This is a genomic window from Candidatus Binatia bacterium (assembly GCA_036493895.1).
GTDB lineage: Bacteria > Desulfobacterota > Binatia > UBA1149 > CAITLU01 > DATNBU01.
Genome location: DASXOZ010000039.1, coordinates 1 through 42,194, shown reverse-complemented (window position 1 = coordinate 42,194; position 42,194 = coordinate 1). Strand labels below are relative to the sequence as shown.

Annotated in this window: 36 protein-coding genes and 2 tRNA genes; 12 read left to right on the top strand and 26 right to left on the bottom strand. The window is 67.1% G+C overall.

The annotated features are described in order from the left end of the window. Position 1: 1 nt before the first annotated feature. Positions 2-75: transfer RNA gene (locus VGK20_09980), tRNA-Arg, on the bottom strand. Positions 76-146: 71 nt separating this feature from the next. Continuing rightward, a tRNA-Pro gene (locus VGK20_09975) sits at positions 147-223 on the bottom strand. Between the two features lie 122 nt (positions 224-345). On the opposite strand from VGK20_09975, the gene VGK20_09970 reads away from it, so the two are divergent. Then, a complete protein-coding gene (locus VGK20_09970) occupies positions 346-1,737 on the top strand; it encodes an ATP-binding protein (protein HEY2774361.1) in 1,392 nt (463 codons plus the stop codon). A gap of 55 nt (positions 1,738-1,792) precedes the next feature. On the opposite strand, the gene VGK20_09965 is transcribed toward VGK20_09970, so the two are convergent. Continuing rightward, positions 1,793-3,007, bottom strand: a complete 1,215-nt coding sequence (locus tag VGK20_09965) for a DegT/DnrJ/EryC1/StrS aminotransferase family protein (GenBank protein HEY2774360.1) — start codon at positions 3,005-3,007, stop codon at positions 1,793-1,795. 132 nt (positions 3,008-3,139) lie between these two features. On the opposite strand from VGK20_09965, the gene VGK20_09960 reads away from it, so the two are divergent. Both VGK20_09960 and VGK20_09955 read left to right on the top strand, forming a co-directional pair. Continuing rightward, positions 3,140-6,004: a PAS domain S-box protein gene (locus tag VGK20_09960; GenBank protein HEY2774359.1), complete on the top strand. Its 2,865-nt coding sequence runs from the start codon at positions 3,140-3,142 to the stop codon at positions 6,002-6,004. Beyond that, on the top strand, positions 6,001-6,468 hold the full coding sequence (locus VGK20_09955; GenBank protein HEY2774358.1) for a response regulator: 468 nt from the start codon (positions 6,001-6,003) through the stop codon (positions 6,466-6,468). The genes VGK20_09960 and VGK20_09955 overlap by 4 nt, the downstream gene beginning before the upstream one ends. Here the strand turns inward: VGK20_09955 and rdgB are convergent. From rdgB to VGK20_09925, 6 genes are all read right to left on the bottom strand, one after another. Beyond that, positions 6,447-7,043: an RdgB/HAM1 family non-canonical purine NTP pyrophosphatase gene (rdgB, locus tag VGK20_09950; protein ID HEY2774357.1), complete on the bottom strand. Its 597-nt coding sequence runs from the start codon at positions 7,041-7,043 to the stop codon at positions 6,447-6,449. The two genes, VGK20_09955 and rdgB, sit on opposite strands and share 22 nt — an antisense overlap. A 47-nt stretch (positions 7,044-7,090) precedes the next feature. Continuing rightward, complete coding sequence (locus VGK20_09945) at positions 7,091-8,833, bottom strand: PAS domain S-box protein (protein HEY2774356.1); 1,743 nt, start codon at positions 8,831-8,833, stop codon at positions 7,091-7,093. A gap of 147 nt (positions 8,834-8,980) precedes the next feature. Further along, on the bottom strand, positions 8,981-9,727 hold the full coding sequence (gene rph / locus VGK20_09940) for a ribonuclease PH (GenBank protein ID HEY2774355.1): 747 nt from the start codon (positions 9,725-9,727) through the stop codon (positions 8,981-8,983). Between the two features lie 190 nt (positions 9,728-9,917). Continuing rightward, a complete protein-coding gene (locus VGK20_09935; GenBank protein ID HEY2774354.1) occupies positions 9,918-10,808 on the bottom strand; it encodes an alpha/beta hydrolase in 891 nt (296 codons plus the stop codon). 75 nt (positions 10,809-10,883) lie between these two features. Continuing rightward, a complete protein-coding gene (locus VGK20_09930; GenBank protein HEY2774353.1) occupies positions 10,884-11,564 on the bottom strand; it encodes a DUF4254 domain-containing protein in 681 nt (226 codons plus the stop codon). A gap of 81 nt (positions 11,565-11,645) precedes the next feature. Next, on the bottom strand, positions 11,646-12,719 hold the full coding sequence (locus VGK20_09925) for a glycosyltransferase family 9 protein (protein HEY2774352.1): 1,074 nt from the start codon (positions 12,717-12,719) through the stop codon (positions 11,646-11,648). 212 nt (positions 12,720-12,931) lie between these two features. On the opposite strand from VGK20_09925, the gene VGK20_09920 reads away from it, so the two are divergent. The 3 genes from VGK20_09920 (at position 12,932) to tpx (ending at position 17,062) form a co-directional block, all read left to right on the top strand. Then, positions 12,932-14,557, top strand: a complete 1,626-nt coding sequence (locus VGK20_09920; GenBank protein ID HEY2774351.1) for a tetratricopeptide repeat protein — start codon at positions 12,932-12,934, stop codon at positions 14,555-14,557. A gap of 121 nt (positions 14,558-14,678) precedes the next feature. Next, a complete protein-coding gene (locus VGK20_09915) occupies positions 14,679-16,295 on the top strand; it encodes an ATP-binding protein (GenBank protein HEY2774350.1) in 1,617 nt (538 codons plus the stop codon). A gap of 260 nt (positions 16,296-16,555) precedes the next feature. After that, the gene (gene tpx / locus VGK20_09910; protein HEY2774349.1) at positions 16,556-17,062 is read left to right on the top strand and encodes a thiol peroxidase; all 507 of its coding nucleotides are present in this window, start codon (positions 16,556-16,558) and stop codon (positions 17,060-17,062) included. Positions 17,063-17,151: 89 nt separating this feature from the next. Here tpx and VGK20_09905 read toward each other — a convergent pair whose 3' ends face one another. The 4 genes from VGK20_09905 to VGK20_09890 form a co-directional block, all read right to left on the bottom strand. After that, the gene (locus VGK20_09905) at positions 17,152-17,565 is read right to left on the bottom strand and encodes a hypothetical protein (GenBank protein HEY2774348.1); all 414 of its coding nucleotides are present in this window, start codon (positions 17,563-17,565) and stop codon (positions 17,152-17,154) included. 63 nt (positions 17,566-17,628) lie between these two features. Then, positions 17,629-18,033 carry a hypothetical protein gene (locus tag VGK20_09900; protein ID HEY2774347.1) on the bottom strand — a complete coding sequence of 135 codons (405 nt, stop codon included), beginning with the start codon at positions 18,031-18,033 and terminating at the stop codon, positions 17,629-17,631. Positions 18,034-18,074: 41 nt separating this feature from the next. Beyond that, entirely contained in the window at positions 18,075-19,223 is a 1,149-nt protein-coding gene (locus VGK20_09895; GenBank protein ID HEY2774346.1) for a serine hydrolase domain-containing protein, read from the bottom strand. A gap of 5 nt (positions 19,224-19,228) precedes the next feature. Beyond that, the gene (locus tag VGK20_09890) at positions 19,229-19,819 is read right to left on the bottom strand and encodes a hypothetical protein (protein ID HEY2774345.1); all 591 of its coding nucleotides are present in this window, start codon (positions 19,817-19,819) and stop codon (positions 19,229-19,231) included. A 260-nt stretch (positions 19,820-20,079) separates the two neighbouring features. Here VGK20_09890 and VGK20_09885 point away from each other — a divergent pair, with 260 nt between their 5' ends. Then, the gene (locus tag VGK20_09885; GenBank protein ID HEY2774344.1) at positions 20,080-21,783 is read left to right on the top strand and encodes a class I adenylate-forming enzyme family protein; all 1,704 of its coding nucleotides are present in this window, start codon (positions 20,080-20,082) and stop codon (positions 21,781-21,783) included. Here VGK20_09885 and VGK20_09880 read toward each other — a convergent pair. The 3 genes from VGK20_09880 to VGK20_09870 all read right to left on the bottom strand — a co-directional run bounded on the left by VGK20_09880 (position 21,746) and on the right by VGK20_09870 (position 27,461). Next, a complete protein-coding gene (locus VGK20_09880; GenBank protein HEY2774343.1) occupies positions 21,746-22,732 on the bottom strand; it encodes a sigma-70 family RNA polymerase sigma factor in 987 nt (328 codons plus the stop codon). The genes VGK20_09885 and VGK20_09880 overlap by 38 nt on opposite strands. A 44-nt stretch (positions 22,733-22,776) precedes the next feature. Then, on the bottom strand, positions 22,777-24,174 hold the full coding sequence (locus tag VGK20_09875; GenBank protein ID HEY2774342.1) for an FAD-dependent oxidoreductase: 1,398 nt from the start codon (positions 24,172-24,174) through the stop codon (positions 22,777-22,779). A gap of 143 nt (positions 24,175-24,317) precedes the next feature. Beyond that, positions 24,318-27,461, bottom strand: coding sequence for a thrombospondin type 3 repeat-containing protein (locus tag VGK20_09870; GenBank protein ID HEY2774341.1), 3,144 nt, complete (start codon positions 27,459-27,461; stop codon positions 24,318-24,320). 370 nt (positions 27,462-27,831) lie between these two features. On the opposite strand from VGK20_09870, the gene VGK20_09865 reads away from it, so the two are divergent. Next, positions 27,832-29,484, top strand: coding sequence for a DUF1329 domain-containing protein (locus VGK20_09865; protein HEY2774340.1), 1,653 nt, complete (start codon positions 27,832-27,834; stop codon positions 29,482-29,484). Between the two features lie 10 nt (positions 29,485-29,494). Here VGK20_09865 and VGK20_09860 read toward each other — a convergent pair whose 3' ends face one another. Beyond that, positions 29,495-29,938: a TIGR03668 family PPOX class F420-dependent oxidoreductase gene (locus tag VGK20_09860; protein ID HEY2774339.1), complete on the bottom strand. Its 444-nt coding sequence runs from the start codon at positions 29,936-29,938 to the stop codon at positions 29,495-29,497. Beyond that, the gene (locus VGK20_09855; protein HEY2774338.1) at positions 29,935-30,819 is read right to left on the bottom strand and encodes an alpha/beta hydrolase; all 885 of its coding nucleotides are present in this window, start codon (positions 30,817-30,819) and stop codon (positions 29,935-29,937) included. Before VGK20_09855 ends, VGK20_09860 begins: the two co-directional genes overlap by 4 nt. Before the next feature lie 160 nt (positions 30,820-30,979). On the opposite strand from VGK20_09855, the gene VGK20_09850 reads away from it, so the two are divergent. Further along, positions 30,980-31,348, top strand: a complete 369-nt coding sequence (locus VGK20_09850) for an AraC family ligand binding domain-containing protein (GenBank protein HEY2774337.1) — start codon at positions 30,980-30,982, stop codon at positions 31,346-31,348. A gap of 21 nt (positions 31,349-31,369) precedes the next feature. On the opposite strand, the gene VGK20_09845 is transcribed toward VGK20_09850, so the two are convergent. Further along, positions 31,370-31,861: a universal stress protein gene (locus VGK20_09845; protein ID HEY2774336.1), complete on the bottom strand. Its 492-nt coding sequence runs from the start codon at positions 31,859-31,861 to the stop codon at positions 31,370-31,372. Positions 31,862-32,070: 209 nt separating this feature from the next. Here VGK20_09845 and VGK20_09840 point away from each other — a divergent pair, with 209 nt between their 5' ends. Then, entirely contained in the window at positions 32,071-32,910 is an 840-nt protein-coding gene (locus VGK20_09840) for an enoyl-CoA hydratase/isomerase family protein (protein ID HEY2774335.1), read from the top strand. 102 nt (positions 32,911-33,012) lie between these two features. Here VGK20_09840 and VGK20_09835 read toward each other — a convergent pair whose 3' ends face one another. Both VGK20_09835 and VGK20_09830 read right to left on the bottom strand, forming a co-directional pair. Beyond that, entirely contained in the window at positions 33,013-33,978 is a 966-nt protein-coding gene (locus VGK20_09835) for a ferritin-like domain-containing protein (protein HEY2774334.1), read from the bottom strand. Between the two features lie 289 nt (positions 33,979-34,267). Continuing rightward, entirely contained in the window at positions 34,268-35,635 is a 1,368-nt protein-coding gene (locus VGK20_09830; GenBank protein ID HEY2774333.1) for a TIGR01777 family oxidoreductase, read from the bottom strand. Between the two features lie 157 nt (positions 35,636-35,792). On the opposite strand from VGK20_09830, the gene VGK20_09825 reads away from it, so the two are divergent. Then, the gene (locus VGK20_09825) at positions 35,793-36,275 is read left to right on the top strand and encodes a pyridoxamine 5'-phosphate oxidase family protein (protein ID HEY2774332.1); all 483 of its coding nucleotides are present in this window, start codon (positions 35,793-35,795) and stop codon (positions 36,273-36,275) included. A gap of 5 nt (positions 36,276-36,280) precedes the next feature. On the opposite strand, the gene aguB is transcribed toward VGK20_09825, so the two are convergent. Both aguB and VGK20_09815 read right to left on the bottom strand, forming a co-directional pair. Then, positions 36,281-37,147 (bottom strand): N-carbamoylputrescine amidase, encoded by an 867-nt coding sequence (gene aguB / locus VGK20_09820; protein HEY2774331.1) that lies wholly within the window; start codon positions 37,145-37,147, stop codon positions 36,281-36,283. Then, positions 37,144-38,244 carry an agmatine deiminase family protein gene (locus VGK20_09815; protein HEY2774330.1) on the bottom strand — a complete coding sequence of 367 codons (1,101 nt, stop codon included), beginning with the start codon at positions 38,242-38,244 and terminating at the stop codon, positions 37,144-37,146. Before VGK20_09815 ends, aguB begins: the two co-directional genes overlap by 4 nt. 167 nt (positions 38,245-38,411) lie before the next feature. Between VGK20_09815 and VGK20_09810 the strand changes: the two genes are divergently transcribed. Beyond that, positions 38,412-39,317, top strand: a complete 906-nt coding sequence (locus VGK20_09810; protein ID HEY2774329.1) for an alpha/beta hydrolase — start codon at positions 38,412-38,414, stop codon at positions 39,315-39,317. 22 nt (positions 39,318-39,339) lie between these two features. On the opposite strand, the gene VGK20_09805 is transcribed toward VGK20_09810, so the two are convergent. The 3 genes from VGK20_09805 to VGK20_09795 form a co-directional block, all read right to left on the bottom strand. Further along, complete coding sequence (locus tag VGK20_09805) at positions 39,340-40,617, bottom strand: AmpG family muropeptide MFS transporter (protein HEY2774328.1); 1,278 nt, start codon at positions 40,615-40,617, stop codon at positions 39,340-39,342. A 116-nt stretch (positions 40,618-40,733) separates the two neighbouring features. Further along, positions 40,734-41,381, bottom strand: coding sequence for a nitroreductase family protein (locus VGK20_09800; GenBank protein HEY2774327.1), 648 nt, complete (start codon positions 41,379-41,381; stop codon positions 40,734-40,736). Positions 41,382-41,478: 97 nt separating this feature from the next. Next, positions 41,479-42,194 (bottom strand): lipase maturation factor family protein (locus VGK20_09795; protein ID HEY2774326.1); only part of this gene is annotated, 716 nt, incomplete at its 5' end.

Below are 42,194 nucleotides of genomic sequence, written 5' to 3'. Positions count from 1 at the left end.
GTGCGCCCGGCTGGATTCGAACCAGCGACCACCGGCTTAGAAGGCCGGTGCTCTATCCGACTGAGCTACGGGCGCGTGAAGTGACGTCATCGCTTCCGCAAACGGCCGATCCGGACGATCGACCCGGAACGGACGCGGCGGAAAAATGGTCGGGGTGAGAGGATTTGAACCTCCGACACCCTGCTCCCAAAGCAGGTGCGCTACCAGACTGCGCCACACCCCGGAAATTGCAGTATTTCGCGCCGAAGCGACAGTTTCAATCGCGTGGTCGACTGGGAGGCCCGAGGGCGCTACGAATGCCGTCCGAGCGACGCTGAGGCCTGGCCCGCGGCGCCGCGCTTCGCGATGCGAGCAGATGCCATTCCCCTTGTCGGCGCGAAGAGCGTCGAGGTCGAAACCGTGGCGACCGTCCCGGCGCGGGAAGAGGTCGACCGCCTGCTTCTCCCACCGCTTCGGGAGCGGGCGCGCGACAGCCTGTGGTTCCTTGCGATCGCGCAGTCGATCTACGCGATCACGCTTCTTTTCTCGCAGGGTCCTTCCTTCGAGTTGCGCGCCGGGCTGAACGCGATCCGCCTTGGCGTGCTCTTTGCCAGCGTCCATGTGCTGCGCGGCGAGGGTTCGCGGCGCAACACGCTTTCTATCACGATCGGTGCGCTCGCGGTCCAGTTCGCAATCGGTGTGGCGATCTCGGTGGTTCGCGCCGACGCGTTTCCGATGATCCTGCTCGTGCTCGCGCTGACGAGCCTGAGCTCGGTGCTGATTCCCTGGGGCGCGCTGGCTCAGGGAGCCGTGTCGGCGACGGCAGGACTGAGCCTCCTCGTCGCATCCACGATCGTCGACCACACTACCGGCGTCCGCCACATCGGCTTCGATGCCGGCGCCACGATGGCGACGCTCCTTGCGCTGACGACGTACATCGCGCACTTCCTCGACGCCTCGCGCCGCAGCCTGGAGCAAAGGCTGGCCGAAGCGCGGGCCAGCGACCTCGAGCTGGCCGCGCTGAGGACCCAGCTCGAGCGCCGCGTCGCCGAGCGCACGGCCGACCTCGAAATGGCCAATCGCGAGCTCGAGGGCTTCAGCTATACGGTCTCGCACGACCTGCGTTCCCCGCTGCGGACGATCGCGGGGTTTACGCAGATGATCCTCGACGACGACGACGGGCGTCTCGACGACGCGGCCCGCTCCAACCTTGCGAAGATCCGCCAGGCCAGCCGCCGCATGGACGGCATGATCGACGACATGCTGCTGCTCGCACGCGTCGGCCGCGGCGCGCTTCGCTACGAAACGGTGGACCTGGCCGCGCTGGCCCGCACTATCGGCGAGGACCTCGCCAACGAGTTTCCCGATCGCCGCGTCGAGCTTTCGGTCGAGGCGGTGCCCGTCGTGCAGGGCGATCACGCACTGCTGCGCATCGCTCTGGACAACCTGCTGCGCAACGCGTGGAAGTTCACCGCCACGCGCGAGGTCGCGCACGTGTCGGTTGCGGGCGAGCGAAACAAGGCCGGCATCGTCTGCCGCATCACCGACGACGGGATCGGCTTCGACCCGCGTTTCCGGCCCAAACTCTTCCATCCGTTCGAGCGTATTCACGGCGATTCCCGTTTTCCGGGAACGGGAGTCGGGCTGGCCACGGTTGCGCGCATCGTCAGGCGCCACGGCGGCGACGTCGACGCTCACGGCTGGCTGGGGGAAGGATCGACGTTCGAGATCACGCTGCCGCTTCGTCGCGGCACTTAGCCGCCCCCACGATTCCGCTCGCGGCAAAAATCGCGACAAAAAAACTGCGAAACGATCAGCTTTTCGCGATCACTTCTTCGACAGAGGCAACGACGGCGTCGACGACCTCGCCGATCTGCGCGTCCGTCAGGTCGTAGAACACCGGAAGCGAAATCTCGCGCGCAAAATTGTCGTAAGCGACCGGGTAGTCGGCCATGTCGTAGCCGAGCGAACGGTAGAAGCTCATGCGCGCCAGCGGCTGGAAATGCACGTTGACCGAAACGTCGCGGTCGAAGATCTTCTGGATGATCGCATCGCGCTGGCTCTCGTCGATCCCGCGCACGCGAAGCGGAAACAGATGGCACGACGACGTTCGGCCGTCGCGGTCGAACACTGGAATCTCGGCCCACGCATGCGGCCGAAGCTTTTCTGCGTAGGCCTCCATGATGTGCCGGCGCCGCACGAGCGTATCGGCGTCGTAGCGCTCGAGCTCGACCAGGCCGATCGCCGCGACGATGTCGGTCATGTTGCACTTGAAGCCGGCCTCGACGATGTCGTACTTCCAGTTGCCCTTTTGCGACTTGGCCAGCGCATCCTTGTTCTGGCCGTGCAGCGTCTTCACGCACAGCTTGGCGTAGAGCTCCTCGTTCGAAAACGGCGTCGGAAGATTCAATGCCACCGCGCCGCCTTCGGCGGTCGTCAGGTTCTTGACGGCGTGGAACGAGAATACGGTAACGTCGCACAGGGCCCCGGTGCGACGGCCCTTGTAGCGCGCGCCCACCGAGTGCGCCGAATCGGCCAGCACGAGAATGCGTCCGAGCGCCTTTTGCTCCGGCGTTGCCGGCTGGAACTCGGAGGCACGATCGCGGACGAGCTGGTTGAGCGCATCGTAGTCGCAAGGCCAGCCGCCGATGTCGACCGGCATCACGACCTTGGTCCTCGGCGTGATCGCCGCTGAAACTGCAGCGACCGAGATGTTGAAGTCCTCGGCGTCGACGTCGACCATCACCGGCGTCGCGCCGCAGTGCACGACGACGTTGGCGGTGGCCGCGTACGTGTAGACCGGCACGATCACCTCGTCGCCGGGCCCGACCCCGAACCAGCGCAGCATGATTTCCATGCCCGCGGTGGCCGAGTTCAGGCACAGCACGGCGGGCGCCCCGCAGTAAGCGGCCAGGTTCTTCTCGAACCGCTTGGTCCTCGGACCGGTCGTAATCCAGCCGGATTTCAAGGCTTCGACGACTTCGTCGATGATCTTCTGGTCGATGCGCGGAGGGGAGAACGGGATCATGGCTGGTCCTGGGCGGCCGGGAGTGGGAAGCGGGCTGCAGACTAGGACGTGCAGCCGCGTATGGGAAAACGGGGCTGCGCGCTCAGGTTCTTGCTTCGGCGCGGGACGCGGCAGAAAGTCGGAGGTTCCCTCATGACGCAGCGCTCGAGCCCCCTCGGACTTTTCGCCGCCGACGGCCTGACGCCGGAGGCCGTCCGCATCCTCGCATCGTTGTCGAGCCTGTTCGGCGGCCTGACGTTCGCGCTCGGCGTCGCCGGGGTTGCCGGCTGGTCGTGGGACGTGCCGGTGCTGCGTCACCTGATCAGCGGCTTTCCTGCCATCCGGCCGCTGAGCGCGATGTGCCTCGGGTTCCTCGGCAGCGCCCTTTACTTCTACTCCGGGTGGCCTCGCCTCTCCTCCGTGCTGGCCGCGCTGGCCGTCGCAATTGCCGTGCTGTCGCTCGACGATCGCCTCGCCGGCGCCGAGGCCTTCGTTCGCAGCCTGATCGTGCACTCGAGCCTCGAGTCGAGCGACATTCGCGAAACGATTGCGCGCGGAGTGTTCACGACCCCGATCGCGGCGGCAGGCTATGCGTTGCTCGCCCTCGCGCTGATCATCGGACGTTCTCCGAGGCTGGTCAGCGTCGCACAGTCGGTGACGATCACGGTCATGTTCGTCGCGCTCGTGCCGGTGCTCGGCTTCGTCTACCGGGTCGATTCACTCAGCTCGCCGCTGCTGTCGTCGAGCCCTTCGTTGGCGGGGTCAGCCGGGATCGCGTTGCTGGCCATCGGCATCCTGTGCACGAACCCGAAGCGCGGAACGATCGGCCTGCTCGCCGGAAGCACGGCCGCAAGCCGTGCGGCGCGGCGCCTGATAGTTCCCGCACTCGGCCTGCCGATGCTTCTCGGCGGCCTGTTCATTTACGCTCGCAAGGTGGGCGAGCTCGACCTCGACGCCGCCGTGCCGAGCTTCGTGTGCGCCCTCGCGGCCACCCTGAGCGGCTCGGTCCTGTGGGTGGCGCGCGCCGGGGCGCGCATGGAAATCCTTCACCGCCGCGGCGAGGAAGCGCTGCGCGAGATGGCCGACAGCTCTCCGCTGATGACATGGATGTCGGATGCCGCCGGCAACTGCTCGCACGCGAACCCGGCCGCGCTCGCATTCCTCGATGCACCGCTGGAGACCGTGCTGACGGCGGGCTGGCAGAGGTTCACGCATCGAGACGACATCGAGACGCTCGAGAGGCAGATCCGCGCGGCGATCCGCCTGAAGCGCCCGTTCTCGTCCGAGTTCCGCGTGCGTCACAGCGACGGAACTTGGCGCTGGCTGCTGAGCACCGGCATGCCCCGTTTCACGCCGACCCACGAACTGAGCGGCTACACCGGCTCCTGGGTGGACGTCACCGAGCGCAAGGATTCCGAATACGCGTTGCAGCGCTTCGCCTCCGAGCTGGAGGGCCACGTGCTCGAGCGCACGGCTGCGCTCAGCGAATCCAAGGAAGAGCTGGCGCGGCAATCCGCGCTTCTCGAGTCGATCGTCAAGAGCATGGGCGATGCCGTGATCGCGATGGCGACCGATGGCGAGGTGCTTCTGGCCAACGACGCAGCCGTGAGGCTGTTCGGCGTGTCGAAGGCCGATGCTTCGGTCAACTCTCGCGCTCCCGAGTACGGTTTCTTCCTTCCCGACGGCGCGACGCCGTTCCCTACCGAAGACCTGCCGCTCATCCGTGCGCTCGCCGGCGAGAATTCGGACAACGTGATGCTGATCGCGCGGCACAACCTGGCGCCAGAGGGCATCTGGATCCGCGTGACGGGCAGGCCTTTGCGCAACAGCGAAGGCCGCATCATCGGCTCCATCATCGTCGGCCGCGACGTGACCGAATTCGAACACGCGCTCGAAGCGACCCGGCGCCTGGCCTCGGTGGTCGAATCGTCGGGCGATGCGATTCTTTCGGTCAATCTCGAGGGCCGCATCGTCACGTGGAACGGCGGTGCCGAGCTGATGTACGGCTACCCGGCAGCCGACGCGATCGGCATGCCGCTCGAGCGCCTGGATCCGGCGCCGGACCACGGCGCCATCGCGGCCGCGCTCGAAATCCTCGAGCGCGATGCGCCGCTTCTTCGCGGGGAGGCGGTGGGCCGCCGGGCCGACGGCAGCCTCGTCGACATCACGACCACGATGTCGCCGATCCGCGACGAGAGCGGTCGCATCCACGCGATCTCCGTCGTCCACCACGATGTGAGCCACCTCAAGGCCGTCGAGCGCAGCATCCAGGCGATGAACGACGAGCTGGAACAGCGTGTGCGCGACCGCACGGCCGCGCTGGTCGCTGCCAACCACGACCTCGAGAACTACGCATCGTCGGTGGCGCACGACCTTCGCACCCCGCTGCGCGCGATTGCGGGCTTCGCGCGTGTCTTCGAGGAGGACTACGCGGAAACCGTTGGATCGGAAGGGCGACGCGTGATCGGGATCGTGCGCAAGAACGCGCAGGACATGGGCGCGTTCATCGATGCGCTGCTGCAGTTCTCGGCCGTCGATCGCCAGGCGCCGAACAAGGCGCAGGTCGATCCGATCAAGGTGGTGCGCGAATGCGTGGACTCGCTCGGCCAGGAATGCGCGGATCGCGAAATCACCTTCCATGTCGGTGACCTGCCGAGCTGCCGCGCCGACCGCGCGTCGCTCAAGCAGGTGTTCCTCAACCTGCTCGCCAACGCCGTCAAATTCACACGGCGCAGCGAAAAAGCGCACATCGAGGTCGGCAGCCGCATCGAAGCGACGGGCGACACGGCATACTTCGTGCGCGACAACGGCGTCGGCTTCGACATGTCCAACACGAGGCGCCTCTTCGGGATTTTCCAGAGGCTTCACGCGCCGGGCGACTTCGAAGGCACGGGGCTCGGCCTCGCGAACGTCGCACGCATCGTCGCCGCCCACGGGGGCCGGGTCTGGGCGGAAGCCGAGCCCGGCAAGGGCGCGACGTTCTACTTCATCATCGAGCAGCGGGAGGGGACGGCATGATCGTCGACGCAACCAGCGCAGTGGATATCCTGCTGGCGGATGACAACGAGAACGACATCGAGCTGACGATCCGCGCGTTCCGCAAGCACCGCATCGTCAACAGCATCCAGGTCGTGCGCGACGGCCAGGAAGCGCTCGAATACCTGTTCTGCACCGGACGCTACGGCCATCGCACCATGGCCGACCTGCCGAAAGTCGTGCTGCTCGACGTCAAGATGCCGTTCGTCGACGGCATCGAAGTGTTGCGGCGCATCCGCACCGATCCGCGCACCCACGAGCTGCCGGTGGTGATGCTCACCTCCTCGAGCCTCGATCGCGATGCCATCGAGTGTTACAACCTCGGCGTCAACAGCTACATCGTAAAGCCGGTGGACTTCGAGCAGTTCCACGAGGCGGCCCGCATCATCGGCTTCTACTGGTTGTTCCTGAACAAGCCCCGGCCTCACGAAGAAGCACCGGCCTGAATCCCGGCCAGTAGCACCCGAACGGCCGCCGCCCGGTGGCTGCGCGCGTTCTTCTCGGCAGGAGCGGCCTCGCCGAACGTGCAGCCGAGGTCGTCGCGGAAGAAGATCGCGTCGTAGCCGAAGCCGTTCGTTCCGCGCTCCGCGTCCGCGATCGTCCCTTCGCAGCGACCCTCGACCACCAGCTCGGTCCCATCGGCTCGAACCAGTGCCAGCACTGCGACGAACGCGGCTGCGCGCTGGCGCACGCCCTGCATGCGACGGATCACCAGCAGGTTGTTCGCATGGTCGTCGCAGGCCTCGCCGGCAAAGCGCGCCGAGCGAACGCCCGGCTCGCCACCGAGCGCATCGACCACCAGCCCCGAATCGTCCGCCAGGACGTTGCATCGCGGCAGCGCTGCCGCGAAGGCGCGCGCCTTGAGCAGCGCGTTGTCGGCGAACGTCTCGCCGGTCTCGTCGACGTCGAGCGCGACGCCGTGGTCCGACGGCAGCTCGATCGCGATTCCCGAGCCCTCGAAGAGGTAGCGGAAATCGCGCAGCTTTCCCTTGTTGGTCGTGACGAGGACGAGCGACTTCATGGGGTTGCAGGCTGGCGAAGGCGGAGGCGAAGGACCGAAACGGCGGGTCAGCCGGCGGCCGTAGCCTCCGGATCGCGCGCCGGAGCGAGCGTGAAGAAGATCGTCGCCCCGGCTTCGACCTGGCCGTCAGCCCAGACGCGGCCGCCGTGGCGTCGCACGATGCGATCGACGATGGCCAGGCCGACGCCGGTGCCGTCGAATTCGCCGGGAAGGTGCAGGCGCTGGAACGGAAGGAACAGCTTGTCGGCGTACTTCATGTCGAAGCCGGCGCCGTCGTCCTGCACGAAAAAGACGACTTCCCCGCGCTCGCGACGCGAGCCGAACTCGATGCGTGCCGACGGGTGACGGCTCGTGTACTTCCACGAATTGCCGAGGAGATTCTCGACGACCATCCTCAGCATCGACGGATCGCCGCTTGCACCGAGATCCTGCGTGATCTCGAAGTCGACGTCACGCGCCGGTTCGGCGCGCCGCAGCTCCCCGACGATCGACGTCGCGATGGACGCAAGATCCACCGGGCGCCTCTCGATCGCATTGCGGGTGACCCGCGAAAGATTGAGCAGGTCCTGGATGAGCTGGGCCATGCGCCTGGTGCTTCCGCGCACGCTTTCCAGGTACTGGACGCCTTTCTCGCCGAGCAGGTCGCCGAATTCGTCGGTGAGCAGCTGGCTGAAGCCCTCGATCACCCGCAACGGGCCGCGAAGGTCGTGCGAGACCGAGTAACCGAACGCTTCGAGCTCCTTGTTCGCCGCGGCCAGCTCGGCCGTCCTCTCGTGCACGCGCTGCTCGAGGGCCTCGTTGAGACGGCGGATCTCGTCGTGGGCGCTGCGCACCTCGGTGACGTCGGTCAGGCAGCCGGTGATCCCGACCGCGACACCGCCGACGACATGGCGACGGCTGCTGCTGCGACACCAGCGAAGCTGGCCGTCCCTGGCAAAGATTCGAAATTCGATCGGCTCTCGCCGCCGCTCGAGGACTCGCGACAGCGACGCGATCAGGAACGGACGGTCGTCCGGGTGCACGAAATCGGTAAAGGAGCGGCCGAAAAGCTCCTCGGGCTTGTGGCCTGTCATCTGCTCGACGACGGGGCTGATGTACGTAAAGCGCCCGGTCTCGTCGAACGTGTAGATGACGTCGTTCATGTCCTCGACCAGTGAGCGGTAGCGCTCTTCGCTGTGACGCAGCGCCTCCTCGGCAACTCGCCTTCGCTCGTTGTCGCGCTCGAGCTCGCCGGCGTGGCGAAGCGTCGCCTCCAGCAGTTGCACGCTTCGCAGGCTGGCGGCCGCGTGCGCCGCGAACAGCGAGAGCAGGTGCGCATCGTCCTGGTCGTACTTGCGCCCGGTCGTGTATTCCCCGACGCCGAGCGCGCCGACGAGGCGGCCTCCGGTCGTCATCGGCACGAGCAGAACCGCGTGCACGCCGTGGGACGCGAGTTCCGGCAGCCGGTGCTCCCATGTCTGGTAATCATCGACGAGGAGCGGGCGGCCGGTGGCCGCAACGCGGCCGGTCAGGCCGTGATGAAGCGCGAAGCGCGTACCGGCCGTCAGGCTTCCGTGCCGCGTCGCAGCGACGACCATCTCGCGGGACGCCTCGTCATGGAGAAACACGGAGGCGGACGAGCTCTCGAGGAGCGCGACGACACGCTCGAGCAACGTTTGCAGGAGCGTCGGGACATCGGTGAGCAGCGACAGGTCGCGCAAGGCCTCGTGCAGCGCCGCGAGGTCGTGGGCGCGCCGCTCGAGCGCGCTCGCGTGCGAAGTACGTAGTCTGTTTTCGGCAGCGCCTGACATCGCGAAGGGCGAGGGAATCGCGGGAACGCCGAAGGTTATGACAGTCCTCGTTGTCCGCCAAGGATTTTCCGGCCTGAGGCCGCATCGCCCGTTCGGGCGCGGGCCGAAGCCGGCCGCTGCGCGCGCGGTTCTCCCACCCTTCTGCGCTCAGCCGGCGTGATCCAGGACCTTGCGCTGGGCAGCCAAGAGCTCACGGATGCCGGTCCATGCCAGGTCGGTCAGCTCGTCGAGCTGGTCGCGGCGGAACGTGCCGCCCTCGCCGGTGCCCTGGACCTCGACGAACTCGCCGTCGCCGGTCATCACGACGTTCATGTCGACGTCCGCGCGCGAGTCCTCGTCGTACGCGAGGTCGAGCAGGGCGCGGCCGCCGACGATGCCGACGCTGACGGCCGCTACCGCCTTGACCATCGGGTTTCCGAGCAGCAGCAGCCCCTGCTTTTCGAGGCGGCGGCAGGCCAGGCCCACGGCCACCCACGCGCCGGTAATCGACGCGGTCCGCGTGCCGCCGTCGGCCTGCAGGACGTCGCAGTCGATCTGGATCGTGCGCTCGCCGAGCGCGGCCATGTCGACCGAAGCGCGGATGCTGCGGCCGATCAGGCGCTGGATCTCCATCGTGCGGCCGCCAACCTTGCCGCGGGCGGCTTCGCGGTCGTTGCGCGTATGGGTCGAGCGCGGGAGCATCCCGTACTCGGCCGTGACCCAGCCGGTCCCGCGGCCGCGAAGGAAGCCGGGAACCCCTTCCTCGACACTGGCGGTGCAGACGACCCGGGTCCGGCCCATGCCGATCAGTACCGATCCTTCGGCGTGCTCGATGAACCCGGGCTCGATCGTAAGAAGCCTGAGCTCGCGGTCTCCCCGCCCGTCGCTGCGCGCCGTTGCTGCCGTCGATGACATGTCGTGGGATTCTCCTGTCGAAGCTGCTGCGACAATCTTTCGTCGCCGTCGTTTTGTGTTGGCGGCCCTCGCCCGGGTGGTGGTACAACCCGCGCCATCGTCGAACCCCGCACCGCGGGCCCCGACCGACTCGCCGAAATTGGGGTCAGGCACCAGCGTGCTGGTGCCTGACCCCAACTTCACTCCGCCCTCAGTCCGCCAATCCGATAAACTCTAGAACTCGCGCATTTACCTGCTCGGGCTTCTCACAGTGCATGAAGTGTCCGGCACCGTCGATCACAGTCTTTTCGAGGCCGCCGGGGAACGCCTCCTCCATTCCTTCGCAAAGCTCCAGTCCCATGCAGCCGTCGTTGGAGCCGTGCAGGTACAGCGTCGGCACCGTGATCGGCTCCATGCCGAGCCGCATCTGGTCGGCCATGAGCGCGGGGTCCTGGCGCGAAGGGTCGAACAGGCAGCGGTAATAGCCGAGGGCCGCTTCGAGCACCCCGGGCCGGGCTAGCGTTTGCAGAACCGGCGCGATGTCTGCGTCGGTGTACTTCCACGCCGGCGACCAGTCGCTCCACAGGTTGCGGATGAAGCGAAGGTCGTCGTGGGAAACGGCCATTTCGGCCATCAGGGTCTGGAAGAAGAACATGTACCAGGACCGCTTCTGCTGCGCGTAGTTCGTCGCGAACGCAGTGGTCAGGCGCGGGCCGTAAGCGACGGCGGCGGCAACCAGTTTGCGGATGCGTGACGGCGCGAACAGCGCAGCACCGTACGCCGCCAGTGCGCCCCAGTCGTGACCGAACACGACGGCCTGCTGGTCCGGCGACAGGGCCTCGACCAGCGCCGCGGCGTCGCGCCCGAGCGCGGCGGTCTGGTAGATGCCGCCGGGCGCCGCCGACGTCGGCGCATACCCGCGCATGTACGGCGCGACGACGCGATAGCCCGCGTCGGCGAACGGCGCCATCTGGCGGCGCCACGTCGTCGCGTCGTCGGGGAAACCGTGCAGGCACAGCAGCAGCGGACCGCTGCCCAGCTCGAAGGCGACGAAGCGGATGCCGTTCGCATCGACTTCGATGGTCCTGGCATCGGTTTTCATGGTCTTCTCCTTCTGTAGTTGCGCTGTAGTCGCGCTGCGGTTCACACGGTGGTTCACGCGCCGGATCACGTGGCGTCAGCCGCGCTGCCCCTGCGCCGGCTGGGCAGCCTTCGCGCGGGTCTCCGCCCGCAGCGCGCGGTTCAGCCTCTCGTCGTTGTAAGCCTTGAGCTGGCGCCAGCAGCGAAAGCAGCTGCGTCCCGCCGCAAAATCGTCGAGCAGCGCCGCCAGGCAGGCGCCGAGGTCGGCGCGCTGCTGGCTCAGCAGCTCGCGGCGGTGGCGGCTCTCCTCGACCGTCGCGATGTCATCGTCCGCGGCCGCATCGATGGCGACCTTCTCGAGGTTGTGGATCTTCAGCGCAAGGATGCTCAGGCGATCGATGATCATGCCGGCGCTTTCCGAATGAAGACGCGCGCCCGCGACATCGACGTTCGAGAACTGCGCGAGATAGACCACGTCGATCGCTTCCATCAGGTCGTTGCGACGCTGGTTCCACGGATCGATCGCGCGCTTGAGCGCAGCGACGCGGCTGTCGGGGATCTCGCGAAGGCGGGCCTCGTCCTCGAGGCGCCAGATCACGAAGTTCGCAAAATGCGCGACTTCGATCCGTTCTTCGAGCAGTGCTTCGTCCGACAAGACCGGTGGCAGGATCATCGCGGCAAGGTCGGCGCCGGCCTGCGCGCTGTCCTTCTCGGCATCCTCCCAGCGCAGCAGCAGGCGGTCGTGGAGCGCGACGATTTCGTCGGGGGAACGGTCCATCGCGGGGCCGGAACCTAGTTCAGGCAAGGCGGGCGGACCAGCGCACGGTCTGCTGCGGCAGGCGCGTGACGCAGCACACGCTCAGCCGGCCAGCAGGGTGCGTGCTGCGGCGAGCACTTCCTCGACCCGGATGCCTTCGACCGCGGCCCGCGCCGCACTGCCCCTCAGCTTTCGCGAGGGCTCGACGCCGCCGGCGCTCAGCATCACCGACCGCGCCGGTGAAAGCGGCCGGTCAGTCCTCCACGGCCTGCCCCCGGCCAGGACGACGGCCGGGACCTGCTGCATCCAGGCCATGTGCAGCGCCGCCGTATTGGCGCCCAAGTAGAGACCGAAGCGGCCGACGAGTGCCATCATCTCGACCAGGCTCGTCGGCGGAGCCAGCACGGCCCGCGGCGAAGCGGCAGCAACTGCCGCGGCGATGTCCATCTCGCCGGGCCCCCACAGCACCATGCACCCGACTCCCTGCTCGCCGAGAGCGGCAACCACCTGCTGCCAGCGCTCCGCGGGCCAGCGGTCGCCGGCGCGGTGATCGCTGGTGCCGGGAAAGACTGCAACGACCGGGCGGCCTGCCTCGTCAAAAGTCGCCGAGGCCGCCTCCGCTATCTCAGGCGGGATCCAGAGACCGAGGTTTGCCAGCGGCGGGGCGAGGTCGGGCTCGATACCGAGAGGATGCAGCAGCCTCATGAATCGAACGACACGATTTTCGTATTTATCGTCGAGGCTTACGTGGCAATTGGTAAAGAGGAAGTTCGCTTCCGTCCCGGAGCGCAGCCCGAGCCCGATCCTCAGCGGCGCGGCGCTGGCCCGGACGAGATAGCCGCTTCTCAGGCGCGTATGGAAGTCGATCGCGACGTCGTAGCCGGAAGCGGCAAGCTCGCCGCCCGCGCGGCGAAGTTCTTTCCACGCGGACCAGGCGCCGGCCTTGAGCGCACGGCGACGGACGATGTGGACCCGGTCGAGAAGCGGGTTCCCCTCGAGGACCGGAGCCGCGGTATCGCTAACGACCCACCCTATCTCAGCCGCCGGGAAGGCCCGGCGAAGGAGCGCCACGGAAGGCAGCACGCGAAGGCAGTCGCCGATCGCGCCGAGCCGCACGATGAGTATGTGCCGGGGCGCGCCAGTGGCCGCGCCCGCACCGGCCAGGCCCTCCTGCATGCCTGCCAACTAGCGAAGCAGCGCTTGCAACGCCACGCCTGCTGCGCGCAGGTACCCGCCGCGTCCGCCGCACCTCGTCACGGTTCACGTTGCGAACGCGGCTTTGTCCGGTCCAAACTGCCCGGACGCACACGGGTGGGCCCGGGGCGATCGCGCAAACCGTGAAAGGCTCGAGGAAACCACCTGCGGACAGCCGCAGCACGACCGGCCCGATGCGGCGATGCACCGGCGCTGCGCTGGCGCTGGTTGCCCTGGCAGCGTTTGGCGGCTGCGCCGCGCTCGGCCAGATGCGCGGCAACCCTGCCTCCACCTCGCACGGCGACGACGCCAAAGCAGAGCCGGTCGGCGCCGCGGGCGTCGAGATGGTGCGCTCGGCCCTTGGCGCCGGAAACCTGGACAGCGCCGAAGAGCTGCTGAAGAAGGCGCTGGCGCCGCCGCCCGGCACCAAGCCGCCCGACGATCCCTCGCGCAACGTGATCCACCAGACTCCGCAGACGCCCGAGCTGCTGCTGCTGCGGGCCGAGCTGCGCATCCGCCAGCAGCGCTATCCCGAAGCCGAATCCGACGCGCTCGGAACAATGGCCTTGGTGCCCGCGACATCGTCGGCCGCCGACGTCGTGCAGCAATCGTCGAAGACGAAGAACGAAGCCGCCCCGCGCCAGCTGACGCAACGGATGATTCACGTCCACATGGCCGAGCTCTACGAAAACGCCGGCCGCGACGACAGCGCCAGGCAGCATCTGGAGGAGGCGCGCCGCCTGTGCCTCGAAGACCCCGATCTTGCCGCGCACGGAGACTGCGAGATCGAGCGCCAGGGGCTCGTTCGAATCCTCGTCGCGCGCGGCCAGTACGGGAAGGCGGAACCTCTCGTGCTCGCCGAAATTGCCGACATCCAGTCGCGCTTCGGTTCGTTCGACATCCGCCTTTCGGTCGCGTTCTGCGATGCGGCCCGCTTCTACGCGCGCCAGGGCAAATACGACCTTGCCGGTCCTCTTTACGCTCGCGGCCTCGACGTCTGGAAGAACTCTCGCGACCAGGCTTTCACCGACTATACGAACGCGCTGGTATCGGGGCAGCCGAGCCCTTTCGACCCCGAGTTCCTGCGTCCTCGTGCCGGTCATCTCGTGTTCGCGGCACCGTGCGGTCTCGAGGATCAGCCCGAGCTGCTGTTCAAGCTCGGCAAGCCCGAATCGGCGGCCGACGCAGCTGCCTATGAACAGCAGCTGTGGGCCGGCGACACCGAAGCGGGAGCTTCGGCGCAGAGCGCGCTCGATGCGCTCGAAGCCCGCGGAGGAGACGCGCTCGACATCGCGGCCGCACGCCACGCGGTGGCCTTCGTCGCGCTGAAGAAGCGCGAAAGCGATGCTGCCGAGCGTGAGCTTCGCGGTGTCGTCGACGCCTACACCGCGGCATGGCCGACGCTTCCTCTTTCCGAGCGACGCTATCGCTGCCAGGACTACCTGGCCGCCCTCGAGAGCCTGGTCGAGCTGCTTCGTTCGTCCAAGCGGTTCCCGGAGGCCGTGACTCTCGGACACACGGCTACCGAGGTGGCCTCGGCCACGCTCGATGCCTACGACTCGTTGCGTCTGGATACCTTGCTGTCGCTGGCCAAAACCTACCGGGAGATGAACGACGTCGACAATGCCGAAGCAGCGGCCGGCAATTACCTCGACGCGATCATTGCTGCCCGAGGCGACACTTCGCCGGACTATGCGTGGGCCCTTCGGACGATTTCGTTTGCATATCTGCTGAAAGACGAGATCGACGCTTCCGAGCGAATGGAGATGCAGGCCAAGGCGATCTGGGCTAAACAAAGCACCGTCGCACCGGCATTCTGAGCGGGGCCGCGTAGCGCGAAGCGCGATCGGGAAATCCAGCGAGGCAAGGGAGGAGCCTTGCGGGCAGCGCTGCCGTCGGGCGACGGGGGGTCGGCCGCAAGGCCCAAGGGAGAGGAGACTCGTGAGCGAAAGTTCGACCAAGATCGGTCACGTCATTTCGGTGGCGGGATCCCGCGTTTCTGCGCTGCTCGTCTACACGTCGAGCGACGGCAACAGCATGGGCGTCGCACGCTCGGCGGTGCAGGTCGGCGCCATCGCCCGCATCGAGACGGGGCACTCGACCGTCTTCGGCATGATTTCCAGCCTGCGCACCGAAAATCCGTCCTTCCCGCCGGTGGCCGACGAGAAGCACTTCTTCGAACTGGATCTTCTCGGCGAAGCGATGAAGGACGTCGCCACGGGAACCGAAGGCGGCTTCCAGCGCGGCGTCTCCGTCTACCCGGGCCTCGGCTCCGAGGTCTTTACCGCGACGCGCGCGGACCTCGAGCGCGTCTACGCAAGGCCGGCCGCCTCCAACGTCCGCGTCGGCGCCATTCACCAGGATCGCACGCTGCCGGCGTTCGTCACCACCGACCACCTCGTCGGCAAACACTTCGCGGTGCTCGGCACGTCGGGGTCCGGCAAGTCGTGCACGGCAGCGCTGCTGCTGCGCGCGATCCTCGACCAGAACACCAGCGGCCACGTCGTGCTGCTCGATCCGCACAACGAATATCGCCAGGCCTTCGGCGAGAGGGCCGAGATCGTCTCGCCGCAGAACATGGAACTGCCGTACTGGCTGCTCAATTTCGAGGAGACCGTCGAGCTGCTGGTCGGTCGCGACGGCATGCAGCAGGAGACCGAGGTCGGCATTCTCAAGGGCGGCATCCTCGAGGCCAAGCGGCGCTACGTCGGCGAAGGCCGCGACACGAGCTACATCACCGTGGACACACCGGTGCCGTACCGCATGGCGACGCTGCTGCAGTACCTCGATCGCCAGATGGGACGCCTCGACAAACCCGAGACCAGCGCGCCGTACATGCGCATCAAGGACCGCATCGAGACGCTGACGGCCGACTCTCGCTACAGCTTCATGTTCTCGGGCATGTTCATCTCCGACAACATGGCCAAGATCATCGGCCGACTGCTGCGCATTCCGGTCGGAGGAAAGCCGATCACGCTCGTCGATCTCTCGGGAGTTCCTTCCGAGATCGTCGAGGTCCTGGTCTCGATGATCAGCCGCATGATCTTCGACTTCACGCTGTGGTCCGAGCGCAACAAGGCCGTGCCGGTGTTGCTCGTCTGCGAGGAAGCGCACCGCTACGTGCCGAAGGGCGAGGCCGCGTTTCCGTCGGCGCGCAAGGCGCTCGCGCGAATCGCCAAGGAAGGGCGCAAGTACGGCGTCGCGCTGTGCCTGATCACGCAGCGGCCGTCGGAAATCTCGCCGGAAGTGCTGTCGCAGTGCAACACGCTGTTCGCGCTTCGCATGAGCAATTTCCCCGACCAGGAGTTCGTCGCCAAGACGCTGCCCGACAGCTCGGGCGGCCTCATCAATGCTCTTCCGGCGCTTCGAACCCAGGAAGCGATCGTCGTCGGCGAAGGCGTCAACGTGCCCGTGCGCCTGACGATGGACAATCTTGCCGAAGAGTTCCGGCCCCGCAGCGGCTCGGCCAAGTTCGCCGCCGCGTGGAGGCAGGAAACCACTCCGCAGGGGTTCGTCGAGCAGACCGTCGAGAGGTGGAGGCGCCAGCAGCGCGACTAGCGGCGCCCTCGCGTCGCTTTCCGTTCGCGATCTGGATGAGAGAAGCCGCCGACGTCGTCCGATGGGCGCGGCTCTTCAGCGCGCCGCCTCGAGATCGGCGAAGATTTCCGCAAGAGGAACGGCCAGGCCGGGCGGCGCCGGCGACGACAGGCATGGAATGAATCGGGTGCGTTGCGCTCTCGCCCCGCCCCCGCTAACTGGCGCCGCAGTCGAAACACCCCGCTTGCCACCCTCACGAGCCCCAGAGGAGAGGAGCCGATATGTCGAAAACCACCCTTCGCGGAAACCCCGTCACCCTGGCCGGAAACCTGCCGAAAGTCGGCGACACCGCGCCCGACTTCAACCTGACCGGCTCCGACATGGCGCCGATCACGAAACAGAGCCTTGCCGGAAAGAAAAAAGTCATCGTGACGCTGCCGAGCCTGGATACGCCGGTGTGCCAGATCGAGACGCGCAAATTCAACGAGCAGGCGTCGTCGCTCGGTGAGAACGTCGTCGTCGTCGTCGCCAGCGTCGACACGCCGTTTGCCGCCAAGCGCTTCTGCACGACCGAAGGGCTCGACCGCGTAAAGTCCGGCAGCGACATCCGCGACCGCGACTTCGGCAAGCGCTGGGGCGTCGCGATCGCCGACGGCCCCCTGATGGGCGCCACGGCGCGCGCCGTCTTCGTCGTCGACGAGCACGACAAGGTCACCTACAGCGAACTGGTCGACGACATCGCGCACGAGCCGAACTACGATGCGGCGCTTGCGGCGCTGAAGCACTGACCGGGGCGAAGCTTCGCCAATGACAAACGGCCCCGCGACGCTGCGTCGCGGGGCCGTTGTCGTTTTGCTTGGAACCTGAGAGGGAAACCTCAGCTGGAGCGCGATCTCGTATTTCCCTCTACGGCAGGGTGATCGCCAAACGTCTTGTCATTTTTTAATCTACGGCCCGATTTCCTCGGAAATGCACCACGCCAGATACGTGGCCATGACAGCCACTGCACGAGGCCTGCAATGGCAGCGACGGCCCAAACGATGACAAAGCGTCCGTTGTCTCCGAGAGCAGTCGGCTCGGGAACACGCAGCGCGGCCAGAACCCCACCGATAGCTAACGGAACGATGAGACCGATGGGAAATCCCGAAACCTCCAGAACAAGAAGAGCAACCAATTGGCCCTCGATTTGATAAGGGGAACTGTCCAGTCCAGCACGCAACCATGCCAGCGCCCAGATCGTCCACACAAGGACGATAACTGGATCCCAGCGGTTCCAAGTTCTGGATTTCATTTGTGCCATGTTGGCCGTAGCCGAGTAGATCTACGACGCGTCACCTCCAACATCGGGATCCCGTCACAGGATGCAAAGGTTGGCGACCTTCAACCGCACGTGGCTCACCGCGCCGTCCTCGACGAGGACCCGGCGGCGGGAGCCGGCCCAGCACGTCGGCATTCTCGGATCGCCGACGAAAGCACGCACCTTGTAGAGACCAGGCGGCGTCTCGATGCCGAAATGTCCGTCGGTCGGGTGCAGCCTGGCCACCAGCGCATGGTCGGGCAGGCTGCGGATCACGACCGTGAGCCCGTCACCCGTAAACAACGGTGGCGGCGGAGGCGGCACCGCGCAGGGGCCGGCACAGGTGGTGTTGACGACGACGCCGGAAATGCCAGTCGTCGCGATGTCTGCGCCGGCGACGGCGCAAAGCACCAGAACGGCGCCCATCGCGATCCAGCCGGACAGCCCGCTTGCCTTCTTCATGCCGCTTCGAGGATAGGCCCGCCGCGAGCATCCGGCAATGGCTACAGACACTCGTACAGAGCCCCGATCAGGTTGCGGTTGGTCGGGTTGTGGTAGCGCGGCCCCATCCGGTTCATCGCATAGCCGAACGCGACACCGGCAACGGAATCGGCAAAACCGAGGGCACCGCCGGCGCCGAAGTGCAGCACGACCCCCGGATTCGGCCCGATCGGCTTGTCGAGCGGCGCAAGCTGGAAACCGAGCCCGAATCGCGACGGACGTCCGAGCACCGCATCGATTCCGACCGAGTGCTCACGCGCGCCTTCGTCGAGCGCCTCGCGCGACACCATGCCTGCGCGACCTCCCGCGGCGACGACGCCGTAGATCCTGGCGATGCCGAGCGCGGTGGCATGGCCGTTGGTCGACGGATAGTCGGCGCGGCGCCACTGCGTGTCGTTGACGGTGCCGTGACCGGAGGCGCCCCGCGGATTGAAATAGGTATGCAGCTGCATCAGCTCTTCGTCGCGGATGCGCGTGCGATCGACCTCGGGCACCGTGGCAAGCTCCGCAAGCCAGACGAACTCGGCCACCCTTGCATCGTCCCGGGGCGCAACGCCGATCACGAAATCGGCATCGAGAGGGGCCGCGATCTCATTGCGAATGAAAGCTCCGGGCTTCAAGCCGCTGGTGCGCCGCACGACTTCGCCGACGAGAAATCCGAACGTGTTGACGTGGTAGCCGTGGCGCGTCCCCGGCCTCCACCACGGAGACTGCGCGGCGAGTGCCGACGTCATGCGTTCCCAGTCGTACATCGCGCCGTCGGGCAGAACTTCGCGCACAGCCGGCAGGCCCGCCTGGTGGGCGAGCAGCTGGCGCACGGTGATCGCTTCCTTTCCGGCCGCCGCAAATTCCGGCCAGTAACGGCATACCGGAGCATCGAGATCGACCAGGCCGCGATCGACGAGCATCAGCATCGCCAGCGCGAGCACGCCCTTGCCCACCGAAAACACATTGACGAGCGTGTCGCGCTCCCACGCACGCGTTCGCGCAGCGTCGGCATGCCCGCCCCACAGATCGACGACGGTGCGCCCGCCGGCAATGACCGCCAGCGAAGCGCCGATCTCGCCGTGTTGGGCGAAATTTCCCGCGAAGGCCTCGCGCACGCGTTCGAAGCGCGGGTCGCAGCTGCCGTGGATTTGCGCGGCAGGCATCGCCGTCAATGCATCAGCAGGCGCAGCAGCGACGCAACGATCAGCACCAGCGGGGCGAGCGTCAGCGCAAGCGCGGTGCCGAAGACGAGGATTCCCGCCAGCGACCAGGCGACGAACGCGAGGACGTCGGTCGCGTTGGCAGCAGGCGCTGCCGCACCGAGGCGCAGGCGGCTGCGCAGCGAGCGCACGCTCTCGTCGAGCAGCGCCTCGTCGTATTCGCCGTCGTAGAGATTCGCGCTGTGGCGTCCGCGCGCGAAAGCCGTCCACATCGCCCGCGGCGCAATCAGCAGCCCGAGCCCGAACGCCGACAGGTTGAGCACCCACGCCGCCCAGTGGTCGCGGCATCCGGATGCGATTTCCCACGCGCCGATCTCCGACTCGCCGGTCATGTCGGTGCCGTAGTCGGTGACGACGTGGTGCAGGTCGTGGAGTCGCACCGAGCGCACTCGCTGGGCAGTGTTCGGGAACGCGAACGGCAAGGGACCGATCTTTACCTTGACCCACTTCTCGTCGTAGCCGCCCTCGCCGAACCCGTTGGCGTCGAAATACTGGCGGCGCGCCAGGCGCAGCGTAAGGTCGTCGGCGTAGCGCGGCATCGGCGCGCATATCGCCACGGGGCCGGATTTGTGCAACCGCGACGGCGCGCCGCACGGTGCCGGGCGATTTGCGTCGTGATCTGGCGAAAAAGAGGCGACCACGGACCGCCGGCGAGGCTGCCCGATGCCCTCCGCAGCCGGAGCTTCACCCGGAGGCGGTCTCGGTTATAAGCTTTCCCATTTCGAGCTGTTCGAGCTGTTCCAACTGTTCCAACTGCGGGAATTCCCTGCTTTCACCGGCTGCAGCGCAAGGACCACCGATGAACAACGCACCGTCGATCCACGAAATCCATGCCAGGCTGACTGCGCCCGGCGAAGTGCTCGAGATGGAAGAGATCGTCATTCGCGGCGTTCCGACGCGCGTGTGGAAGAACGCTCCGGCCTCGCTCGCCGCCGTGCTGGCACTGAGCCGAACGCACGGCGACACCGATTTCATGGTCTACGAAGACGACCGCTGGACGTTCGAGCGGCACTTCCTCGCCTGCACCCACCTCGCGCAAGTCCTGCGCGATCGTTACGGCGTAAAGAAGGGAGACCGCGTCGCGATCGCGATGCGTAACTTCCCCGAGTGGTCCGTCGCGTTCTGGGCCGCCGCGTCCGCAGGCGCCATCGTCGTGCCGCTCAATGCGTGGTGGACCGGGCCCGAGCTCGTCTACGGTCTTCAGGACTCAGGCTCGACCGTTCTTTTCGGCGATGCCGAGCGCCTCGACCGCCTGGTTCCCGAGCTCTCGCAGCTTGCGGGCCTTCGCATCATCGTCGCACGCGACCCGCGAGCGGAGCTTCCCGGCGGAGCCGAGCACTTCGACCGCGTCCTCGGTAACCCGCCCGCCGGTGCCGAAATGCCGGCGGTTGCGCTCGATCCGGAGGACGACGCGACGATCTTCTACACGTCAGGCACCACGGGACATCCGAAAGGCGTGCTCGGCACCCACCGCAACATCTGCGGCAACCTGTTCAGCCTGCGCTTTGCGAACATGCGCGCCGCGATGCGCGGAGCAGTGCCCGGCGCCAAACCGCCGGCAGGCCCGGGCCAGAGCGTTTACCTGCTGTCCGTGCCGTTCTTCCACGCCACCGGCTGCCATTCGATCCTCGTTGCGAACCTGGCCGCCGGCAACAAGCTCGTGATCATGCACAAGTGGGATCCCGCGCGCGCCCTCGAGCTGATCGAGCGCGAGAAAGTCGTCACGTTCGGCGGAGTTCCCGCGATGGTCTGGCAGGTCCTGACGCACCCGGACTTCAAGACACGCGACCTTTCGAGCGTGCGCTCGATCGGCTACGGCGGCGCGCCTGCCGCTCCCGAGCTGGTGCGCATGATCGAGGAAATGTTTCCCGGCCGTACTCCGAGCAATGGCTACGGCATGACCGAGACGTCGTCGGTCACGACGATGAACATGGGCGTCGATTACCTTCGCCATCCCGACAGCGTCGGCGTTCCGGTTTCGGTCTGCGACCTCAAGGTCGTCGACGAAGAAGGCCGCACGCTGCCGGCCGGCCAGGTCGGCGAGCTGTGGATCAAGGGACCGAACGTCGTCAAGGAATACTTCCACAAACCGGAAGCAACGACCGCGACGTTCACCGACGGCTGGGTCCATACCGGCGACCTCGCACGCATCGACGAAGAGGGGTTCGTCTACCTCGTCGACCGCGCCAAAGACCTGCTGATTCGCGGCGGCGAGAATATTTCTTCCGTCGAAGTCGAGGGTGCGCTGTTCGAACACCCCGCGGTTACCGATGCCGCGGTGATCGGCATCCCGCACAAGGTGCTCGGCGAGGAAGTCGGCGCGGTGGTGCACCTGGCCGCCGGCCGCAGCGCGAGCGAAGAAGAGCTCAAGAAGTGGGTCGGCGAAAGACTCGCGAGCTTCAAAGTTCCGGTCAAGGTCTGGTTCTTCGACGAGCCGCTGCCGCGCAATCCCGCCGGCAAGATTCTCAAGCGCGACCTGAAGAAGCAGCTTCTCGGGGCCTAGAGTGCGTCAGCTTGCGGCTGGCGAGCACGGCGTAGAGCGTCGTGATACGCCCGTTCGAATCGACGTCGGCCTGAAGCACGAAGCGACGCGCCACGCGTGACGCGTCGATCTCCGGATGGCCGGCGCCACGGTCCGGCAAGTCGAGGTACAGCGCCGGCATGCCGCCGACCAGCATGCCGACGATCGAGCCGACGCCCCCGTATTTCGACAGGATGCCCTGGTAGAAACGCGCGACGCGCGAAGCTCCGAGGATGGGGTTGAGCGCGGCGTAGAACTCGCCGCCGCCGTCGCTCAGCGCGCGGCAGTCCTCGGTGAGCAGGTCCTCGACGCGGGCCAGGTCGCCGGCGACCAGCGCTTCGGTGAATTTCCACAGCGCCTCGCGGGCCTTGTCGCGCGCCGCAGCCACCGACGGGTGCCGCGTCCCCTCGTAGCCCTGCATCGCGCGCCGCGCGCGCAGGTGCGCGACCTTGATTCCTCCTTCGCTGGAACCGAGTACCACCGCGGTTTCGCGCACCGAGTAGTCGAACACGTCGCGCAGCAGCAGCACGGCACGCTGGCGCGGCGTCAGCGCCTCCAGCGCCACGAGGAACGCCATCGACATGCTCTCGATGAGATCGTAACGGCCCTCGGTGCTGACGCCGGACGCGACGACCTCGACGGCCTCGATACGTTCGCTCTCATCGTCCCCGGCGACCGGCGACGGCAGCCAGGGACCGACATACGGACTTCGCCTGCGTCGTCTCAGCAGATCGTGTGCAAGGTTCATCGCGACGCGCACGAGCCACGGCCTGAGAGGCCGGTCGTCGCCGTCCGTATCCTTCTCGAGCAGGCGCACGAACGTCTCCTGCACGAGATCGTCGGCGTCGGCCGCGCAGCCGGTCATCCGGTAGAGCAGTCCCCACAGGAACCCGCGATGCTCGTCGAACAGCGCTGCGGATCGGTCTGCCATCGCCGCCAGGAGCTCCGGCGGCGACTCTGTCGCCTCCGCCCTGCTCATGCGAGCGCGGCGGCGGCAGTGCTGTCGTCTGCGACCCTCGCGCGGGCGCGCGCCGCCGCCACCAGACCGGCTTTGCGACCGCTCGAGACGGCAGTGTCGGCGATCATCGACTCGTCCCCGACCCAGTCGCCGGCGACCAGCACGGTATCGGTATCGGGAAGCTCCGGACCCGGCCTCTCGCGATCGGCGGCCACGAGTGCCCCGGTGACGAGCATCGACGGAAGATAGCGGCGCTCGACGAGAACGCTGCGCCAACCTGGCTGCACGAGATCGCAGAACGCCTCGAGCTCCCGTTCCACCTGCTTGGCATCGCCCGAGTCGGGGCCGAGGTACTTCGCGACGTGGACGAGAGCTCCGCCGTCGGGAGCGAGCGCGGCCGAAGCCGAATGCACGGAGAAATAGAGCGGCGCATCGATCCCGAGCACGAACAGGCGCCGCGGGTCCGGCAGGCGCCGCAGAGCGAGGTCGAGGCACGCGGCCTTGACCGGAATCGAGCTGCCGGCCCACGCGGCGATGGTCGCGGCGCCGTCGCCTTCGGCGAGCGCCGCCGCAACCGGCGGCGGCAGCGCAAGAATTGCGATGCGCGCGCGCAGCGCGCGTCCGTCGGTCAGCGTGACCTCGGCACCGTCGCCGCGGGAGCGCACCGATTTCACGCGGTGGCCGGTTTTCACGCGCGCACCGGCCGCTTCGGCGGCGCTGCGCAGCCCGGCAACCAGAGTGCCCCATCCTCCGTCGAGATAGAGGACGCCAGCGGCGAATCCGGCCTGCAGTTGCGTGATCGAAGCCGCTGCGCACGAGCGCTCCGGATCGTGCGCGTACGACGTCAGCCGCGCGAGCGCTTCGACGAGCGCACGGACGACATCGTCGCGGAACGTCGCGTCGAGCCACTGGCGCAACGTCTGACCTTTGACCGACGCGGCATCGATCTTCGCGAGCGAGCCGAGCACGCGGCCGAGCTCGAGCTTGCCGGTGAGCGGAACGAGATCCGTCGTCAGCAGCGAGATGAATCCGCCCGGCAGCGCGTGAAGTCCTCCGCGGTGCAACCCGAGTCCGCCACTGACCGCCGGGCGCCGGCCGGTAAAGGACACGCCGAGCTCGGTAAGCGTCTTGTACGCGGGGCCGCCGTCGTAGAGGGCATGCGGACCGACGTTGAAGCGATATCCGGAGCTCTCATGGGTTGTCCCTCGTCCGCCGGCTTCTTCGGTGCGTTCGAGCAGGACGACGCGCGCGCCGGCTCGCGCGGCGAACGCGGCCGCCGTCAGCCCGGCAAGTCCGCCACCGACGACGATGACGTCGGCGTCGAAGGCCGCAGGGCCCGACGAACGCGTCTGCACGAGAGAATTCGCCCCCAGGTCGGCGGCGAACGAAAGCGATTGGTTCTGGACCGTGGCCATGAAGGGTCACCTCCGTCGTTTTGGGACCTTCACGAACGGCGCGCCCGAAAGGTTACGCGGCAATGCGGTCGCGCTGGGCCGCGCTGAGGCGATGGCACCGGCGCCCCGTAAATCGACGGGACGCCGGTGCCTTTAGCCCTTCGCTACTTGCAGAAGATCGCAGTCCCGCCGCCGGCCATCGCGCAGTGGGGTGCCGGAGACGGTCCCGGGAACAACAAGTCCCCGCACTGGCCACCGGCTGCCACCGGCTGATCGATGACGACCGTCGCGTGAAGCGGCAGAGTCGCAGCGGTCGCATCGACCGAAAGCCCGCTTCCCTTGATGCCGATCAGAAGGTGCCCCGGGGTCGCGGCCTTCCAGCGCACCTTGATGCGACGGATTCCCGTCGTCGCCGCGCTCTTGAACGTCGCACCCGTCGCCTTCGACGTCCACGACGCGCCGCCCGGCACCGTGACGTCGAGCAGCGTCGCATTGGACGCGTCGCCGACCAGGATGCGCAGTCCTTTGGTTGCCGGATCGATCGCCGGCGAAGTCGGCACGTCGACGGCGCCCTTGAGCTTGAGCGATTCGTCTCCGAGCGGCAGCGGGACGCGGCCGAGCGCGAGCTGGGCCAGCGTCGCAGTCGCACCGAACGTGCACGGATCGCACGCGTCGCCGACGCCGTCTGCGTCGGCATCCGCCTGCGAAGCATTGGACACCGTCGGGCAGTTGTCGCTCGCATCGGGCACTCCGTCGGCATCCGAGTCGGTTCCCATCCCGCTCGGATGAGAATTCGGATCAGCGGGATCGGTTCCCGCATCGATCTCGTCGCTGTCGAACCAGGTGTCTTCGTCGCGATCGACGCCCTGGCGCACCTCCGTGCCCGGCGGCACGACGGTAAACGTGACCTCGCTTGCGGCCGCACAGCCGAGCCTCAGGTTGTCGGCAGTGACCATTTCGCCGGCACGGTCCGACTGGAAACTGTTGGTGCCTGCAACGTAGACCCACCCGCGCTGCTCCCCTGCGAACTTGCCGCGAGCGATCACCCCCACCTTGCCGGCATCGGCAAGGCCGAGCATCGCGTCGATCAGGTCGATGGTCGCCTGCACAGCCTTGTTGTTACCGTCGACGGTGATCTGGCGGCCGACCGCCGCGTGAGTGCCGGACGGGAACGAGAGCAGGAACGCTTCGAGGTCGTGCCTCTCGGTGTCGCCCGGCGAGCCGGCGGGGAAATGGAAGCGCGACTGTTTCAGGAAATCGAACAGTGTGTCGAAGCCGCCGTCGTGACCGAAGCCGTACCCGCGGTTGTTCGTCGTCGACGTGAAGTCGAGGCCCACTTTCCTGTACATGTCGCGAAGCTGGGGAACCGCGATTCCCTGGGTCTCGCCGATGATGTCGGGCGAAACGACGAAGCCCGCGCCTCCGGTCGGCATCGTGTGGCAGGTCACGCAGGTCGTCGTGCCGCCCTGGATCGCGCTCGTGTCGAAAAGGATCTCTCCGTTGGCGGCGTTGCCCGGATATCCCGGCACCGACGACGGGGAGGCGTCGTCGAACGTGCGGTACGGATTGGGCGGGAAGTGTGTCGTTGCCAGGAACGCTTCGAGCTGGTTCATCTGCGTGGGCGTCGGCGGCGCCGCGGCGCCCATCAGGTCGGTGAAGCCGACCGAGAACGCTGCGATGTTCTCGCGATCGCCGCGCCAGTGCAGCGGCTCGGTGCCGACCGACGCAATCAGCGTCTGCGTCATCATCGGGCCTTTCATCGGATGCCAGTCGCTGCAGGAATTGGACGGCCCGACGCCGGTGTTGCACGGCACGTCCAGCGTCTTCATCGAACCGGCCGGGTCGCCGAGGTCCCACGCTTCGGTGTCGCGGTTGGCGTCCACGTGGCACGACGCGCACGACTCGTTGCCGAGCCGGCTCGTCAGGTGCGCGTCGTAGAGGAACGGGCGGCCCGTCTTGATGACTGCCGGCGTCGGATCGTAGAGGCTCGAGCGCCCGAGCTCGGTGTCGGTGCCCGTGTCGATCGACGAGACGCTGCCTTCGAACCGGTTCCACACGTACAGTCGCTGGCGCGGCGTATCGAGAGCCAGTCCGGTGGGTCCCTGCCCGACGTCGATCGTCGCGAGACGGGCTCCCGTTGCGCTGGCCTTGATGACGTTGTTCGAGCCCATGCCGCTGATGTAGGCGCCCGAGCCGTCGCTTTTCCACACGATGCCGCGCGGATCGCTGATCGACATGTGCTGCTCGGCCGGCGTGACGCTGGTCTTGAGGAACTGCGGATTTCCGGGCGTCGCGAACAGGTGCGAATTGAGATCGGCCACCCCGTTGCCGACGTTGACGTTGTTCGGATCGAAGCTCGCGATGCGCATGCGAAGGTTATCGAGCGCGTTTTCGACGAAGCGGTGCTCGTTCGGGCCGTAGTTGCCGACGGTGAACACGCGTCCGTTGGCCGGATTGACCGCGATGGCCATGTTGATGTTGAGCAGGTCCAGCGCGTACGTGACCGCGAGGTTCGAAGTCTGGATGATCGCGACGTCGTTGGTGTTGAGGCCCCAGGTGATCAGCGCATCCCACTTGTTGTTGTTGTCGTCTTTCCAGTCGGTCCCTTCGCGGTTGATGATCAGCGAGACTGCAGGAGGAGCCGGAAGGCCGCCTGCGATCGGAGGATTGAAGCTCATGCCGCTGTTCGGCGGAGGATTGACGCCGCCGTAAGGGCCGCTCGGATCGTCGACGATCGACTGCGGGAGGATCATCGAGCGGTTTCCCGACTCGAAGATCGCCGCGTAGACGTGCGTGCCATCGGTGGCAAGGGCACGGATGTCCTTTCCCTGGATGTTGACCGTCGCGGTGTGCGCCAGCGTCGACGGGTCGTAGACGGTGACCTGGTTCGGCTGGGCCAGGCTGATGTACGCACGCTGCGGGCTGCCCGCGAAGACGACGTCGCAGGGCTCGTCGCCTGCCGCGACCGTCGCGACGACGTTCCTGGCCGTCAGATCGACGATGCTGACGGTGTCGGAGATCTTGTTGGCGACCCAGGCCTCGCTGTTCGACCGGGCTCGCACCGAAACCGGCTCGAGCCCCACCGGGATCGATGCGGTGTGCACCGGCAGCGCTCCGCCGAGCGTGAACACCTCGAGGCGCCCGTCGGCTGTGTTCGTGACGAGCAGGCGGGTCCCGTCGGGCGTCATCTCGACCGGATGCACCGGCGGCGTCTCGAAGTTGTAGAAAGAGCCCTGGGCCCACGCTCCCTGGGTGCCGGCGAGCACAAGACCGGTGACGACGATCAAGTCGCGGCTTCGAATCCTCATGTGTTCGGTCCCCCGTGCGGGCAGAAAAACGGCTGCCCGATGGGCGGGAAAGACCCGCCCCAGTTTCCCCAGATAGGGGCCCCACTCGAGCCCCTTACGATCATCTAAAGACCTGAGGACGCAGTGCGAGCAAGACGTCCGCGAGAAATGCCAGTTGCATGAATGTTAAGGCCTTGCACGGATTTCTTGCATCACTGCTGCTGTCCCCATAGAGGGGGGAACACGCCGGATATTCCGGCAGGGGACAGGGCTCGTAGGACCGAGGGGACACGGTTCAGTGAAGAGGCTTTCCGATCAATTTCGTGCCGTCCCGCGGGGACGACGCACCCTGCAAGAGCGCTTTTTCCTGGGCGCGCTTCGCGCAGCCCAGGTGACGCTCGTCGCGTTCGTCGTCCTCGCCGCTGGAGCGCGCGTGCTCGCGCAGGAAGGCCGCCCATCTCCCGAAGGTGGAATCGTTCCGGCTCCCGCCGGCACCGACGTCGAGACGCTGCGCAAGATGCTCGGGCTGCCGTCGCGTGCCGCGCAGGAAGCGAAGCCGCCGCCGGCTGCGCAACCCGCTGCCCAACCGGCCGCGCCCGCCGCCGCCGAGCCTGCCGAGACCCGTCAGGAAGCGCAGCCTGAGCCCGCTGCGCCGGCGGGAAAGCCCGAGAGAGGCAAGGCCGTCGCCAGACCTGCTCCGAGAAAACCGTCCAAGGCCGTCGTGAAGGCTGCGCCGGCCGCGCCCGAGCAGGCGGCGCCGGCCGAAGCGCCGCCGCCGTCCAAGCCGCAGCGCGCCGCCGAAGCTGCACCGGTCGCGCAGGGCGCGCCGGTCCGGGGCTCGCCGCAGGACATCCCGCCGCCGGGAACGATCGTTTCGAAGAACAACCTCGAGCGCTGGAAGCATCTGCTCGGCCCGTCGATCCAGTGGGCCGTCTCGCGCGGCGCCACGCTTCCCGTCATCGCGGCCAAGCCCGCTCCGCTCGAGCCGTTTCGCGAAGAAGCGACGCGCAAGTACAGCCCGCAGGTCGAGCTGACCGCCGACAAGAACTCGATGAAGAACTTCGTCGCGGGAATCCCGTTCCCGCTCGTCAACGACGACGACCCCGACGTCGCGATCAAGATGATGTTCAACTTCGAGAACAGGATCTCGGTCGACGACGTGGCCGTGCGAAACTTCGGCTGCGACACCGGACCGATCGCTCCCGGCCAGGCGATGCAGGTCGAGCGGCACTACGACACCGAGAACTTCCGCCGCATCTTCTACACGGGCCGCTTTCACGTCGATCCCAAGCCGACGTGGCCGACCACCGAGGGCATCCGCTACCGCGAGATGCTCGGCGCGGTCCAGGAGCCGTTCGACCTGAAGGGCGCCGGCTTCACGTACATCCGCTACATCGACCCTGCCCGCCCCGACGATTCGTGGCTGTATTTCCCGCAATTCAAGCGCGTGCGGCGCCTGAGCAGCGCGCAGCGCTCCGAAGGCGTGTTCGGCCAGGACATCGACCTGGACAGCTACGCAGGCTACGCCGGCAATCCGGCATGGAGCGACTGGAAGTACCTCGGCAAGAAGACGGTGCTCGGCGTTCTTCACGCGAAAAATCTTCCGGCCAAGTTCCAGCCGCCGCCCGCCGACTTCCTGCAGGAAGACGATTGGGAGCCGCGCGAGGTCTACATTCTTCTGGCCGTCTCCCGCCTCGGCGGCTACAACTTCGGCCAGCGGGTGCTGTACCTGGACCGCGAGAGCCTGCTGATCCCTTACACCGAGATCTACGACCTGAAGGGCGCGCTGTGGAAGAGCCTCGTGCAGACCTGGGCTTTCGGGAAGAAGCCGATCCCGACCGCCAAGAAAGCGGTCTACGACTACGACCAGTTCTACATCCCCGCGCTGTCGATGATGGACATCCAGCTCAACCACGCGACGCGCTGTCAGCTTCCCTCGCCGAGCACGCCGCAGGAGGAAGGCTGGTACTTCAATTTCGGCGACAAGGAAGGGACCACCGAGGAAGTGTTCTCGGTGTCACACTTCATCGAAACCGGGCGCTGATCGAAGCCGGTCAGTCGCCGCCGGGATTCCAGCCGACCACCTCTGCGATCCGCACGCGGATCATCGGATGGGTCGCACGCGCGAGCGGCATCGAGTGATACTGCGGATACTTGCTGCGCAGTGCCTCGAGCGCAGCGGCGTACTCCGCATCGTCCTCGACCTGTCCCGCTTCGCCTTGGACGAGCACGAACCACAGCTTCGACCAGTCGTCGTCGTAACGGTCGACCAGTACGCTCGCATGTGGATTGCGCTGGATGTTGCGAAGGCGCTGCAGCACGCGGCCGCGCGGCTTGGGCTTGTCGTCGATCACCGAGTAGACCGCTTCGCCGACCACGACGAAGCAAAGCGGCACGACGTGAGGGATCGCCGACGGCGATGCGGTGGCAAGGTGTCCGACGCGCGCGGCGGCAAAGCGCGCCAGAGCGCGGCCGCGAGCGTCGCCTTCGAGCTTCACGGCGCGCCGAGAAGCTTGCGCTTGAGGAACTCGATCACGCCGTCGCAGAACGCGTCGTTGCGATCGCCGGCGACCATGTGCGAAGCGTCCTCGACGTCCACGTACTCGGCATGAGGCACCATCTCGAGAAACTCGCGCACGCCCTGTTCGCTGACGATCTCGCTCATGCGACCGCGCACCAGCAGCACCGGCACCGTAAGGGAGCGCGCGGCGTTGTTCATGCGCTCGGGATAGTGCTCGTGCGAGCTTCGCGGAGGGCCGGAGAGAAAACGCGGATCCCAGTGCCACCGGTAGCGACCGTCCTCGCCGAGACGCAGGTTCTTGGCCAGTCCGCTGGTGTCGCGAGGACGCGGGCGGTGCGGGAGATATTCGGAAATTGCGTCGGCCGCCTCGTCGATCGTCGCGAATCCGCCGGGAAACGCGTTCATGAAGCCGACGATGCGCTGCACGCCTTCGGGATCCATACGCGGCGTAATGTCGACGAGCACGACGGCCGTCGCGAGCGGGTGCACGTGCTCGCACACCATGCTCGCGATTCCCCCGAGCGATGCTCCGACCAGCGCGGGCGCTGCCGGAAGCTGGGAAGAAACCGCGAGGATGTCGGCCGCAAAAGACGCAATCTCGTAGTCTCCGTCGCTGGCCCATTCGCTTTCGCCGTGGCCGCGAAGGTCCAGCGTCACGGCATAGAATCCGGCCTGCGCGAGCCTCGTCGCCGTCGCACCCCACGCGTGGCGGGTTTGCCCGCCGCCGTGCAGCAGCAGGACAGGAGGTGCGGACTCGTCACCGACGGCGTCGGCGACCAGCCGGATGCCTCCGCTGCCGGCGAATTCGATGCGACGATGGTCACGAACGGAAATGGGGACTGACGGGGGCGTTTCCAATGGAGCGTACTCGTGCCTCGTACCGGGTGGATTGTACCCGTGCCTCGTAACAGGTGGCTCGTACTCGTGCCTCGTACCAGGTGCTCGTACCCGGCTCGCGCGCAGGAGGTGCAAGATCGGCGCGCGGAGGCTATGCACCAAGGACCCGAGGGTCAAGCCGATGCCCAGACTGATCTCCGCTCCCACTTCGATCGTCGCGACCGGAAAGCCTCCGAAGAGGATCGACGAGTACGTCGGTCGCGTCAGCACCGGCGATACCGCGGTAAGCGTCGCCCGCATGCGCTCGCCCGCCGGTTGGTCGGAGCCGGGACAGAGGCCGCAGTTCCGCGAGATTACCGTCGTGCTGGCCGGACGCCTTCGCGTCGAGCACGAAGGCGGCGTGATGCTCGTCGACGGTGGCCAGGCCGTGATCACCGAGCCCGGCGAGTGGGTGCGCTACAGCTCGCCGTTTGACGGCGGCGCCGAGTACATTGCGATCTGCATGGAGGCGTTCTCGCCGCAGACCGTGAACCGCGACGAAGAGCACTGAGCACCGCTGCGGCCGGCGGCACTACTTCTTTTTTGCCGCCGCCTTTTTCGCCTTCTTCTTCGGATCGGGAGTCGGCGGCCTCACGACGAGCACCGGACACGGCGCCTCGCGCAGCACACGCTCGGTGACGCTGCCGAGGATCACGTGGCCGAGGCCGCGTCGCCCGTGCGTCGCCATCACGATGAGGCTCGCGTCGACCTCGGAGGCCGTCTTGCAGACGATCTCGTGCGTGACGCCCGAGCGGATGAGGATGCGCGGCTTGACGCGCCCCTTCAGGTGACGGGAAACCCAGCCCTCGAGGGCTTCGCGGCCGGCGTCCGCGATCGTGCGGTCCAGGCTCAGCAGGTCGACCGGCGGCGCGAAGTCGGTGAACAGCAGCGTCGTCGTCTGGGGGACGTGCAGCACCGTCAGGCGGGCGCCCTGCCCTTCGGCCAGGTGCGCCGCGTATTGCACAGCTGCGAACGATTCGGGAGAGAGATCGGTAGTCGCGAGGATCTGTTTGAAGCGCTTCATGCTGCACTCCTTGCGGTGCGAAGGGGCGCGAGCCGGCCGCGCGCGCTGCCGCATCGATCTTCTCAGTGGCAGCCGTTCGCGGCAAGCGTTGCGACTCGCGGCGGCGGCGGCTAGGAGTCTGGCCCGACACTCGATCCGCTCGCCATCGACGCGATTCGGCGGGCGCTGCTGCCGCGCCGATGCCTCGGATGCGGCAAGGAGACATTCGCTTGGCTTACGACAGCTATCAGTGCCTGAAAATCCGCGTCGATCGCGCAGTGCTGTTCGCGACGATCGATCATCCTCCGATCAACCTGTTCGACGTCGCGCTGATGCAGGAGATCGACAGCCTGGGCCGGCAGGTCGAGATCGATCCCGACGTGCGCGTCGTCGTCTTCGACAGCGCCGACCCCGACTTCTTCATCGCGCACGCCGACGTCTCGCTGATCCAGCAGCTTCCCGACGACGCTCCGCCGCGCCAGGCGCGCCCGTCGTTCTTCCATGCGATGGTCGACCGCTTCCGCACGATGCCGAAGGTCAGCATCGCGAAAATCGAAGGGAAGACGCGCGGAGGCGGCAGCGAGTTCGTGCTGTCGCTCGACATGCGCTTTGCGGCGCTCGGCAAGGCCGTGCTCGGCCAGCCCGAGGTGGCGCTCGGCATTCTTCCGGGCGGCAGCGGCACGCAGCGGCTTCCGCGCCTGTGCGGGCGCGGCCGCGCGCTGGAGATCGTTCTCGGATGCCAGGATTTCCCGGCCGACGTTGCCGAGCGCTACGGCTACGTGAACCGCGCGCTTCCTCCGCACGAGCTCGGACCTTTCGTCGAGACGCTGGCGCTGCGCATCGCGAGCTTTCCTCCCGACGCGATCCGTCTTGCCAAGGCGCTGGTGAATTCCGCCGAGCACGGAGTCGAAGAAGGGCTGCTCGACGAAGCCCACGCGTTCAACCAGACGCTGCCGACGGCGGAGGCCAAGCGGCGCATGGCCGAGTTCCTGGCTCTCGGCGGCCAGACGCGCGCAATGGAGACGGGAGATCTCGGCACGCTGGCCGAGACGCTGGCGGGGAAGCGGTGAAAAATGGGGTCAGGCACCAGCGCGCATAAACTCGGCTCCGGTGCCCGATTGATGCGCGCTGGTGCCTGACCCCAGCGCTGGTGCCTGACCCCAACGCCCCACTCAGGCCGAAGCTTCCCAGTCCTCGAACCCGAGGATGCCGAGCTTTCCGAACTGGCCGCGCAGGCGGTCGTTGAGCAGGCCGAGGCGCTTGACGTTCGGCACGATCTTCGAGAACAGCATCGTGCGGAACTGCTTCATCGTCTCGGAGCGGTCGCTGATCTCTTCCATCTCCCGCACCGGAAGCCCGAGCTCGTCCCACAGGACCCTGGGCAGCAGCCGGTCACGCATCAGGTAGGAAGCCTCGACGGCAAATTCCTCGCGGACTTTCAGCTCCGCGTCTGACATCTCCTTGTAGGCTTCGCGCAGCGAGAGCACGCCGAACGCCACGTGGCGCGACTCGTCGCCCATGATGCGCGACGTGATGTCCTTGATCAGCGGCTCGCGCGTGATCTGGTTCTGCATTCCGAACGCCGCAAGGGCCAGGCCCTCGACGAGGATCTGCATGCCGAGATACTTGATGTCCCACTCGCGCGCCGTGAGGATCTCGTCGAGCAGCGTCCTCAGCTCCGGGTTGCAAGGGTATTCCTTCTGCAGCTTGCGGCTGAGGTACAGCTCGTAGGCCTCGACGTGGCGCGCCTCGTCTGCCGCCTGCTGCGCTGCGTAGAACTTCGCATCGATGTCGGGAACGCAGTTGACGAGCTGGGCCGCCACCATCAGCGCGCCCTGCTCGCCGTGCATGAACTGGCTGAGCGTCCAGGCCTGGCCCGAGTGACGCAGCTCGCGGATGTTCTGGTCGGAAAGCTTGTTCCAGTGCGAGGTGCCGTACCAGGGGATCGTCTGGTCGGGGATGTTCTCGGCCTGGGGATCGACGTCGGTCGTCCAGTCCGGATCGACCTTGGCGTTCCAGTGCCCCAGCTTCGACTTCTCGTAGAGGTTGCGCAGCCCTTCCTCTTTCGTCGAGTAGTCCCAGACGTAGTTGAGATCGTACTCGGTGGGCAGCGCCTCGGCCGACGTCGATGAGAACATGGTTGGCCCTCCTCTTGTTCCGGGCCAACGCGGTTGGCCATGCTTCTGTCCCGGGCCAACGCAGTTGGCCCTTGTTGCCTTGCGCCGGGCACAGCTTCGCCGCCCCGGCCAGTCGGGGGCGACAAGTAGATAGCGCCACTATCCATGTCAACGGGTCGCCGGAAATCGAACCGGAAATCTCAAAAAACGTTGCTATTACCGAATGTTGCGTGGCTGCGTAATGCGTCGCAAGGCCCCCCGGGCGGGTCGGCCTCGGCCGCCCCGCTGCGGGCGGAAACCCGATTCGCGCCTATGCGAGCAGTTCCAGAAGCCTGGTGCGCCGGTACGCAAAGATGAGAGCGACGTCCTTCTCGACGAGCTTTCCGGCGACGAGGTCGCCGAGGGCGCCGAACGGCAGCTCGTAGCGCACGACGTCGCGAATCATCGTGCCGCCGTCGAGCGGCTCGAACGAGTGCGTGTGCTGCCAGCTGCGGTAAGGGCCGCGCACCTGCGAGTCGACGAACAGGCTCGGCGGGTCCCACAGATCGATCCGCGTGCGCCATCGCACCGGCACTCCGTGAAGCCTCAGCTTGTATTCGACCAACGCCCCTTCGCGCAGCCCGTCATCGGGGATCTTGGTGATCTGGAGGCGAAGGAACCCCGGCGTGATCATCTCGAGGTTGTGCGCGTCGGAAAAGAAGCGAAAGACATCCTCGCGCTCGAGGTTGAACCAGATCTCCTGTTCGAACGTCTTCGCATTGTCGATGCAGAGGTCCGCGAGCGCCGCCGCGATGTCGGTGAAGCGGAACGCGAAGCCCGTCTCCTCGAGCGCCGTCGCCGCCACCCGCTGTCCGGTCAGCACGAGGCCGGCCCGCTCGCCGAGAATCATCCCGATCACCGACGACGGCACCGCCACCATCGCGCGTCGCCGCGTCGCCGCCGCCAGCGCGTCGGCAAACTGCCCGTTGGTGATCGGCTGCGGCGAAACCGCGTTGATCGGCCCCTCGTAATCGCGGTTTTCCAGTGCGGCGACGTAGAGGGAGACGAGGTCGTCGACGTGGATCCAGCTCATCCACTGGCGGCCGTTGCCGTAGCGCCCGCCGAGGCCGAGGCGGAAGGCCGGCAGCACGTGCGGCAGGGCCCCGCCGTCGCGAGCGAGCACGAGCCCGGTGCGAAGCGCCACCCAGCGAAGCCCGGCAGCTTCGACGCGGCGCGCCTCATTCTCCCACGCGACGCAGACTTCGGCCAGGTAGCCTTCGCCGGGCGGCGAGGTTTCGGTGAGGACCTCGTCTCCCCGCTCCCCGTAGATGCCGATGCCGGAGGCCGAAACCAGCACCCAGGGCCTGTCTTCGGGCGCGCGCGAAGCGATCGCGCTCACCAGGGTGCGGGTTCCGTCGATGCGGGACTGCATCAGCGCGTCGCGGCGCACCACGCTCCATTTGCCGTCGCTGGCGCTCTCGCCGGCCAGGTGCACGACGCCGTCGACTCCCTCCAGGGCACGGTCGTCCAGATGACCCTGCTCGGGCACCCATTCATGGATCACGCAGCGCACCGGAAGGTTGACGCTGGCGTCGTCGAGGTTGCGCGTGAGGGCGACGACTTCATGACCGCCGTCGATCAGGCGGCGGACCAGATGACGACCGACGAGTCCGGTAGCACCGGTGACGAGAACCCGCATTGGAACGGGCCAGCGAGGCCCGGATCTGATCTTGTGCCCAAGACGGGAGCGGCGCGCAATATCGGGGCAATGTCCGGGCAATGTCTGGACGATGTCTGGACGATGTCTGGATGGAAGCGCCGTGTGGCCGCCGCCGGCGATCGTGCTATCCGGAAGCATGAAGACGACCGAGAACGACCAGACGATCGCTGCCCTGGATGCTGTTCTCGCGGCCAGCGGCGCTGCCGCCGCCGGCGCGCTCGCCGACTCGGTTGCGTGGCCACCAAGACGCATGGGCGCGCGCGACCTGTTCGAGTTCTGGCGCGGCATTCGCATGGTCGCGATGACGACGGTCGGGGCGCACGGCCAGCCGCATTCGGCGCCCGTTCATGCCGAGCTTTGCGGCGCGACGCTGCGCGTCCTCGTTTACGAGGACGCAACGCGGCGCCGCGACCTCGAATCCAACACCCGTGTGTCGTTCACGGCGTGGAACGAGGACGGCGCCGTCGCCATCCTCTACGGCCGCGCCCGCGAGATCGAAGGCAGTCTTCGCGACGCACGCCCCGCGCAGAGCGGGCGGCCGAGGAAGGTGGTGGACGTGGAGGTCACGCTGACTCGCGTGCACGCGATGGGCGCGCAGAAGGTCTGCGCGAGAGAGTAGCCGGATCAGTGCTTCGCGGGCTTTGCGCCGGCGAGCGCACCGTAAAGATCGGTGCGCCGGTCGCGGAAAAAGCCGAAGGCGGCCCTCGCGCGCGCAACTTCATCGAGGTCGAACGTCGCCATCGCCACGCCTTCGGTGGTCGCGTCGAGCTCGCACAGGATCTCGCCGCGATGGCTCGAGACGAAGGAGTGCCCGTAGAACACCTGTCCGTCCTCGTCCCCGATGCGGTTGGCCGCAGCCACGGGAACGACGTTCGAGACGGCGTGCCCGAGCATCGCGCGCTGCCACGGCCCGCGCGTGTCGAGTGAGGGATCGTGAGGCTCGCTGCCGATCGCGGTCGGATACACGAGCAGCTCCGCACCCTGCAGCATCATCGCGCGCGCACACTCGGGGAACCACTGGTCCCAGCAGATGCCGGCGCCGATCGGGCCGCGACGCGTCGGCCACACGCGAAAGCCGGTATCGCCGGGACGGAAGTAGAACTTTTCTTCGTAACCGGGACCGTCGGGGATGTGGCTCTTGCGGTAGATGCCGAGCACACGCCCGTCGGCATCGATCATCGCAAGCGAGTTGTAGTAGTGCGGCCCGTCTTTCTCGAAGAACGACACCGGCACCACCACTTCGAGCGACGCGGCGAGCGCGGAAAACGTCGCGATCGTCTCGTTGCCTTCGGCCGGGCGCGCGGCGGAAAACCACGCCTCGTCCTCGGTCTTGCAGAAGTACGGTCCCTCGAAAAGCTCGGGAGGAACCACCACGTCGGCGCCGCCGGATGCCGCTTCGCGCACCAGGTCTTCGACGCGCGCCACGTTGCGCTCGCGCGCGGCGCCGAGCGCACACTGGACGACGGCGACCTTGACGGTGCGGTCGCTCACGACCTTGTCCCCGCGGGCTCCTGCTGCGTGATGCAATGGAATGCTCCGCCGCCCGAAAGGATCGCACGCGCCGGTCTGCCGATGGTTCGTCGTCCGGGAAAGCACGACGCGATCACCGAAACGGCCTCGGCATCGTGGCGGCTGCCGTAGGTCGGCACGACGACGGTCGTATTGGAAATGTAGAAGTTCACGTAGCTCGCCGGCATCGGCTCCCCTTGCGAGTCCTCGATCAGGCCTGGCGACGGAAGCGCCACGGTCTCGAGGCTGCGCCCCGCGGCGTCGCGCATCGACGAGAGGTCGTCGCGAATGGCCTCGAGCACGTCGCGATTGGGATCGTCGTCGTCGCGCGCTTCCATGCACAGGACGCGGCCCGGGGACGCGAAACGCACGAGCGTGTCGACGTGACCGTCGGTGTGGTCGCCGGCGAGTCCGTCCGCGAGCCACAGCAGCTTGTCGACAGCCAGCGCATCGGACAGGCAGGACTCGATCTCTTCGCGGCTCATCGCCGGATTGCGGTTCGGATTGAGAAGGCACTGGGCCGTCGTGATCGCGGTGCCCTCGCCGTCGATCTCGATGGCGCCGCCTTCGAAGATCATCGGCACGTCGAAGCTGTGCACGCCGGAAGCCTGCCTGACGGCGCGCGAGAGCGCGAGATCGGCACCGAACAGGAACTTCTCGCCCCAGCCGTTGAAACGAAAGCAGATGGCGGCGACTTCGCCGTCGTCGCCGGTCGCGAAGATCGGCGCGGTGTCGCGCAGCCAGATGTCGCCGTACGGGATGCGATGAAAACGCGCCTTCAGTCCCGCCAGCGCGGTTGCGGCTTCGCGCTCGGCCAGGTCATCTGCAACCAGGATCTCCAGGAGCTCGGGCTCCAAGCCGGCGACGGACCCGCCGCCGGCAATGGCCCGGCACAGCAGAGTGAACTCGACCTGGGCCGCTTCGATGTCGTCGCCCCACAACTCACGATCGCAAGGCCATGCCGTCCACACGGCGCGGTGGCGCTCCCACTCGGCCGGCATGCGAAAACCGCAGCCGCGCGGCCAGTCGCGCCTCGCGACGGCGGACGCCGGAGGTCCCTGTGCCGTGGTAGCGCCCATCGCGCCCTTTTGCGCGTGTCCTGCCCAGCGTTGCAAACGGCGCCTGGCCGCGCGCGTCCGCCGCAAGCGGGGAATCGCCGCCGTCATCGGCCGACGCTCCGGGTACCTCGCCTTAGCTACAGCGATTGCGATTGAACCGTCACCGTCCTTGGACGAGAACGCGCCCGATGGCCGCCCACGCAACATCGCCGCCGGTCGACGCGAGCTGGCGTCATGACGACGTCGTCGCCGGCCCGGTACGTCTTCACGTGGTCCGTGCGGGACACGGCCGGCCCGTGGTGCTGCTGCACGGCTTTCCCGAGTTCTGGTACTCGTGGCGCTACCAGATGGCGGCGCTGGCCGAAGCCGGCTTCGAAGCCGTCGCGCCCGACATGCGCGGTTACAACACGTCGGAGAAGCCGCGCGGCATCCGCGCCTACGACATCGACTCGCTGGTCGCCGACATCGTGACGCTCGTCGACCAGCTCTGCGGCGGCCGTGCGATGCTGGTCGGGCACGACTGGGGTGGCATCGTCGCGTGGTACGCGGCGATGCGGCATCCGGAGAGCTTCGACAAGCTCGTCATCCTCAATGCTCCGCACCCCGCCGCCTATCGCCGCGACCTGTTCACGAGGCGGCAGTGGCTGCATTCGCTGTACGTGCTGTTTTTCCAGATTCCATGGCTTCCGGAGCTGCTGCTCACCGCACGCCACGCGCGAGCGGTCGGCGAAATGTTCCGGCGCGAGGTTCGAAGCAGCGACGCGTTCGCGCGCGGGGAGGCGATGCGCTACCGCGAGGCATTCGTAAGGCCCGGCGCCGCCACCTCGGCCTTGAATTACTACCGCGCGATGTTCCGCCGCGGGCGCCGCTTCGGGCAGGCGGACGTGCCGTCGATCCGGATTCCGACCCTGCTGCTATGGGGCGACCGCGACCCGTATCTGCTGCCGAGCCTTGCCGAAGGCCTCGAAGAGTGGATCCCGGATCTCGCGGTCCGCCATTTCCCCGTCGCTGGGCACTGGCTTCAGCTCGAGGAGCCGGACGCCGTCTCGCGCGCCATCGTCGATTTCCTGGCCGGCGAAGACGCCCCCACCTGACTGCGCGCAGCAGGCGCTTCGATCAGACGGCGGACCGGTTCTGGTCGCCGGTCCACGCGGCAATGCGAGGCAGCAGCGCAATGCCCGGCAGCGACAGCGCGAAGCAAAGATAGAAGAACGACGTCCAGCCGAGAGACTGGACGACGACACCGGCACCGGAGTTGATCAGCGTGCGCGGGAGAGCCATCAGGCTCGACAACAGCGCGAACTGCGTGGCGGCGAACGCCGGGTTCGTCATGCTCGCGAGGTAGGCGACGAACGCCGTCGTGCCGAGGCCGACTCCGAACGCCTCGATGCCGATGACGATGCCGAGCGCGATCAGACGCGATGAATCGGGCGGCGCCGAACCCGACGACGCCAGCCACGCAAAGCCGAGGATCGACAGCGCCTGCGCGACGCCGAAGATCCACAGCGCGCGATGGATGCCGAGGCGGACCATCCACAGGCCGCCGAGAAGGCCGCCGGCGACGCTGCACCACAGCCCGGCGTTCTTCGCGACGAGCGCGATGTCGGTCTTCGAAAAACCCATGTCGAGGTAGAACGGCGTGGCCAGCGCCGTCGCGAGCGAATCGCCGAGCTTGTAGAGGAACACGAACAGCAGCACGAGGGCCGCACTTCGTGCACCCTGCCGCTGGAAAAACTCGACGAAGGGATCGACGACGGCGTCCCTCAGCGTGCGCGGCGCCGCTGCCGCAGCGGCCGGCTCGGAGACCATCAGCGACAGCAGCGCACCGGGGATCAGGAACAGCGAAGTGATCAGGTAGACGCGCGACCACGGCAGGTGGTCGGCCAGGTACAGCGACAGCGCGCCGGGCACGAGGCCGGCGATCTTGTACGCGTTGACGTGGATGGCGTTGCCGAGTCCGAGCTCGGTCTCCGACAGCAGCTCGCGCCGGTACGCATCGATCGCGATGTCCTGCGTCGCCGAGAGCAGCGCGACGAGGGCGGCCAGCGTCGCGACCTGGCGGAACTGCGTCGCGGGATCGCTGAAGCCGAGCGCGATGATCGCGGCGATCAGCGCGACCTGGGACAGCAGCATCCACGTGCGCCGCCGCCCGAACCCGGCAATGCCGTAGCGATCGGCCAGCGGCGCCCACAGGAACTTCCACGTGTACGGGAGCTGCACCAGCGTGAAGGCGCCGATCGTGGCCAGCGACAGGCCTTCTGTCTTCAGCCACGCGGGAACAAGGCTGATCAGCAGGTACAGCGGCAGGCCCGACGAGAAGCCGATGACTGCGCAGACGAGCATCCGCGACCAGTGCATCGACGCCGTCCTCTTGCTGTCGACGCGCTCGGCCATCGGCGCCCGATGCTACACGGCTGCGCGCTCACGCGCAGCACGCGGCCCTGCGCAAGCGCTCGTCGGGCGCGCCGGGGCTCCGGGGAAAATCGGTTCGGCGGGCTCGGTGCCGACGCTCAGCGTGTCCTGCCCCAGGCGTCCCAGTACGTGATCTCGCGCGACGGGATGCGTCGTGCAGGCTTGAAGTCCTCGCCCGAGAACCAGGCCACCGGCAGCAGCGCAGCCTGGGTGATGGTGGCGGGAATGCCGAGAATTTGCGCCGCTTCCTTCTCGAACATCAGGTGGATCGTCGTCCACGCCGATCCGAGGCCGCGGGCCCGCGCTGCCAGCATGAAGGACCACACGGCAGGCAGGATCGAGCCGTACATCGATGCCTGCGCGAACTGGGGCTGGTCCTCGAAACGTCCCTCGATGCACGGGATCACGAAGACGGGCGCCTGCTCGAGGGTCTGGGCCAGGAACACCGCCGAATCGATCACGCGCGGCATCTGCTTGCTGCGAATGTCGGCCTGGTCGCGCTCGGGCCTCGGCACCGAGGCGTAGAGCTCGAAGCCCTTCCGGTAAAGGTCGGCCAGCGCCTTTTTCTTTGCGGCGTCCGTGACGACGACGAACGACCAGCCCTGCGCGTTGGAACCGGTCGGCGCCTGGATCGCGATGTCGATGCACTGCTGCACGAGATCGGCGGGCACGGGCCGCGAATAGTCGAGGCGCTTGCGCACGGAGCGCGTCGTCGTCAGCAGCCGATCAGCGGCGGAAAGATCCATCTTCGTTCCTCCTTTCGCTCTTCAAAAATGCGAAAGCGCGTTCCTGTCCCGGATTTTGCCCAGGGTCCAGCGGCCTCGGAAGGACTCGATCCCCCAGTCAGCGGGTTACGGGGGGAGAGTACGGACCGACGAGGCGACGCTTCCACCAGTTTCCGGTCTCCTGCCACGTGGGCAGGTCGGTGAACTCGTACTCGTAGAGCATCGCGCGCACCTGGCGGGGTTTTCGCCCGTCGAACGGATCGTCGGCGAACAGCGCCAGCACCGGCGGCGAGGCATCGAGAAGCCGTCGCTCGACCTCGACGAGCCAGGGGTTGTGCCTCCAGTCGCCGAGTGCGGCAAACCACATCTGCCAGTCGAGCCGCGGCTGATGCGGCTCGACGAATTGCGGCATCCTGGCCGGATCGTCGGGTTTCCAGCGCATCGGGTACGGCTTCCACGTCGTGCCGTCCTCGCTGCCTTCGAGGATGATCTCCGGCCGGTGCTTCGTCATTGCAGCAAAGAGTCCGTAGCTGCTCGTCAGGTGCCACGGCTCGATCGCATCGGCCACGCGCATGACCAGCGGCGGCACGAGGTCGGGCCTGCCGAAGCGCGCGATCATCTGCGCTCCGCCGGCGGCCGCCAGCGGAAGCGCCAGCAGCGCGGCCAGCGTCACGCGCAGCACGCGAAGAACATTCCAGCGCAGCGGCTCGCCCGGCCAGCGCGCGACGAGCGTGCGACTGCGCCGGATCCGCTTCTGCACCGACTCGAATACGTCGTCGTCCAGCAGCGACAGGCAGAGCACGACCGTCAGCAGGTTGAAATACGTGTAGTTTC

Bases quoted from the DNA above. Each gene is read 5' to 3' on its own strand.
- tpx (HEY2774349.1), top strand. From the start codon at position 16,556: ATGTCGAAAACCACCCTTCGCGGAAACCCCGTCACCCTGGCCGGAAAC.
- VGK20_09905 (HEY2774348.1), bottom strand. From the start codon at position 17,565: ATGAAATCCAGAACTTGGAACCGCTGGGATCCAGTTATCGTCCTTGTG.
- VGK20_09845 (HEY2774336.1), bottom strand. From the start codon at position 31,861: ATGAAGCGCTTCAAACAGATCCTCGCGACTACCGATCTCTCTCCCGAA.
- VGK20_09805 (HEY2774328.1), bottom strand. From the start codon at position 40,617: ATGGCCGAGCGCGTCGACAGCAAGAGGACGGCGTCGATGCACTGGTCG.
- VGK20_09935 (HEY2774354.1), bottom strand. From the start codon at position 10,808: ATGAAAACCGATGCCAGGACCATCGAAGTCGATGCGAACGGCATCCGC.
- VGK20_09810 (HEY2774329.1), top strand. From the start codon at position 38,412: ATGGCCGCCCACGCAACATCGCCGCCGGTCGACGCGAGCTGGCGTCAT.
- rph (HEY2774355.1), bottom strand. From the start codon at position 9,727: ATGTCATCGACGGCAGCAACGGCGCGCAGCGACGGGCGGGGAGACCGC.
- VGK20_09920 (HEY2774351.1), top strand. From the start codon at position 12,932: ATGCGGCGATGCACCGGCGCTGCGCTGGCGCTGGTTGCCCTGGCAGCG.
- VGK20_09885 (HEY2774344.1), top strand. From the start codon at position 20,080: ATGAACAACGCACCGTCGATCCACGAAATCCATGCCAGGCTGACTGCG.
- VGK20_09835 (HEY2774334.1), bottom strand. From the start codon at position 33,978: ATGTTCTCATCGACGTCGGCCGAGGCGCTGCCCACCGAGTACGATCTC.
- VGK20_09875 (HEY2774342.1), bottom strand. From the start codon at position 24,174: ATGGCCACGGTCCAGAACCAATCGCTTTCGTTCGCCGCCGACCTGGGG.
- VGK20_09815 (HEY2774330.1), bottom strand. From the start codon at position 38,244: ATGGGCGCTACCACGGCACAGGGACCTCCGGCGTCCGCCGTCGCGAGG.
- VGK20_09870 (HEY2774341.1), bottom strand. From the start codon at position 27,461: ATGAGGATTCGAAGCCGCGACTTGATCGTCGTCACCGGTCTTGTGCTC.
- VGK20_09890 (HEY2774345.1), bottom strand. From the start codon at position 19,819: ATGCCGCGCTACGCCGACGACCTTACGCTGCGCCTGGCGCGCCGCCAG.
- rdgB (HEY2774357.1), bottom strand. From the start codon at position 7,043: ATGAAGTCGCTCGTCCTCGTCACGACCAACAAGGGAAAGCTGCGCGAT.
- VGK20_09850 (HEY2774337.1), top strand. From the start codon at position 30,980: ATGCCCAGACTGATCTCCGCTCCCACTTCGATCGTCGCGACCGGAAAG.
- VGK20_09895 (HEY2774346.1), bottom strand. From the start codon at position 19,223: ATGCCTGCCGCGCAAATCCACGGCAGCTGCGACCCGCGCTTCGAACGC.
- VGK20_09945 (HEY2774356.1), bottom strand. From the start codon at position 8,833: ATGTCAGGCGCTGCCGAAAACAGACTACGTACTTCGCACGCGAGCGCG.
- VGK20_09965 (HEY2774360.1), bottom strand. From the start codon at position 3,007: ATGATCCCGTTCTCCCCTCCGCGCATCGACCAGAAGATCATCGACGAA.
- VGK20_09830 (HEY2774333.1), bottom strand. From the start codon at position 35,635: ATGCGGGTTCTCGTCACCGGTGCTACCGGACTCGTCGGTCGTCATCTG.
- VGK20_09925 (HEY2774352.1), bottom strand. From the start codon at position 12,719: ATGCAGGAGGGCCTGGCCGGTGCGGGCGCGGCCACTGGCGCGCCCCGG.
- VGK20_09960 (HEY2774359.1), top strand. From the start codon at position 3,140: ATGACGCAGCGCTCGAGCCCCCTCGGACTTTTCGCCGCCGACGGCCTG.
- VGK20_09955 (HEY2774358.1), top strand. From the start codon at position 6,001: ATGATCGTCGACGCAACCAGCGCAGTGGATATCCTGCTGGCGGATGAC.
- VGK20_09825 (HEY2774332.1), top strand. From the start codon at position 35,793: ATGAAGACGACCGAGAACGACCAGACGATCGCTGCCCTGGATGCTGTT.
- VGK20_09970 (HEY2774361.1), top strand. From the start codon at position 346: ATGCGAGCAGATGCCATTCCCCTTGTCGGCGCGAAGAGCGTCGAGGTC.
- VGK20_09930 (HEY2774353.1), bottom strand. From the start codon at position 11,564: ATGGACCGTTCCCCCGACGAAATCGTCGCGCTCCACGACCGCCTGCTG.
- VGK20_09900 (HEY2774347.1), bottom strand. From the start codon at position 18,033: ATGAAGAAGGCAAGCGGGCTGTCCGGCTGGATCGCGATGGGCGCCGTT.
- VGK20_09880 (HEY2774343.1), bottom strand. From the start codon at position 22,732: ATGGCAGACCGATCCGCAGCGCTGTTCGACGAGCATCGCGGGTTCCTG.
- VGK20_09800 (HEY2774327.1), bottom strand. From the start codon at position 41,381: ATGGATCTTTCCGCCGCTGATCGGCTGCTGACGACGACGCGCTCCGTG.